Source organism: Pedobacter sp. (assembly GCF_965279535.1).
In the GTDB taxonomy this organism is placed as follows: Bacteria; Bacteroidota; Bacteroidia; order Sphingobacteriales; family Sphingobacteriaceae; genus Pedobacter.
Genome location: NZ_OZ257244.1, coordinates 3,344,942 through 3,402,612 on the forward strand (window position 1 = coordinate 3,344,942; position 57,671 = coordinate 3,402,612).

Annotated in this window: 41 protein-coding genes and 1 pseudogene (2 of these 42 running past the window's edge); 31 read left to right on the top strand and 11 right to left on the bottom strand. The window is 38.3% G+C overall.

Annotated features, from left to right (window positions below; translation table 11 throughout):
• The 29 genes and pseudogenes from ACQY77_RS13590 to ACQY77_RS13730 form a co-directional block, all read left to right on the top strand.
• On the top strand, positions 1-1,108 hold the 3' portion of the coding sequence (locus ACQY77_RS13590) for a lipopolysaccharide biosynthesis protein (RefSeq protein WP_428429940.1). Its footprint begins 2 nt before the window's first position; only the last 1,108 of its 1,110 coding nucleotides appear in the window; only part of the start codon is in view: it crosses the left edge, with 1 base visible at position 1; its stop codon occupies positions 1,106-1,108.
• Positions 1,101-2,393 (top strand): nucleotide sugar dehydrogenase, encoded by a 1,293-nt coding sequence (locus ACQY77_RS13595; RefSeq protein WP_421941606.1) that lies wholly within the window; start codon positions 1,101-1,103, stop codon positions 2,391-2,393. Before ACQY77_RS13590 ends, ACQY77_RS13595 begins: the two co-directional genes overlap by 8 nt.
• Positions 2,394-2,396: 3 nt before the next feature.
• The gene (locus ACQY77_RS13600; RefSeq protein ID WP_421941605.1) at positions 2,397-3,398 is read left to right on the top strand and encodes an SDR family oxidoreductase; all 1,002 of its coding nucleotides are present in this window, start codon (positions 2,397-2,399) and stop codon (positions 3,396-3,398) included.
• Positions 3,399-3,402: 4 nt separating this feature from the next.
• Complete coding sequence (locus ACQY77_RS13605; protein ID WP_421941604.1) at positions 3,403-4,416, top strand: Gfo/Idh/MocA family protein; 1,014 nt, start codon at positions 3,403-3,405, stop codon at positions 4,414-4,416.
• Positions 4,413-4,907 (top strand): acyltransferase, encoded by a 495-nt coding sequence (locus ACQY77_RS13610; protein WP_421941603.1) that lies wholly within the window; start codon positions 4,413-4,415, stop codon positions 4,905-4,907. The genes ACQY77_RS13605 and ACQY77_RS13610 overlap by 4 nt, the downstream gene beginning before the upstream one ends.
• A gap of 1 nt (position 4,908) precedes the next feature.
• Positions 4,909-6,009 (top strand): DegT/DnrJ/EryC1/StrS family aminotransferase, encoded by a 1,101-nt coding sequence (locus ACQY77_RS13615; RefSeq protein ID WP_421941602.1) that lies wholly within the window; start codon positions 4,909-4,911, stop codon positions 6,007-6,009.
• A gap of 2 nt (positions 6,010-6,011) precedes the next feature.
• Positions 6,012-6,647 carry a NeuD/PglB/VioB family sugar acetyltransferase gene (locus tag ACQY77_RS13620; RefSeq protein ID WP_421941601.1) on the top strand — a complete coding sequence of 212 codons (636 nt, stop codon included), beginning with the start codon at positions 6,012-6,014 and terminating at the stop codon, positions 6,645-6,647.
• Positions 6,647-7,687: an ATP-grasp domain-containing protein gene (locus tag ACQY77_RS13625; protein ID WP_421941600.1), complete on the top strand. Its 1,041-nt coding sequence runs from the start codon at positions 6,647-6,649 to the stop codon at positions 7,685-7,687. Before ACQY77_RS13620 ends, ACQY77_RS13625 begins: the two co-directional genes overlap by 1 nt.
• The gene (locus ACQY77_RS13630) at positions 7,687-8,589 is read left to right on the top strand and encodes an NAD-dependent epimerase/dehydratase family protein (RefSeq protein ID WP_421941599.1); all 903 of its coding nucleotides are present in this window, start codon (positions 7,687-7,689) and stop codon (positions 8,587-8,589) included. Before ACQY77_RS13625 ends, ACQY77_RS13630 begins: the two co-directional genes overlap by 1 nt.
• Complete coding sequence (locus ACQY77_RS13635) at positions 8,586-9,293, top strand: metallophosphoesterase family protein (protein ID WP_421941598.1); 708 nt, start codon at positions 8,586-8,588, stop codon at positions 9,291-9,293. The genes ACQY77_RS13630 and ACQY77_RS13635 overlap by 4 nt, the downstream gene beginning before the upstream one ends.
• A gap of 9 nt (positions 9,294-9,302) precedes the next feature.
• On the top strand, positions 9,303-10,307 hold the full coding sequence (locus ACQY77_RS13640; protein WP_421941597.1) for a GDP-mannose 4,6-dehydratase: 1,005 nt from the start codon (positions 9,303-9,305) through the stop codon (positions 10,305-10,307).
• Between the two features lies 1 nt (position 10,308).
• Positions 10,309-11,454: a DegT/DnrJ/EryC1/StrS family aminotransferase gene (locus tag ACQY77_RS13645; RefSeq protein ID WP_421941596.1), complete on the top strand. Its 1,146-nt coding sequence runs from the start codon at positions 10,309-10,311 to the stop codon at positions 11,452-11,454.
• Between the two features lie 15 nt (positions 11,455-11,469).
• Positions 11,470-12,615, top strand: a complete 1,146-nt coding sequence (locus ACQY77_RS13650) for an N-acetyl sugar amidotransferase (protein ID WP_421941595.1) — start codon at positions 11,470-11,472, stop codon at positions 12,613-12,615.
• On the top strand, positions 12,615-13,226 hold the full coding sequence (gene hisH / locus ACQY77_RS13655) for an imidazole glycerol phosphate synthase subunit HisH (RefSeq protein WP_421941594.1): 612 nt from the start codon (positions 12,615-12,617) through the stop codon (positions 13,224-13,226). The genes ACQY77_RS13650 and hisH overlap by 1 nt, the downstream gene beginning before the upstream one ends.
• Entirely contained in the window at positions 13,227-13,985 is a 759-nt protein-coding gene (locus tag ACQY77_RS13660; protein ID WP_421941593.1) for an AglZ/HisF2 family acetamidino modification protein, read from the top strand. It begins immediately after the preceding gene.
• A complete protein-coding gene (locus ACQY77_RS13665) occupies positions 13,982-15,196 on the top strand; it encodes a glycosyltransferase (RefSeq protein WP_421941592.1) in 1,215 nt (404 codons plus the stop codon). Before ACQY77_RS13660 ends, ACQY77_RS13665 begins: the two co-directional genes overlap by 4 nt.
• Positions 15,197-15,241: 45 nt before the next feature.
• The gene (locus ACQY77_RS13670; RefSeq protein ID WP_421941591.1) at positions 15,242-16,735 is read left to right on the top strand and encodes a lipopolysaccharide biosynthesis protein; all 1,494 of its coding nucleotides are present in this window, start codon (positions 15,242-15,244) and stop codon (positions 16,733-16,735) included.
• On the top strand, positions 16,732-17,808 hold the full coding sequence (locus ACQY77_RS13675; protein WP_421941590.1) for a glycosyltransferase family 4 protein: 1,077 nt from the start codon (positions 16,732-16,734) through the stop codon (positions 17,806-17,808). Before ACQY77_RS13670 ends, ACQY77_RS13675 begins: the two co-directional genes overlap by 4 nt.
• Before the next feature lie 1,161 nt (positions 17,809-18,969).
• Positions 18,970-20,793, top strand: coding sequence for an asparagine synthase (glutamine-hydrolyzing) (asnB, locus tag ACQY77_RS13680; RefSeq protein WP_421941589.1), 1,824 nt, complete (start codon positions 18,970-18,972; stop codon positions 20,791-20,793).
• Positions 20,794-21,035: 242 nt separating this feature from the next.
• Positions 21,036-21,185 (top strand): annotated as a pseudogene (locus tag ACQY77_RS13685) (DapH/DapD/GlmU-related protein); the annotation flags it as partial.
• 144 nt (positions 21,186-21,329) lie between these two features.
• Positions 21,330-22,424, top strand: coding sequence for a glycosyltransferase (locus ACQY77_RS13690; RefSeq protein ID WP_421941588.1), 1,095 nt, complete (start codon positions 21,330-21,332; stop codon positions 22,422-22,424).
• 79 nt (positions 22,425-22,503) lie between these two features.
• Positions 22,504-23,781: a right-handed parallel beta-helix repeat-containing protein gene (locus ACQY77_RS13695; protein WP_421941587.1), complete on the top strand. Its 1,278-nt coding sequence runs from the start codon at positions 22,504-22,506 to the stop codon at positions 23,779-23,781.
• Entirely contained in the window at positions 23,781-24,842 is a 1,062-nt protein-coding gene (locus tag ACQY77_RS13700; protein WP_421941586.1) for a glycosyltransferase family 4 protein, read from the top strand. Before ACQY77_RS13695 ends, ACQY77_RS13700 begins: the two co-directional genes overlap by 1 nt.
• 13 nt (positions 24,843-24,855) lie before the next feature.
• Positions 24,856-25,992 carry a glycosyltransferase family 4 protein gene (locus tag ACQY77_RS13705; RefSeq protein ID WP_421941585.1) on the top strand — a complete coding sequence of 379 codons (1,137 nt, stop codon included), beginning with the start codon at positions 24,856-24,858 and terminating at the stop codon, positions 25,990-25,992.
• Positions 25,993-25,994: 2 nt separating this feature from the next.
• Positions 25,995-26,882: an NAD-dependent epimerase/dehydratase family protein gene (locus ACQY77_RS13710; RefSeq protein ID WP_421941584.1), complete on the top strand. Its 888-nt coding sequence runs from the start codon at positions 25,995-25,997 to the stop codon at positions 26,880-26,882.
• A 72-nt stretch (positions 26,883-26,954) separates the two neighbouring features.
• A complete protein-coding gene (locus ACQY77_RS13715) occupies positions 26,955-27,935 on the top strand; it encodes a UDP-GlcNAc--UDP-phosphate GlcNAc-1-phosphate transferase (RefSeq protein ID WP_421941583.1) in 981 nt (326 codons plus the stop codon).
• Positions 27,928-28,485: a transferase gene (locus ACQY77_RS13720; protein ID WP_421941582.1), complete on the top strand. Its 558-nt coding sequence runs from the start codon at positions 27,928-27,930 to the stop codon at positions 28,483-28,485. The genes ACQY77_RS13715 and ACQY77_RS13720 overlap by 8 nt, the downstream gene beginning before the upstream one ends.
• Positions 28,486-28,610: 125 nt before the next feature.
• A complete protein-coding gene (locus tag ACQY77_RS13725) occupies positions 28,611-30,485 on the top strand; it encodes a polysaccharide biosynthesis protein (protein ID WP_421941581.1) in 1,875 nt (624 codons plus the stop codon).
• Between the two features lie 7 nt (positions 30,486-30,492).
• Entirely contained in the window at positions 30,493-32,106 is a 1,614-nt protein-coding gene (locus tag ACQY77_RS13730) for a gliding motility protein RemB (RefSeq protein WP_421941580.1), read from the top strand.
• A 1,316-nt stretch (positions 32,107-33,422) separates the two neighbouring features.
• On the opposite strand, the gene dxs is transcribed toward ACQY77_RS13730, so the two are convergent.
• A complete protein-coding gene (gene dxs, locus ACQY77_RS13735; protein ID WP_421941579.1) occupies positions 33,423-35,351 on the bottom strand; it encodes a 1-deoxy-D-xylulose-5-phosphate synthase in 1,929 nt (642 codons plus the stop codon).
• 194 nt (positions 35,352-35,545) lie between these two features.
• On the opposite strand from dxs, the gene ACQY77_RS13740 reads away from it, so the two are divergent.
• Complete coding sequence (locus tag ACQY77_RS13740; protein WP_421941578.1) at positions 35,546-36,289, top strand: segregation and condensation protein A; 744 nt, start codon at positions 35,546-35,548, stop codon at positions 36,287-36,289.
• Between the two features lie 259 nt (positions 36,290-36,548).
• On the opposite strand, the gene ACQY77_RS13745 is transcribed toward ACQY77_RS13740, so the two are convergent.
• The 9 genes from ACQY77_RS13745 to ACQY77_RS13785 form a co-directional block, all read right to left on the bottom strand.
• Positions 36,549-37,061, bottom strand: coding sequence for a hypothetical protein (locus tag ACQY77_RS13745; protein WP_421941577.1), 513 nt, complete (start codon positions 37,059-37,061; stop codon positions 36,549-36,551).
• A complete protein-coding gene (locus ACQY77_RS13750; RefSeq protein ID WP_421941576.1) occupies positions 37,054-38,322 on the bottom strand; it encodes a hypothetical protein in 1,269 nt (422 codons plus the stop codon). Before ACQY77_RS13750 ends, ACQY77_RS13745 begins: the two co-directional genes overlap by 8 nt.
• Positions 38,319-39,605: a condensation domain-containing protein gene (locus ACQY77_RS13755; protein WP_421941575.1), complete on the bottom strand. Its 1,287-nt coding sequence runs from the start codon at positions 39,603-39,605 to the stop codon at positions 38,319-38,321. The genes ACQY77_RS13750 and ACQY77_RS13755 overlap by 4 nt, the downstream gene beginning before the upstream one ends.
• Before the next feature lie 96 nt (positions 39,606-39,701).
• On the bottom strand, positions 39,702-40,895 hold the full coding sequence (locus tag ACQY77_RS13760; RefSeq protein WP_421941574.1) for a glycosyltransferase: 1,194 nt from the start codon (positions 40,893-40,895) through the stop codon (positions 39,702-39,704).
• A 10-nt stretch (positions 40,896-40,905) separates the two neighbouring features.
• Positions 40,906-42,108 carry a glycosyltransferase gene (locus tag ACQY77_RS13765; protein ID WP_421941573.1) on the bottom strand — a complete coding sequence of 401 codons (1,203 nt, stop codon included), beginning with the start codon at positions 42,106-42,108 and terminating at the stop codon, positions 40,906-40,908.
• A gap of 12 nt (positions 42,109-42,120) precedes the next feature.
• Positions 42,121-42,885 carry an alpha/beta fold hydrolase gene (locus ACQY77_RS13770; RefSeq protein WP_421941572.1) on the bottom strand — a complete coding sequence of 255 codons (765 nt, stop codon included), beginning with the start codon at positions 42,883-42,885 and terminating at the stop codon, positions 42,121-42,123.
• Positions 42,873-43,175 (bottom strand): acyl carrier protein, encoded by a 303-nt coding sequence (locus ACQY77_RS13775; protein WP_421941571.1) that lies wholly within the window; start codon positions 43,173-43,175, stop codon positions 42,873-42,875. The genes ACQY77_RS13770 and ACQY77_RS13775 overlap by 13 nt, the downstream gene beginning before the upstream one ends.
• Positions 43,163-47,398 carry a beta-ketoacyl synthase N-terminal-like domain-containing protein gene (locus ACQY77_RS13780; protein WP_421941570.1) on the bottom strand — a complete coding sequence of 1,412 codons (4,236 nt, stop codon included), beginning with the start codon at positions 47,396-47,398 and terminating at the stop codon, positions 43,163-43,165. The genes ACQY77_RS13775 and ACQY77_RS13780 overlap by 13 nt, the downstream gene beginning before the upstream one ends.
• A 22-nt stretch (positions 47,399-47,420) precedes the next feature.
• Positions 47,421-54,443, bottom strand: a complete 7,023-nt coding sequence (locus ACQY77_RS13785) for an SDR family NAD(P)-dependent oxidoreductase (protein WP_421941569.1) — start codon at positions 54,441-54,443, stop codon at positions 47,421-47,423.
• 427 nt (positions 54,444-54,870) lie between these two features.
• Between ACQY77_RS13785 and glyA the strand changes: the two genes are divergently transcribed.
• Positions 54,871-56,142: a serine hydroxymethyltransferase gene (glyA, locus tag ACQY77_RS13790; RefSeq protein WP_421941568.1), complete on the top strand. Its 1,272-nt coding sequence runs from the start codon at positions 54,871-54,873 to the stop codon at positions 56,140-56,142.
• Positions 56,143-56,382: 240 nt separating this feature from the next.
• On the opposite strand, the gene ACQY77_RS13795 is transcribed toward glyA, so the two are convergent.
• Positions 56,383-57,671, bottom strand: the 3' portion of a protein-coding gene (locus ACQY77_RS13795; RefSeq protein WP_421941567.1) for a hypothetical protein. Its footprint extends 85 nt past the window's final position; 1,289 of the gene's 1,374 nt are visible here — the last part of the coding sequence; the start codon falls outside the window, past its right edge; its stop codon occupies positions 56,383-56,385.

Consider the following 57,671-nt stretch of genomic DNA (forward strand, 5'->3'; position numbering starts at 1 on the left):
GGCTATCGAGAATCAAATTAATAAAACTACCTTACCCCGAGATGAAATTTCTTTAAGAGATTTGGTTTTAAAAGTAAGAACACTAATTTTTTATTTGTGGTCCAAGTGGCTAATCATTGGGATAATATCCTTAATAGGAGGTACTATTGGTTTCTTCTATGCTAAGTCCAAACCCCAATTATTTATAGCCTCAACTACTTTCGTTTTAGAAGATGAAAAATCCGGCAAAAATCTTGGTAATCTTGCTTGCCTAGCCTCTATGGCTGGTGTGGATATAGGCAGTGGCGGTGGTATATTTCAAAGCGACAATATATTTCAACTCTATAAGTCCAGAACTATGTTAACGAAAACCTTACTTACAATGGTTGAGATAGATGGTAAGAAGGAATTACTTGTTGATCGTTATATCTCATTTAATCAACTGAGGACAAATTGGGCACAAAAACCAGAATTACTGCAATTAAAATTTTCTGAAAATGATGTGAAAGACACCGTTTCGAAAGTTAAAAATACTCGCTTAAGAGATAGTATACTTGGAGTTATCGTCACAAATATTAACAATAATAATCTTATTGTAGATAAAGTTGATAAAAATCTAAATGCAATCCAGGTGGATATTAAAGCAGCAGATGAAAACTTTGCAAAATGTTTCAATGATGAGTTAGTTAAAAATGTTAACGAATTTTATATTAGTACCAAAACTCAAAAAACTTTGCAAAATGTTAAGATTTTGCAGCATAAGGCCGATTCTGTAAAGGCTGTGATGCATGGAGCAATATATGCAGCGGTTGCCATAAATGATGCGACTCCAAATTTGAATCCTACTAGACAGGTTCAACGTGTTGCTCCAGTACAACGGGCACAATTTTCTGCAGAAACTAACCGAGCTATTCTTACGGAAATGGTAAAAAACTTAGAGTTGACTAAAATGTCTTTGTTAAAGGAAACGCCATTAATTCAGGTGATTGACGAGCCAATTTATCCGTTGCCAGTTAAGGCTGTATCGAAAAAAATATACCTAATTTTAGGCATTATTGGTGGCGCATTTTTCTCCATTTTAGTATTAACTATAAATATCTTATATAAAAAAATAATTTCAGGTGAATAAACATAAAATTGCAGTAATCGGATTAGGTTACGTAGGATTACCTTTGGCAGCAGAGTTTGCCAAAAAATATCCAACAGTTGGATTTGATATTAATAAACAAAGAATTGATGAGTTAAAGGCTGGTGTAGATGCTACACTCGAGCTTGATAATGAAGATTTAAAAAAAGTGCTCTCAAGTTATGAAGATCTAGATCATTCATGCGGGTTATATTGTACAAATGAATTAAAAGCCATTCAGGATTGCAATATTTATATCGTAACCGTTCCAACTCCAACGGATAAAAATAACAGACCTGTTTTAACTCCTCTATATAAAGCAAGCGAAACCGTTGGATCTGTGATAAAAAAAGGAGACATTGTAATTTATGAATCAACTGTTTACCCAGGAGTTACTGAAGATGAGTGTGTTCCTGTTCTTGAAAAAATCTCTGGACTAACCTTTAATACTGATTTTTACGTAGGTTATTCGCCTGAGAGAATCAATCCTGGAGATAAGGAACATACGGTTAGTAAAATTCTTAAGGTTACTTCTGGATCTACTGAAGAAACCGCTAATGTTGTAGATCAACTTTATAAAAGTATAATTGTAGCAGGCACCCACAAGGCCCCATCAATTCGTGTTGCTGAAGCTGCCAAAGTAATAGAAAACTCGCAGAGAGATATTAATATTGCCTTTGTGAACGAACTTTCCAAGATATTCAATTTGTTAGGTATCGATACCAATGAAGTTTTGGAAGCCGCAGGTACTAAATGGAATTTTTTAAAGTTCCGTCCAGGATTAGTTGGTGGTCATTGTATAGGTGTTGATCCTTATTATTTAGCACAGAAAGCACAAGAGGTTGGTTATCACCCTGAAATCATTTTGGCTGGAAGAAGGTTGAATGATGGGATGGGCGAATATATAGCTCATGAGCTGATCAAATTAATGGTTAAAAAAGATATTCCAGTTAAAGCCGCTAAAATTTTGGTCATGGGCATAACGTTCAAGGAAAACTGTCCTGATGTCAGAAATACCAAAGTTGTGGATATCATAAGAGTACTTAAAGAATTTAGTATAGATATCACTTTATGGGATCCATGGGCAAAGCAAGAAGAGGTGTTACATGAATATGGTATAAAGTCGCTCAATAAACTTTCAGGTCAAGAGTTGTTTGATGGTGCATTGTTAGCGGTTGCGCATAATGAGTTCCTCGATGTGGATATCAAATCCATGTTAAAATCAAACTCAGTAGTTTATGATGTAAAATCAATTTTAAATAAGGACCATGTAGATGGCAGACTTTAAGTTATGGAACAGAAAAAATATCATACAAAGGATTTATCAGATACATCATTCTTAATAACGGGTGGTGCAGGATTTATTGGTTCCAATCTGGTAGAGTATCTTCTCAAGAATAATGCAAAGCTAGTTCGTGTGTTGGATAATTTTGCTACCGGTAAAAGAGAGAACATCGAATCATTTTTAAACCATCAACAATTTGAGTTAATTGAAGGAGACATAAGGGATTACGATGTTTGTAAGAACGCAGTAAAAGGGATCGATTATGTTTCGCATCAAGCTGCACTCGGATCTGTTCCCCGATCTATTAATGACCCTATCACAACTAACGAGGTTAATATTACCGGATTTCTGAATATACTTAACGCCGTTCGGGAATCAGATGTAAAGAAAATGGTATATGCAGCCTCTTCTTCTACTTATGGAGATAGTAAATTGCTTCCCAAAACCGAAGGAAACATAGGCAATCCCTTATCTCCTTATGCGGTGACGAAGTATGTGAATGAATTATATGCGCAAGTATTTGCTAGTTTATATAAAGTAAATAGCATCGGCCTCAGATATTTTAATGTTTTTGGACCCAAACAAGATCCAAACGGGGCTTATGCTGCGGTAATCCCTCTTTTTATGAAGTCTGTATTATCTGGAACAGCACCATTTATCAATGGAGATGGAGAACAAACCAGAGATTTTACCTTTGTACAGAATGCCGTGCAGGCTAATGTGAAAGGTATGCTGTCCAATACAGAGGGACATGAGGTAATCAATATTGCATTTGGAGAACGTACCTCTCTAAACCAGCTATGGACCTATATTATAGAATTAGGTAAATCATCACTTCAACCCATTTATAGAGAAGATCGGCTGGGTGATGTTAGGGATAGTTTAGCCGATATTTCAAAAGCAAAAACTTTAATTGGGTATGATCCGGTATACTCAGTCCGGGATGGTTTATCAGAAGCCTTTACTTGGTATGAAAATAACTTAAAGCAAATAACTAAAGAAAAATAAAATCATGGGAATTAAAATAGGACTAATTGGTTACGGTTATTGGGGGCCAAATTTGTTGAGGAATTTTATGCGCCAAAAGGATTGTGCAGTTACCTATGTAGCCGATTCGAGAGTCCAGCGACTGCAATTGATAAATGAATTATATCCATCCGTTAAGACTACGCAATCTGTTGATGAGCTTCTGAATAGTTCTGATGTGGATGCAATAGTTATTGCTACCCCAGTGTTTACTCATTTCGATTTGGCAAAAAAGGCTTTGGAGAAGGGTAAACACGTTCTTATTGAAAAACCAATGACTGCTTCTGTTAAGGAAGCAGAACACCTTATCAATGAAGCGGTGAAGAATGGATTGATTTTAATGGTTGATCATACCTATCTTTATACCAGTGCCATTCATAAAATGAAGGAGCTTATCAGTGATGATACCGTTGGAAAGCTGCAATATTTCGACTCAACAAGAATTAACTTAGGCCTTTTCCAACCAGATATTAATGTGCTTTGGGATCTGGCCCCTCATGATATTTCTATCTTAAATTATTTGGTAGAGGAAAAGCCTATCAGTGTAAATGCAACTGGAATTTCTCACACCAAAAATGGTATTGAGAATGTAGCTTACATGACGGTCAACTACCAATCAGATTTTATTGCACACTTTAATTGCTCCTGGACTTCACCAGTAAAAGTTAGACAGACATTAATCGGAGGTGATAAGAAGATGATTGTATACAACGACTTGGAGGCTACCGAAAAAGTTAAGATCTACGATACGGGTTTCAATCACCAAACGGATGAGGAGAAAGAAGGTATTTTAGTAGATTACCGTACTGGAGATATCTACATACCTAAACTCTCTGAATTAGAAGCATTATATTCTGTTGCAAAAGATTTTGTGGAGTCTATTGCATCAAATAAACAACCTATTTCAAGTGCTCAGGTAGGACTTGACGTGGTTAACATTTTGGTAGCTGCTCAGGAATCCATTAAAAATAATGGTAAGGAAGTCAAATTGAAATCATGAAAACGATAACAGAGAATAACGAGAAGCAAAGTTTGAATAACGTTGCGATTGGTGAAGGGGTTAAAATATTCAATTTTGTAAATGCTTATGGATGCTCAATAGATGATGGGAGTAAAGTAGGGGCCTTTGTTGAAATTCAAAAAGGTGCAACTATTGGTAAAAATTGTAAAATTTCTAGCCACACATTTATTTGCGAAGGAGTGCATATAGAGGATAATTGTTTTATCGGACATGGCGTAATGTTCACTAATGACCTGTTCCCGAGAGCAACTAATCCAGATGGCAGTCAACAATCAGAACAAGACTGGACATTAATAGAAACTTTTATTAAAAAAGGTGTATCTATAGGAAGTAATGCAACAATTCTATGTGGCATTACCATCGGCGAAAATGCACTGGTTGGAGCTGGAGCTGTTGTTACAAAAGATGTTCCGGCTAATTGTGTTGTAGCTGGGAACCCTGCTAAATTTATCAAAAAAATTGAATACTAAAATGAACAAAAGAATCCCTTGCCTAGATCTTCAAGGCCAACACCAACCTATAAAGGAAGAAATATTTGCAGCTTTTGAAAAAGTATACGCTAAAACAGCTTTTTCTGGCGGCCCATTTGTAGAAGAATTTGAGAAATCGTTCGCTGAATATGTAGATACCACATTTGCTATTGGTGTAAGCAACGGCACAACCGCATTGCAATTAGCCATGTTGGCATTGAATATAGGCCCAGGAGATGAAGTAATTATGCCAGCAAATACATTTATTGCTACTGCTTGGGGTGCCTCACATGTTGGTGCAACACCTGTATTTGTGGATTGCGATGCCGATACCTGGGAAATTGATGCTAATAAGATTGAACAAGCGATTACCAGTAAAACTAAAGCAGTAATTGGGGTACATCTTTATGGTCAACCTTTTGATATTGATGCAGTTAAAGCTATTTGTGACAAGCATGGTATTTTCTTAGTAGAAGATGCAGCTCAGGCTCAGGGCGCCCGTTATAAAGGAAAAACAGTTGGTTCTTTTGGAGAAATGGCCTGCTATAGTTTTTATCCAGGGAAAAATTTAGGTGCTTGTGGTGAGGCAGGTGGTATTACAACCAATAACGAGGCTTATAAAACACATTTGCACTCTTTGAGAAACCATGGCTGTTCTGTAAGATACTATCACGATGAAATTGGATATAACTATAGAATGGGTGGCTTAGAAGGAGCTTCTTTATCCGTTAAACTTAAATATCTTGAAGGTTGGAATAACAGAAGGCGAAAGATCTCATTAAGATATCAGCAGGAAATATCCAATCCGAAAATCAAAATGCAATCTAAACCCGAATGGGCAGATGGAGTTTACCATATTTTTGTGGTAACTACAGAAGATAAGTCCAAATTCGTTGCGCATTTAGCTGAAAATGGAATTGATGCTGCATTTCATTACCCTGTTCCTTGCCATCTACAAAAAGCATACTCAAATTTAAACTATAAAGAAGGCGATTTTCCTAATTCTGAGTACCTGGCATCACATTGTGTTTCACTTCCTATGTTTGCAGAATTGACGGACGAAGAGGTAGAAAAAGTTATCACTGTGGTTAATAATTACTAAATATGAGAATTGCAATAATTGGAGCGGATGAGTTGGGGAAATTAATTGCTTATCACGCAATTGAAGATTCTGGTTATGAAGTTGTAGGCTATTATGACGATTTCAAAACCAATACTTCATTTGACGGTTATCCAATTTTAGGGAAAACGGGGTCTGTTATCAAAGATTTTGAAGCCGGAAAGTTCGATAAAATCATTATTGCTATTGGTTATAATCATATGGATGCAAGAGCATCTATATTTGAAACTTTTAAAAATAAAATCCCTTTTGCAAATATCATTCATTCATCAGCTTACATCGATAAGCAATGTAAGCTTGGTGAAGGGATTTTTATTCTTCCCAAGGTTGCAGTAGATATGGGGACAGAAATCGATGATAACGTTCTACTCAACACTGGAACAATTGTTGCTCATCACACAAAGATCGGAAAACATAGCTTTGTTGCGCCAGGTGTACATTTCGCTGGATTAATCAATGTTGGAGAGAAATGTTTTATTGGAATCGGTGCTATTATAAAGGACTGTATTACTATTGAAAATTCTTCTGTTATAGGCGCCGGATCATTGGTGCTGAAGGATACTGAAAAGCACTCAGTGTCTATTGGTTCTCCAGCAAAAATTATCAAATACAAACAATAATGAAAAAAAACATATTAGTAACAGCTGTTGGTGGTCGCAGTGTTGGATCTGGTGTTCTTCACGCGTTGACAAGGTGTTCCCCAGAAGTTAAAAATCGGTGGAACGTGATTGGCGCGGATGCAGAATCATTTGCTTGGGGTTTGTACAAAACACCTTCAAGCACGCTTTTGCCTTTGGCCAATTCAGCAGATTACATTGATTCGGTAATCAAAGCTGTTCATCAATTTAAAATCGATGCTATCATTCCTGGTTCCGAAGCTGAGGCCAGCGTTTTGTCGCAAAACAAAGATAAATTTGATGCTCCCATTATAGCCAATTCATTTAACCTGATGCCGCTCATGATGGATAAGTTTGCTACGACAAACAAGTTGGTTGAATTGGGCCTGCCAACTATCCCTATGCGAAAAATTGAAGATTGGGAGTCAGCTGTTAGCGAATTTGGATTCCCATTGATTGTGAAACCGACAACCGGTACAGGGGGCTCAAAAGGTGTTTCTTTATGTACAACATTAGTTGAGTTAAAGACGATAATACAAAACTTACCTGTAAATTCAGGATACTGCGTACAACCTTTAATTGGTTCTGATGATGAAGAATATACTGTTGGGATTCTATCGGATAAAAATGGAAATTTAGTTGATAGTATTGTGATGAAAAGAAAGTTAATCGGACTATCCCTATTAGATACCAAAATTGTTAATGATCAGAAGCTGAGTATTTCAACTGGATATTCTCAAGGCTTTTTTATAAAACATAAACAAGTGCAGGAATTCTGCGAAAAGCTTTCTGCTAATTTGGAAAGTAAAGGCCCACTCAACATTCAATTAAGAATTCATAAAGGTGAGATATACGTTTTCGAAATACATCCGAGATTTTCGGGAACTACTACAATGAGAGCCGATGTTGGATTTAATGAACCCGATATCTTGCTTAGAAACTATTTATTTGGAGAAACATTTTCCAGGTTAGATTATCAATATAATGTGGCGGCCATTAGAGCTTTCGAACATGTAATCGTACCCATAGACCAAATGTTATAATGAGCGGTAATAAAGTTTTTCTTACTGGGGCTACAGGGTTAGTGGGAACCTCACTAACTCATGCTTTGTTGTCGAATGGCTTCCACCTAACAGCAACCTCTAGGGTGGAGAAAGCAAATACAGATCGCATACACTGGGTTAAGAATAACTTTAAAGATTTAGATTTAAATTTACGTAAATATCTCGCAAATATCGATATTATAATCCACAATGGAGCCGCCATAAATAATGGCAAAACGATTGAGGAAATCGATGAATTAAATTTCGTTAATATTGAGTTTACTAAAAAACTGTTAAATGCAGCTTCTGAGTTTGATATTAAAAAAATTATTTTTACCAGTAGCTTCAGCCTGATTCAGAAACCATTACCTGAATTAATTACCGAAACTACAAAAGTTGAGGCCGGTACCCCATACTCAAAATCAAAGTATATTGCTGAAGAACTTTTGCATGAGCACGCGCAGAAATATAATAGAAACTATAGCATTTGTCGAATTTCGAGTCCTGTTAGCTTTGATGTAGATTTAATGCCAGATACTGTGGTTAAAAGGTGGATTTCACAATCAAAGGCAAAGCAATCTTTACAAATTTATGGCAAGGGCCAGCGTCGACAGGATTTTGTTTCTGTGATGGATATTGCTCAAGCCTATATAAAATGCATTACTAACCTGAATGCAAGTGGAACCTTTAACATTGCTTCAGGAAGTACCATTTCTATGACCGAGTTGGCAATGATTATCAGTAATCACTTTGGGAACGATTATTTTTATGGTAATCAGGATGTGGATGAGAACGATAAATGGAATATTTCAATTGAGAAAGCGAAACAACAATTAGGTTATAGTCCCAAATATTCTTCAGCAGAACTGATTTCGACGCTTTTAAACAATTTGAATTCATGAACGTTGCTATTATAAGTGATATTCATTCCAATCATTTTGCTCTTAAGGCAGTATTGGATGAATTTGATAAATATGAGATTAGAAAGTTAATTATCCTGGGAGATATATTTGGTTACTATCCTTGGGCGGTGGAAACATTTAGTTTGCTGGAACCTTACCTTGAAAATGCGTATGTGATCAAGGGAAATCATGATGAGTTATTATTGGAAGATGTAGCGCCTACACCGCCTCCGAGTTATTGGGATGCAGCAAAACAAAATGAAATAGAACTTAAAAGCAAAAAACCAGATGCGCTATTATGGCTAGATCGCTTGTCGTATTCAACAGAATTTAAATTAGAAAATATCCATTTTCGGCTGTACCATGGAACACCAGACGATCCAAAAATGGGAAGATATTATCCAGATGATTCTAAGGCTTACGATTGGGATATTAAAAGGAATGAAATCATGCTTTTAGGTCACACCCATTACCCTCTGTTAAGAGAAAGCAATAATGGTGTAATATTTAATCCAGGATCGGTTGGGCAACCCAGAGATGGAAATCCTATGCCTTCTTGGGGAATCTTCGACACCGAAAAAAAGATTTTCAAATTTGTACGAACAAAATATGATAATTTTGCAGTAATGAATATCCTTTCAGAATTGAATTGGGAAAGCAAGGCAATATTATCCTTAAATAAAAATAAAGTAAATAATTTTTAAATATTGATTATGAATGAAATAAGCGGGTATAAAATTTTAGTAACTGGTGGAGCCGGCTTTATTGGGTCGCATTTAACGGATTATTTATTGTCTCTTGGAAACGAAGTTGTAGTGATAGATAACCTTGTTAATGGTAATTTACAAAATCTCAATGAAGCAACTAAAAATGATAAATTCAGGTTCATTGAAGGAGATATCCTGTCTAAAACTGATTGTGACCAGGCATGCAAGAATGTTGATTTCGTTTTTCATTTGGCTTGTTTAGGTGTAAGACACTCATTGCATAGTCCTTTTGAAAATCATCGTGTTAATGCTGAGGGAACGCTGAACATGCTTGAGGCTGCAAGAAGCAATGCTATAAAGCACTTTTTCTATATTTCTACTTCTGAAATTTACGGTAGAACTACCAGTTTCCCTATCGATGAAAATGCAGCAACAATTCCGCTTACGGTATACGGATCTTCAAAACTTGTGGGAGAGCACTATGCACATTCATATAGAGAGTGTTTTGCACTTAACTCTACAGTGCTAAGAATATTTAATAATTATGGCCCCAGAGCTCATTATGAGGGCGATGCAGGAGAAGTAATTCCTAGATCAATTGTGCGAATTCTCAATGATGAGCAACCCATAGTTTTTGGAAAAGGCGATGTAACCCGAGACTTTTATTTCGTGAAAGATACAGCTGCTACTTTGGCTTCTTTAATTCCTCTTAGAAATGAATTAACCGGTGTAACGCTTAACATTGGAACTGGTAAAGAAATAGCGATGAAAGATTTGCTGGAAAAATTACTTATTGGAATGGATAAAAAGGATCTTGGAATTAAATTTTTACCTGATAGACCTGCTGATGTACCTCGTTTATGGGTGGATAACTCCAAATTCAAACAAATGGTTAATTTTGTGCCTCAATATTCTTTCGAGGCAGGATTAGCCGAAACGATTAACTATTACAAAGAGCTATCAGCACAAAAAAATCTACTATCAGAAGTTCAAGACACTAATTGGCAATAATATGATTCCTATAGCAAAACCTTATATAACAAAGGATGAAGCACAAGCTGCTTATGATACTATTTTGACGGGCTGGATTACTCAGGGACCGCGTGTTGCAGAATTTGAAACACAATTTGCTGATTATGTAGGCTCAAAGTTTGCTGTGGCAGTTTCTAACTGTACAACCGCGTTGCATTTATCTATGATTGTTGCGGGTATAGGTCCTGGAGATGAAGTAATTTGCCCGTCAATGACTTATATTGCTACTGCTAATAGTATTAAATATGTTGGTGCAACTCCTGTTTTTGCAGAAGTTAATCCAGAAACTTATAACCTGGATGTAGCTGATGCTGAAAGCAAAATTACCCCTAAAACAAAAGCCATTTTGCTGGTTCATCAGATTGGAATGCCCGCTGATATTGATGCTTTCAAAACCTTATGCAATAAATATAGTTTGGAATTAATCGAGGATGCCGCATGTGCAATTGGCTCTTCTTATCATGATGCGAAAATAGGAAGTCATTCAAACTTGGTTTGTTTTTCTTTCCATCCCAGAAAGGTTATCTCAACAGGTGATGGTGGAATGATAACGACAAATAGAGAAGATTTCTATGAGCGGTTAAAGTTATTAAGACAACATGGTATGTCTATCAATGATAGAATTAGACACGAGTCTAAAACTGTTGTTTATGAAGATCACCTTGAAGTGGGATTTAATTATAGACTAACCGATATTCAGGCAGCAATTGGAATTAATCAATTGAATAAATTAGACTGGATTGTTTCAGAACGAAGGAAAATTGCTGATAAATTTTTCCAGGAGTTAAAAGAAATAGAGTGTGTCAGGCTTCCATTTGAAGAAGATGGTTACTTTAGTAACTATCAGTCATTTTCTATCTTCTTAAAGGAGGATGCTCCAATTGAAAGAAACGAATTAATGTCCAGAATGCTGGCTGATGGTATTGCGACCCGCAGAGGGGTGATGAATATTCACCGCGAAACCGCTTACAAAACGGAATATGCTTCGGTTCAACTTCCGGTATCAGAAATGGCAGCAGATAGATCCATTATTATCCCGCTGTATGTTCCGATGGAAGATGCAGAAATTAACATAGTAATTAGTACATTAAAAAAATATCTTCAGCCTGTAGCTGAAATAAAATAAATTAATAACATTAGCATGAAAGACAACTTTCAAATCTGCAGTCGATGTATATATGACTCTAGGGTACCCAATATCAGTTTTGATGAAGAGGGAGTCTGTAATTATTGCCATCAGGTAACAGGATTAGAAGAAACTTTTAAAACTGGAACTCCAGAGGGAGAGGCAGAATTGCAAAAGATTTTTGCTCAGATCAAAGAAGAGAGTAAGAATAAAAAATACGACTGTATTGTTGGGGTAAGTGGTGGAACTGATTCATCATATCTGTTAATAAAAGCATTAGAATGGGGCTTAAGGCCGCTAGCTGTGCATTATGATAATACCTGGAATTCGGCAATTGCAACTGAAAATATTCGAAAGGTAACCTCTACTCTTAATGTAGACCTGTATACTTATGTAGTGGATAATAAAGAGGCTGACGATATTTTTAGATCATTTTTATTGGCTGGTGTTCCGGAATTTGACGCTTCTACTGACTTGGGCTTTGTTCAAACCTTAAGGAAGGCTGCGGCTAAGTACAACGTAAAATATATTCTGGAGGGTCATTCATTCAGGGAAGAAGGTGTTTCTCCTATTGGGAAGAACTATTTTGATGGGATGTACGTTAAAAGCATCCATGATAAATATGGTAAAGTAAAAATGAAAACCTATCCTTTAATGACCTTTTTTCAGTTTATGAAATGGACGTTGTTTTACAGGCAGAAATACATCAGACCGCTTTGGTATATTAATTATACTAAGGCTGATGCCAAAAAGGTATTGAAAGAGAAAACCGGTTGGGAGGATTATGGAGGCCATCACCTCGAAAATCGTTCCGCAGCCTATGTACATACCTTATATTTACCACATAAATTCAAAATGGACATGAGAAACCTTGCATTGGCTGCACTTGCCAGAACAGGTGGTATGCCAAGAGAGGAGGCTTTATTGAAATATAATTCTCCTATTGAGGAACCTGAAGGTCTGGAGGAATATGTTAAAAAAAGATTGAATATAAGCGATGAAGAATATGTAAAAATTATGAACGGACCTCAGAGATCGTTCAGAGATTTTAAAACGTATAAAAAAAGGTTCGAAAGATTAAGACCAATGTTTTACCTTTTAGCAAAAGTGAATATTATACCACGTAGTTTTTATTTAAAATATTGTTTCCCAATTAAGTAATGATTACCATTATCGATTATGGCATGGGCAATTTAGGATCTGTCCTGAATATGTTCAAAAAAGTTGGTGCTACAGCAAAAGTGTCCTCCGACCTTAATGAAATCAGTAAGGCTGAGAAAATATTGCTTCCTGGCGTTGGAGCCTTTGATACAGCCATGAGGAAAATTAATGAAGGAGAGCTGAAAGCTGTATTAGACCACAAAGCTTTGGTAGAGAAAGTTCCTGTATTGGGAATATGCCTTGGCATGCAACTATTAACAAACAATAGCGAAGAAGGTGAACTAGATGGTTTAGGGTGGATTGATGCCGAAACGCTTGATTTCAGCCATAGAATTGATAATGGACTTAAAGTGCCACATATGGGATGGAATATTGCAGAAATAAGCCAGGAAACACCGTTAACAAAAGATTATCAGGATGAGATCAGATTCTATTTTGTTCATTCTTATTTTGTTAAAGTTAAGGATGAAAAAAACTCAATGATGAAAACCCATTATGGTATTACTTATGATTCTGCCATTGTGAAGGATAATATTTTTGGAGCTCAATTTCACCCCGAAAAGAGCCATCGTTTCGGTATGCATCTGTTTAAAAATTTTAATCAATTGTAAATGTTAAGAACGCGAATTATTCCCTGTTTGCAACTAATTGATGAATCCCTGGTAAAAACTGTTAAGTTTGGTAATCAGGGCTACATCGGTGATCCTATCAATACCGTAAGGATTTTTAATGAACTCGAGGTTGATGAACTATGCTTTCTAGATATTAGAGCAACAATAGAGGGTAGGGAACCAAATTTTAAAATTCTGAAAGAAATTGCAGACGAGTGTTTCATGCCTTTGGCATATGGTGGCGGAATAAGTAAAGCTGCAGTTGCACAACAAATATTGGCCATGGGTTTTGAGAAAGTTGTTTTAAATACTGCAGCTTACTCTGATAAAGATCTGGTTAAGAAAATTGCAGAGCACTCAGGCAATCAAAGTGTAATTGGATCAATTGATGTAAAAAAAAATTTTTGGGGGAAATACCAGGTATTTATTAATGATGGAACCAAAAAGGTTGATATTGATGTGGTTGCCTGGGCACAGGAGTTAGAAGCGCTTGGTGCAGGTGAATTACTCATTACCTCCATGGATAAGGATGGAACATGGTCTGGATATGATAATGATCTTATTAAATTAGTATCTGGTTCAGTACGCGTTCCTGTGATAGCAAATGGTGGCGCAGGAAACGTTTCACATATTGGAGAAGTAGTAAAAAATGCAGGTGCATCCGCTGTTGCAGTCGGAAGTATGGTCGTTTATCAGAAAAAGGATATGGGGGTACTTGTTAACTTTCCGGATAAACAGTCTATCTTGAATGTACTATGATTCACAATGGTAATATTCGTATTGCATTGATTTGCAATATGAACAATATGTTTAGTTCTGTTTGTAAATATTTAATTGATAGTGGATACGATGCTCATTTGTTTCAGTACAATACGCATCCTTCACATTTTGATGGTAGGGCTGATAGCTTTGGGAATATTCTTGATAATCGAATTCATATCATAAATTGGACATCTCCTGGCCAGTTGCTAACTTACTCAACGGATAAGATTAAAACGCTATTACATGATTTTGACTTTATTATAGCGTGTGGAACTACTCCTGCATTTCTTTCTAAGGCAGGAATTAAATTAGACTTGTTTATTCCTTATGGATCTGACATCTATACCTATCCTTTTTTTGAGTTCACTTATAATCCAATTTATATGTTCAAAAAGCTGTATTTTCAGTATCATCAAAGAAATGGTATCCGAAATGCAGTTTCCTTTATGATGGAAAAGCAGATTGATTGGGTAGAGAAAAAGGCAAAATCTCTCAGAATCAAAGGTGATAGATTTAACACGTCTATACCAATGGTTCATCTGCCCACTTATGAAAATATAACCCCGAATGAGCTAAATAACCTTTCGTTCTATAACAAATACCTGGATATTAGAGCGGCACAAGATTTGGTAATATTTCATCATTCAAGACATTCATGGAAGAATCCGCAAGATAAATTTGAACTTAAAGGAAATAATATTCTTTTTAAAGGTTTTGCTGATTTTCTCAAACAAAATGCAAATATAAAAGCTTGCATTGTTACACTGGAATATGGTAATGAGGTTGACGAATCGAAAGCATTAATTAAAGAATTAGGGATAGAGGAAAATGTTTATTGGATGCCTAAGCAAGATCGTAAAGAGTTAATGATGGGGATATCACTATGTGACTTTGTTGTTGGAGAGCTCTATAATAGCTTTAATTTGTATGGTGTAACTACCGAGGCTCTTCAAATGGGGAAACCCATTATGCAAAAGCGTATCGATGAGGAATTTACTAATGACTATAATACTTTACATCCCATTATCTATGCAGATAGTGCTGAACAGGTTTCTGCTGGAATTACCTCGTATATTAAAAACCCCGGGTATTATCATCAACAAGGGATTGAAGGTAGAAAATGGTATACTAAGAATATACTAAATAAATTTTTGTCCATCATTGATAAATTGATTAAAGATAAACATGCCGTTGAATCTAAGGAATAATTATTCCCCAAATTATTTCGGATCACAAAAAAAACGGTATAAAGAATGAGCGAGGAAATTCAAAAGCTGAAATCGTCAACTACTTTAGGGAAGTTTCGGTTATTATTAAAAGATTCTTTCGTATTTGGTGGATTGAGTGCATTCACTAAGTTTTTTTCACTTTTTTTAACGCCAATTTTGACTAGGTTGTTAAGTAAAGATCAATATGGAAGTATGGATATCTTAAATCCTATATTAGGTATCGCTGCCACGTTGATCATTTGTGGGATGGATAGTGCTGTTGCTAGATTTTACTACGCCACAGAGGATAACAATGAAAGAAAAAAAATAATCAGCGGAGGTTTTTGTGTGCAATTTTCACTGAATATAATTATTTGTACCCTCCTGTTCTTTTTTAAGACAACATTGTTAAAAACATATCTTGGAGATAGTTATCATCCGGTCCAAGAATCATATATGAATATGATAATTTGTATCATATTTTTTTCTACACCTATTAGATATGCTCAGAACCTCCTTATCTGGATTTTTAAGCGAAAACATTATGTAATATTGTCTGCAGGGTTTATTGTATCCAATTTTATCGGTATGATTGCTGCCATTTACTGGTGTCAGGATAAACTGTTAGGGGTATTTTTAGGGCAGGTAGTTCCTGCAATTGTATTTGCCTGTGTTGCCATTTTCTTTATTAAAGATTATTTTGTTTTAGAAATAGGCAAAAAAATATTGATTCCAATGCTAAAGTATGGGGCTCCATTATTAATTGTGGCGTTTATCCCCGCATTGGTACCTTCATTAGACCGTTATACGATCAATAAATTTTTGGGGTTAGCAGATGTTGCCAGTTACGGAATCGGTTATCGCGTCGCATCTTTAATAGCCATTCCAATTATGAGCATTAATACTGCTATGGGGCCATTCATGCTTGCTTTACACAAGGAAGAAGGTGCTGAGAAATTATTTAATTTGATCGCATATTGCATTATTATCATCATTTCGCTACTTATTATGGTTATGGTAATCCTTGCACCATTTATAATCACTACTTTGGCAACTTCCGCATATCTGCCCGGTTTGATTGTAGTTGTTCCCCTAAGCTTTTATTTTTTAATTGAAATGTTAAGGTCGATTAGTGCTGTAGGTATCGATCTGTCAATGAAAACCTACTGGAATTTAATACTATATCCAATAGCAATCTGCTTTCTATATGTTGTATTGAGACTTTTAACTCCCAGATTTGGAATAGTTGGGGCGGCTAATGCACTCGCAATTTCATCATTATTCAATTTTTTAATCTTTACTTTTGTTGGCACCCGGTTATATCCATTTCGGTATAATGTTTTGAAGAAGGTGCTCATGTTATTTTTAGGGTACTATTTGGCTTTAATTATGCTCAATTTTGGCAGTATGTATTATTTCAGTATAGCGCTAGTTATCTTATTAAGCTTTATAATTGTTTCTTATTTTATATTTCTATCCAGTGAAGATCGCCGTCAATTGCTATCAGTAATAAAACAAAGATTTCAACAGAAATTATGAAAATAGCATTCTTTATATTTCATCTGCGCAGTGGTGGCGCAGAAAGAGTGATGACAACGCTTGCAAACGACTTTGCAAAACTTAATCATGAAGTAGTTATCTACACTGTAGTAGAAGAAGAATCTTTCTATGCCTTAAATGATTTGGTTAAGCATGTGAAACTCGGCATTGGCGTACGGAATTTCTTACAGAAAACAAATATGATTACTCAAATCATAAAACTCTTCAATCATTTAAAAAGAAACAAGCCTGATGTGCTTATTTCTTTTATTGACAGAAATAATCTCATGGCCACGACTGTAGGTAAATTATTAGGGATACCTGTGATTATTTCTGAACGATCAAATCCGGAGAAATATGATTTTAATGCAATGATGCTTTTTGGTTTTAAACGCTTATACCAAAAGGCCAATGCCATTGTTCTACAGACTAAGGCTGTTGCACGATCATTTGAAAAAATGAATATCATACTTCCTAGAAAAGAAGTGATCCCAAACCCGTTGGAGCCTTCTTTTCTCGAGAATTTAGATACCTTACAAAAAGAGAATATCATTCTTTCTGTAGGAAGACTTTCTGTAGAAAAAGGGCATGACATCTTGTTAAAAGCAGCTGTTAATTCTTGTTTGGAGAATTGGAAGATTGTTATAGTTGGTGATGGACCTCTCATGAATGATTATCGGCACTTTATAGCAGAAAATGGACTCGTAGGAAAGATTGAGTTACTGGGACGGAAGACAGATGTAATTAATTATTATAGTAAAGCAAAAATATTTGTTTTACCTTCAAGGTTTGAAGGGTTTCCTAACGCTATACTTGAAGCCATGGCAAGAGGCTGTGCTGTGGTGGCATCTAACTGTGATTATGGACCTTCTGAAATTATCAAGCATGAGATAAATGGTATACTCTTTGAAATGGGAGATGCAGAAGCATTAACAGCTAGTTTAAACAAATTGATTTTAGACGAAGGACTTGTTACAAAATATTCTCAAGCTGCTAGTTCAGATGCGGAACGGTACAATACAAGTAAAATTAGTACTCAATGGTTGCAGGTCGTAAGTAGCATAGTAAAATGAGAGAGATAGAAGAAGTGATACCTTTTATAGTTAGTACAATAATGATGTGTTTGTTTTCTACAGTCATCTTATATATCAACACAAAAAGGCTTTCATATTCATTTATTATTTCTGTTACCAAATATTTGATCTGCGCGGTTTATTTCTTAATCTGGAGTAATTTTAGTCCTATTGTTCTACTTGATGATCAAACATATTATGATCAATCAAAAGTCATTTTCGAACAGTCAAAGGGATCTGTAGCTTACTTATTTAGTTTCGAAAATATTGCTTACATTGCTTCACTCGCCGGAGGTACCCATTTCGGGTATTATATTTATAATTTTCTTTCTTTTTTCTTGTTCGGGCAACATTATTACTCGCCAGTACTTTTGAATATTTTTTTCTCGGTAGTTACTGCTATCATCCTTTACAAAACATTATTAATGGTTGGGATCGAAAAAAAATTCGCTATGTTTTTTCTGGTTTTCTTTTCTTTACACTGGGATTTAGTCACTTGGTCTAGCTTCATAAATCTGAAAGACATATTAGTTTTATTCTTTACCGTGTGGGCTTTAAATTGTCTGATACAGTTAAGATATAAGAACAAAATTCTGATTCCGGCTATAAGTTTATTTTTAATCGCGGGCGTTCTACTTTTCTTCCGTTTTTATATGGTTTATTTCCTTGTTGTCACAGGTATTATCTATTTTATAGTGTTGCAAATGTATCGGATTAAGTCAAGGTGGCTTAGGTTGTCTATCAGGTTTTTGATATTGATTTTATTACCAATAGCTTTTTATATTACTTTTATCAGGTTATTTTCAAGTTCTCTTGCAGATATAGGAGGTACAACAAATGTTGTAGTAGGTTTTATACGATTTATCTTAACCCCTTTCCCTCTTACTATCGAAGAAAACTACTCTTTTTTACTAATGAGCTCTCTCTTGCACTGGTTTTTTTTACCTTTGTTGTTTTACGGCTTTTATCTTTTCTTAAAGAGATATTTTTTGTCGCTTATGCCATTGCTAATTCTTTCATTATTGCTTTGCGTCTTTTATGGTTCATTTGCTGAATTGCAAGGTCCGCGACATCGAATAATATTACTTTATTTTATTACTTTACTACAAGCATTGTCAATTTTTGAAGTGCTCAAAATTTTAATTAAACACCCTAAAAAATATGTGCGGAATATTTGGAACATCAATAAAATATAAGGAATCTGATGTTTTTGAAAGAAAACTACAGACAATGCATCAACGGGGCCCCGACTACAGTACTTATTTCGAAGTGGGGCAAGGTATTGTTTTTGGTCATAACAGGCTTGCAATAGTTGATTTGGATAGTAGATCTAATCAGCCATTCGTTTATGAGCATGTTTCGATTGTATTTAATGGGGAGATCTATAACTTTCTTGAGCTAAAAGACGATTTGCTGAAAAAGGGATATTCTTTTAAAACGACTTCTGATACTGAAGTTGTGTGCGCTGCCTTTTTGGAATACGGACAAGACTGTGTTAACTACTTAAATGGTATGTTCGCCTTTGTTATCTATGACCCAACAAAGAATATTTTATTTGGCGCTAGAGATAGAATGGGGAAGAAACCATTTTACTATCATCTCAGCGAGGAGGGATTTGAATTTGCAAGTAAACTATCAGCGTTGGAGATAGGTAACGATTTTGAATTAGATAATGAATCATTAACCAAGTATCTTTATTGGAACTATATCCCAGAGCCTAAAACACCATACAAAAAAGTTTACAAGTTGCCTTCTGCAACAGCTTTTACCTATGATTTAGGAAATAAAATATTTCATACTTCTTTATATTGGGATCTTCCTAAAGTAAACGATATCAAATACACTTCTTTCGATAAGGCTAAAGAAGATTTAAAGGTTTTGCTGCAAGATGCCGTTGATAGAAGGATGATAGCAGATGTACCATTGGGGATTTTTCTTTCAGGAGGTATTGATTCGTCGTTAGTTGCAGCTATGGCCCAGAAAAATAGTGCTCAACCAGTCAAAACGTTTTCTGTTAAGTTTAACGAAAAAGGTTTTGACGAAAGCGTATATGCGAAAGAAGTAGCCACGAAGCTTGGAACAAATCACACTGAAATAGAGTGCTCATATTCTGAAGGGATTGAGCTGATTAAGAATTTTAGCGATTATTATGATGAACCATTTGCTGATTCTTCAGCCATACCTACTTTACTACTTTCAAAGCATACTAAAAAGGAAGTAACAGTTGCACTTTCTGGAGATGGCGGTGATGAGACTTTCATGGGATATAATATATACGATATAATTCTAAGAAGAAGTAAGATTTATAACATTCCTTTTTTCCTCAGAACTTCCATGTCATTTTTTCTAACTAAATTGCCATTTTATCGAGCCAAACTAATTGGAAAGGCATTAAAATTAAAAGATGTTAGAGCATTATATCTTTCATTTTACAATACATTAAATACAGATTGGGTTTTAGAGACTGAACAAGATCCATCCTATGTTGATTATTTAATGAACCCACGTAAAGATTTACTTGAAGCAATCTCTGATTTCGACACTAAAACTTTCTTGAATGGAGATTGCATAACAAAAGTTGAGCGGGCGAGTATGGCATTCTCTCTTGAAGTACGCTCTCCATTGTTGGATTATCGGATCGTAGAGTTTGCGAGGAAAATCCCAACCAACTATAAATATAGCGATTTTGGTAGTAAAAAGCATATTCTAAAGGAAGTTCTGTACGATTATTTACCTAAAGAAATATTTGATCGAAAAAAAACTGGTTTTAGCATGCCGTTAGGCATCTGGTTTAGAGGCGTATTAAAAGAATATGTTTTAGAAGTATTGACCAAGGAAAATATCGAAAAACTTAAGATAATAAATTACGAGCCATTTAAAGAACTACTCAATGATCATATGGAGGGCAAATGGGATCATACACCGAGAATTTGGAAAGTATTGATTTTGATTAATTGGCTAAATTCAAGAAAAAAATATATATGATAAAAAGAGTTTTAGACCTAATTTCATTTTGGACTAAGGGCGGGGTTGCCTATGCTCGCCGCATTGGAGTAGTAGTGGGGGATAACTGTAGAATTTATACAAGGCATTTTGGGAGCGACCCTTTTCTAATTACTATTGGCGATAGAGTTACAGTGACTGCTAACGTGCACTTTCTTACACATGATGGATCTCTATGTCTGTTTAGGGATGATAAAGGAAGAAGGTATAAATATCAACCTATAGAAATAGGAAATGATGTTTTTATTGGAATTAATTCTATCATTATGCCGGGAGTTAAAATTGACGATAAGGTTATTATAGCGGCAGGAAGTGTAGTAACTAAATCTGTTCCATCGGGATCGATAGTGGCAGGCGTTCCGGCAAAGATTATTGGCGATTTTGAAGATTTTAAACACAAATCTTTAAATGATTGCATTAGTCATAGAGATATAGACTTTAGTAAATCATACAAGGAACGAGTGCTTGAGGTGGTCTCTAACACTTATAAAGATTATTTACGCAAACAGCAATAATTTATGAAGGTGGCAATCTTTTTACCCTCTGGAAATCTGGGGGGTGCCGAACAGGTTTTGCTTCAAATAGCAATCTATTATTCTGTTGAAGGGCACGAAGTAAGTATCATTTCCTTAACGAGCGTTTCAATAGATAAACTAAAAGCTAAGATTGTTCCCTATAAGATTAATTTAATTTACTTTGAGTCCCATCGTGAGTCAGTTGGTGCGCTCAAGTTGCTTTTTTCAACTCTCACTAATTTAGGTCATTATAATTTTGATATGACTTATTCATCTCATGTTCACCTTAATGCATATGTTTCCTTACTAAGAAAATGCAGGTTAATAAGAATTGAGAAACATGTAGTTAGAGAGTCCACATTAATTTTTGACCGGTTTAAGGGGTATAAGCTTAAATTGTTTAGTATAGCTTATGATATTGGATATGGCAATGCAGATCTTGTGATATGCCAAACAGAGATGATGAAAGCGCAGTTAGTAGCGAATAAACCAAAGATTAATTCTCATAAAATCAAGGTTTTAAATAATCCTGTAACCTTACTGAATAAAAACTATTCTTTTTTAAATCCACTTCCAAAGAAACCTTACTTGGTTTCGGCCGGACGACTTATTAGTGAAAAAGGCTTTGATATACTAATAGACGTTTTTCATAGTCTAAATGAAGAATGGCCCAATTTACACCTTGTTATTTTAGGGGAAGGACCAAAACGAACGGAGCTTGAAAATCAAATTTTAAGACTAGGAATAAAAGATAAAGTTCATTTGGCAGGGTGGAAAGAGGATGTGTATAGTTATTTCCGATTCGCGGAAACCTGTGTTGTGTCGTCTAGAATTGAGGGATTTCCAAATGTTTTGCTGCAAATGATGATGGTAAACAATGCGGTAGTATCTACCACGTGCGCTCAGGGAATTAGTGAGATTGAGGGCCTAATCACTTGCAGTGTTGAAGATGCCCATGCCCTAAAAAGTTCTATTGGCAGGTCACTAAAAGATAGAAATATAAATAATAGAAGCATCTTTGATCAATATATTAACAACAATACGATTGGTAATTATGTCAGGCGTATTGAAAACTATGTTAAAAAGAATGAGGTTTAACTATTTAGTTCAGTTTTTGGTTTGCATACAATTGATGTTATCTATACATTGCTCATGTCAATCGTTAGCTTCTTTGGATGTGAAAAAATTTGGTGCTAAAGGTGATGGTAAAACTGACGACTCTTATGCAATAAATAGAGCAATGGAAAGTGCAGTGATGCTAAAAAAACCATTGTTTTTCCCAGATGGCATCTATATGGTTCGATCTTTTAATATCAAAGGAGATCTCATCGGAGTCAAAGGTAAAACAAGAATTAAAAATTTGAGTAATGGGGGAAGCATTTATGACTTTTGCACCATCAGGGATAAAAGAGGAATAAATATTAGAAACATTATTTTTGATGGAAATGTTAATGGAAGCAACGAAAAACCATCCGGTGGTTCGATCCCATTATTTATCTACAACAGCTCGAGTGTAAACATTAGCAATTCAATATTTGTTAACTCACCATCTGCTGGTTTAAGAATTGAGTTATGTAAAGACCTCCAAGTTACAGCGTGCTCGGTTAAAAATATGAACGGGCCCTATGGAGATGGTATTTATATTGAAAGCTCTATAAATATAACAGTTTTTAATGTTCAAGCAAATGACTACACCAGAATTGGATTCGTAGCAGAAAAGAACTCAAGGAAAATTGTATTCAATCAGTGTAGTGCTAGATATGGTCATGATGCCTCAATTATACATGGTGGAACAGAATTTAATGCTGGGTTTTGGGCTGAATTATCGGCCGATGTACACATCAAAAACAGCATTTCACAAGATAATACTCATTACGGCTTCGTTTTGACATCTGGTATCCAGTCGCATCTACTTGATGTAAGCCAGATTGCTAACTTTTCAATCTTTTCTTCTAAAAGTGTTAATAATCCCGTCGGATTTCGAATATCTTCTTCAGGAAATACAGTTAGGATCAAACTCGAAAATTGTGCGGCTGTTAATTCAACACAGGGCTTTACTGCATTTGCACGAGAGAAAAATGATAGTTTTGAATTCATTAATTGTACTGTAGATTTAATTGAAAGCAGTAAAGATGGAGTAAACGATGCTGGATTTATGTGGGAAAGCTCCATTAATACTTCTGGAGACTTCCCTATATTTAGATTTAAAAACTGTGTTACTAATTACAAGGGGAAAATTCCATTTCATAAACTTTATAATAGAAACACCAATAATGCAGATTTGAGTACTTATAGCGGTGGAAATGCTAGGATATTTATTAACAATATGAGTAACAACACGCCAAATAGGCAACCTATCATTAAGGCAATAACAGGTAACCCTAAATTAGAAATAATAAATACTAAACCGGAGTTAAGATATATGGTTAAGGCAAGTAATATCGTAATTAAATAATGGCCAATATTCTATTTTTTTTTTCTAGCACGGTTGTAGGAGGAGCCGAAACCAATATTCTAAAGATTTCTCGTGAGTTGTCTAAAGATGGTTATCGAGTTTGTTGGTGTTACCTTGTTAATGATGGGCCTTTGCTTCAATTAGTGGATTTTGAATTAACCGATCATCTTGAAACAGGGTTGTTTTATCGAAGTCCAAAAGCATTTTACAAAGCATATAAGTCATTCATCAAAAAAAACCAAATAGATGTTGTGCTTAATTTTGGTCTTAGAGCAGAAATTGGTTCGAGGCTTATTTCTAAAAGGTTAGGAGTAAAAAAGATCATTTCAAATATTCGCAGTACAGATGATTGGAGGAAATGGTACCATACAGCTTTGGATAGGATAACCAAATCTTCTGTCGATTTATGGGTTTCTAACAGTATTGCAGGAAAAGAGGTTTTCCAAAAAAGAGAAAGGATTGATGGGGATAAAATTGAGGTGATATATAATTTTTACGAACCACCAAGGAACTTTGAAGCTGATATCGAACAAGTTAAGTCCGATGTTTTGAGAATTGGTGTGCTGGCGAATATCACGAAGGAAAAAGGGTATTTTGATTTGATCGATTTATCAAAAGAGTTAGATAGTTTAGGCATAAAGCATAAGTTTATCTATGCAGGGATGGATAAATTGGACGGAGCTTTACAAATTCAAATAGACAGGAATGGTTTATCGGAAAGATTTGAGTATCTGGGCTATATAGATGATAAAAGGTTTTTTTTCAATAAGATAGATGTTTTTATATTGCCAAGTTATCTTGAAGGTATGCCCACGGTTATTTTGGAAGCAATGGCATTTAGTAAACCGGTAGTTTCTACTAAAGTAGGGGGCATCCCCGAAATAATTGATAATGGCAAAAACGGTTACGTATGTTTACCTGGTGATATCAAATGTTTTGCTAAAGCTATTATGAATATAAATGACGGTAAATCTGAAACTTTTGAACTGGCTGTAGAACATAAGCTAAAAGCGTTCTCGAAGGATATAATTATGATGAAATGGAAAACGGTATTATCTTAAAAAGATTTATATTTTGAAAGTTTTACACGTTGTTAATATTTCCTTTGTAATACCTTATTATTTAGGAGATCAAATAGACTACCTTAGGCGCAAAGGAGTAGATCTATTTATTGCTTGTAGCCCATCAGAACATCTTAACGAATATGCAATAGAAAAGGATTTTGTGCCTATTAGTGTACCTATCCTGCGACAAATTAGCATATTTGAAGATATTAAGGCTATATCATTTTTAACTAAAGTTATAAGAGATGAAAAGATCGATGTAATTATAGGACATACCCCTAAAGGGGCCTTGATTGGTATGTTAGCAGGATATTTAAGTAGAACTCCAAAACGCATCTATTTTCGACATGGTCTCGTTTACGAAACCTCATTGGGAATCAGACGTATGATACTGAAAACAATAGAACGTTTTACAGGCTTTTTATCAACTCGGGTTGTTTGTGTTAGTCCATCTGTGTTGGAGATATCAAAACAGGAGAAGTTGAGTAATCCAAATAAAAACCTAATACTTAACAGAGGAACTTGCAATGGGCTAGATGCAATTGGTACTTTTAATAGAGAACTTGTTGATCAAGAGGTGCTTCAGGGATTGAAGGATAAATATCAATTGAATGAAGCTGATAAGGTAATAGGTTTTGTTGGAAGATTAGTTAATGATAAAGGCATTGTTGAATTAGTCAAAGCATGGCAACATATTAGTAAAAAATACTCAAATGTCAAGCTGCTCTTGGCTGGGCCTTTTGAAGAACGTGATTCTATTGATGACGTAACTAAAAATACAATTGCTGAAGATTCATCGATTATACACACAGGGTTAATAAAAGATGTTGTTAGCTATTACGCATTGATGGATATTTTTATACTACCTTCTCGCAGGGAAGGCTTTCCTACTGTTGTGCTAGAGGCTTCAGCTATGGGGTTACCTGTTATAACAACCCAAGTAACAGGTTGTCGTGATTCTATTCTGCCAGACAAAACAGGGCTTTTTACACACCTTGATCCAAAATCAATTGCTGAGAATATATCCTATTATTTGGATAATCCTCAACAAGCACAAAGACATGGAGAGAATGGAAGAGAATTTGTGATAGAAAATTTTAATCAGTTACTTATTTGGGGTAAAATTGAACAATTAATAAAAAGCTGATAATGAATATCATAATTACAGGGGCAACTGGTTTCGTTGGGAGAAACTTGATCCCTTATCTCGAGGGGGAATTTGGAATCAGTACGGTAGGCCGAGGAGAATACTGTTTTGATATTGCTCATAAATTCGATTGTGTTATTCACCTTGCAGGAAAAGCTCATGATCTTAAAAAAGCGTCAAATCCGGAGGAATATTACGAAGTTAATTATGAGCTAACCAAAAATCTTTATGATGCGTTTTTGAGGTCAGATGCTAAAAAATTTATATTTGTAAGCTCCGTAAAGGCGGCTGCGGATTCAGTAGACGGAATACTGACTGAAGATATGGTTCCAAGTCCTCAAACGGACTATGGTAAATCTAAACTGATGGCGGAGGAATATATCCAGGCACAACCGCTCCCAACAGGTAAGCAGTTTTATATCCTTCGTCCTTGCATGATCCATGGCCCTGGTAATAAGGGGAACTTAAATTTACTTTACCAAATCGTTAAGAAAGGAATTCCTTATCCCCTTGCAAGTTTTGAGAATAAAAGATCATTTTTAAGCGTCGAAAATTTATGTTTTGTTATTCAGAAGCTGATCGAAAAAGATGTAGAATCTGGTATTTATCAGGTGGCAGATGACGAGGCGTTGTCCACAAACGATGTGGTATCCATCTTGGCAGAATCCAATGGACAAAAAGCAAACCTTTGGCATGTTTCAAAACTGATAATAAAGTTTATAGCCAAGATGGGAAATGTGCTGCACCTGCCGCTTAACACAGAGAAACTAAATAAGCTTACCGAAAATTATGTGGTGCGTAATCAAAAACTGAAAGCTGCAATAGGAGAAGATTTACCACTGAAAACACGAGAAGGTTTGGCCTTAACAGCTAAATCTTTCTTAAGCTAATCCAAAATAGAGATTGGGATTTGAATGTATTGCATAGTTATCCTTATCTTCGCAACATTAAAATAAAACCCTATGTCTGTTCTTTACGCATTATTTTTGCTCGTTATTTTGTTTGTGACAGAGTTAGTCTATTTCAAAATTGCCGATCATTATAATATCATCGATCAGCCGAACCATCGGAGCTCTCATTCCACAGTTACCATTCGTGGTGGGGGCATTATTTTTGGCATAGCGGGGTTACTGGCTTTTTTTCTTTTTGGTTTTAATTATCTCTTTTTCAGTATTGGGTTATTCCTGATTGCTTTAATTAGCTTTTTAGATGACATGCACACCCTGAATAACAAAGTGCGCTTGATTGTCCATGGCTTATCGGTAATGCTGCTTTTCACTCAATTGGATGTGATTTATTTTCCCTGGTACTTTACAGCAATTGGTGCTGTTGTGGTAATCGGAACCATTAACGCTTACAACTTTATGGATGGTATTAACGGCATTACGGGAGGATACAGCCTGTTATTGTTGGCTACGCTGTTTTATATCGATCAATGTATTATCGACTTTACTTCCGTTGAGTTATTGCTTACCGTGATAATATCGGTGCTGATTTTCAATTTCTTCAACTTTAGAAAAAAAGCCAAATGCTTTGCCGGTGATGTCGGGAGTGTGAGCATTGCTTTCATCATTGTATTCCTTTTGGGACAGTTGATTTTTAAAACACAGAACCCTATTTACATCCTGTTCTTGTTGATTTATGGTTTAGATACGGTGACTACGATATTCTTCAGGGTGATGCGGAAGGAAAACATTTTTAAAGCGCACCGATCACATTTTTATCAATATTTGGCTAACGAAAAAAAATGGCCTCAATTGGCTGTTGTTGGACTTTATTTGCTCGTACAGCTCATTATTAATTTGTTAATTCTTTTTGTTATTCAGGCCAGTTTGTTATCGGCATTATTATTGTTGATGCTGTGTCTGGTTGTTTTTGTTGCTATACGGTTGAAGGTTGAAGGCAAAGAACACCTGTTTAACTTAAAGTTAAGTGATGGCTGATAGAATAATTTATGGAACAGGAGGGCACGCCAGGGTATTGGCTGCCGGCTTAAATTTAAGCGCTCCACCCATACTGGGTTATTTTGATGACCGCATAACACAGCCTGTGCTGAACGGGCTTCCCATTGTACAATATAGTGCTAAATCTTTTCCTGATGCTGAAGTTTTGATTGGCATCGGTAATAACGAGATCAGAAGGGCCATTGCTGCTCGTGTACAACATCAATTTGGTATTTTTGTTCATCCTAAAGCTGTAGTAGCACCAGATGTAAAGATTGGGCCGGGTACTGTGATTTTAGCCGGGGCAGTTGTGCAAACCGGAGTAGTTTTAGGTGCGCACGTGATTGTAAATGCGAATGTAACCATTGATCATGATGCTGTTCTCGCTGATTTTAGTAGTATTTACCCGAATGCCTATGTTGGCGGAGGAGCAAAGATAGGGTCGGGAGTAACCATTGCAGCTTGTACCGCTGTAGAACGTTTGATTAGCATTCCGGGTATCTTCGAAGAAGACTGGTCTATCTCTGTGGATTTTTCTTCTTCATCATAGAAATGTTACCTATTGCTGATTAAAAAACTTATCTTTAGCAAATTTTACCCTATTGAACCTTGTTTACTCAAATTAATATAGTACCCCGTTGGTTGATATTCGTGCTGGATCTCTGTATTTGTGCGATGTCGCTTATTTTTGCCTACGCGCTGAGACATAATTTGTACCTGGCGGCAGTAGATTTGCCTGAACTGGCCAGAAATCTTTTGATTTTAGGCTTAATTAATGTTGCCGTATTTTTTCAGATTAAAACTTATACCGGAATTATCAGGTATACCAGTGCGCAGGATTCTTTTCGTATCTTATTTTCAGTAATTATCAGCAACGGCACATTCTTTCTTCTGAATATCATTTACATTACCTTTTTTAAAGCAAGTTTAATATCTGTAGCCATTTTAATTACCAATGGTTTAACTAGCTTTTTGCTGCTCATTACCTACCGGATTTTGATTAAATACTTCTTCATGTATGTGAAGAATCTTAATCTGGATATTAAGAAAGTAATTATCTATGGTGCAGGAGAGGCTGGTTTAGCTACAAAACGAACTTTTGATCATGATGGGAGTTTCAATAAAAAAATTGTTGCTTTTATTGATGATGACATCAGAAAAGTAGGTAAAGCGATTGATGGGATCAGGATTTTAGATGCAGGAACATTACCTAACCTGGTTGCAGAGCATGAATTGGATGAAATTATTTTTGCGTCTTATACCATTCCCGATGATCGTAAGGATCAGGTAGTTGACCTTTGTTTAGAGAACGATATTAAAATTTTAAATATTCCACCTCCTGATGTTTGGGAAAACGGAAAACTTCAATCTGCTCAGATCCAGAAATTAAATATCGAAGATTTGCTTAACCGTAAATCTATTCAGATTGATATTGAAGGTATTGGTAATATGTTGCGTAAAAAACGTATCCTGATTACTGGTGCTGCGGGGTCTATTGGTAGTGAGATTGTAAGACAGTTAATGAAATTTGAAGTAGGGCTGATCATTTTATGTGATCAATCGGAAAGTGCCCTGCACGAAATACACCTGGAGCTTCAGGAACACAACAACCAGCAAAACTTTGTAGCCTTTATTGGTGATGTGCGTGATGTGCAACGGATGGAGAAATTGTTTGATACGTATAAACCTCACTACGTTTACCATGCTGCGGCTTATAAGCACGTACCTTTAATGGAGAACAATCCTGCAGAGGCCATAAGAACGAATGTAGGCGGTACCAAATTAATTGCAGATTTATCGGTTAGATTTGGGGTGCAGAAATTTGTAATGATCTCTACCGATAAGGCGGTTAACCCTACCAATGTGATGGGGGCTTCAAAACGCGTAGCTGAGATTTATGTACAATCCTTAAACAGATCTTTAAGTACCGATGGTTTCATCTTCAGCAACGGATTAAGCTATATTAATGAACAGGAAGTAAAACCGATCACAAAATTCATTACCACACGTTTCGGTAACGTTTTAGGATCTAATGGTTCGGTGATCCCTCGCTTCAAACAACAAATTGAAAAAGGTGGTCCGATTACAGTAACCCATCCAGAGATTACCCGCTACTTCATGACCATTCCTGAAGCCTGTAGATTGGTGCTGGAAGCTGGCTGTATGGGTAAAGGAGGAGAGATCTTTGTTTTCGATATGGGCAAATCGGTTAAGATTATCGAGCTGGCTAAGAAAATGATCAGATTGTCGGGCTTGGAGCCCAACATTGATATTAAGATTGAATTTTCAGGTCTGCGCCCGGGTGAAAAGCTTTATGAAGAGCTTTTAAATGATAACGAAAACACCATGCCTACACACCATGAAAAGATCATGATTGGTAAGGTTAGGGAGTACGTGTTTGAAGAAATTGAAAAGAAAATATACAATTTAATAGAATCTGCCAGATCAGGAAGTGATCGCGAGGTAGTTATCCATATGAAAAAACTGGTTCCTGAATTTAAGAGTAAAAACTCCGTTTTTGAGGAATTGGATAAAGTAATAAACGACTAATTTTTAGATGAGAAAATATCTTTTGTTAGCCTTGCTAGCCGGTACTGGCTTTGCGGTAAAGGCTCAGGATCCTACCCCAAACCGGATTATTCCTTACGATTATCAGTTCTATCAGAAATTTAATTCTTCGGTTTATGATCAGAATTCAAAATTTCATTCTTCAATAAAAGGATTTTATTCAGATGACCAGGCTTTAAACAGCCGTTATGATTCGTTGATGAATTATGGTACGGATAGCTTAAACCGCAGAAGCTGGGTTCACCGTAAATTATTTCAGGAGCATTTATTACAGTTTAAAGGAGAGGATTATGATGTGTACGCAGATTTTCTTCCTGATTTTCAGATTGGCCGCGACTTAAGTGGCGACAGAACTACCTGGCTAAATACCCGTGGTTTTCAGGTTGGTGGAAATGTAGGTAAACAATTTTCGTTCTATTTGAATGGTTACGAAAATCAAGGCAGGTTTGCTGATTACGTTAATAATTACATTGTTAAAAATCAGGTTGTTCCTGGACAAGGTTATGGCAAACTGGCAACAAATACGCAGGATTGGTCGTATGTAACCGCTTTGCTCTCTTATACACCTAATAAACATTTAAACTTTGCATTGGGATACGATAAGAACTTTATTGGCGATGGTTATCGTTCGATGTTGCTTTCTGATGTTTCTTCTAATTATTCTTTCTTTAGGGCAAGAGCTACTTTAGGTAGTGTGCAATACCAAACCATATTTGCGTATATGCTGGATCCCGGGGCAGAAAAGTTAGCTACTGATCGCCGGTTAGGTGACAGAGGCAAATGGATGGCGGCACATTATGTAGATTGGAATGCAACCAAAAGATTTTCTGTAGGTTTCTTTCAGGCCGTAACCTGGGCTGATGCTGAAGTAGAGGGTAAACGTGGATTTGATTTTAACTATATTCATCCTTTTATTTTCTTGCGTCCGGTAGAGAATACCAATACTTCTTCTCCGGATAAAATGCGTTTGGGATTCAACCTGAAATATGAAATCTTTAAAAAGAGCAGTCTGTATGGTCAGTTTATGTTTGATGAATTTACCGCGAAAGAGTTCTTTAAAGGAAATGGCTACTGGGCTAACAAATGGGCCATTCAGTTTGGTATCCGTGGTGCAGATTTATTCAAGGTACAAGGTTTAAATTACTTAGCTGAGTTTAATACAGCCCGGCCATACACTTATGCGCACTTTAACAGGTTATCTAATTACTCTAACTATAATCAGCCTTTAGCGCATCCATACGGGGCAAATTTCAGAGAGTTTTTGGGGATATTGAATTATAGCTACAAGAGATTTGATTTTCAGGGGCAAGCCCTTTACTCAAGATATGGTTTGGACCCTGAAGGGATGAACTATGGTGGAGATATTTTTAAGGATTATACGACCAGAGCCGTTGATTATGGAAGCCATGTAGGGCAAGGTATTGCAACTGATTTATATTATGTAAAAGGCCAGGTTGGATATTTGCTAAACCCGAAATACAATTTGCGTATTGAGGTTGCCGGAACCTTAAGGCAGGAGCGCAATGATATTGGTATCAACAAAACCAGTTTATTTACTATAGGCTTAAGAAGTTCGTTTAGAAATATTTATCACGATTTTTAGTAAGCGCTCATTCTTTCGAAGCAAGCTTTTTTTGTCATTCCGACTTCGGAGGAATCTGTTAATGGGGTTTGTTGAGGTAGATCCTTCGCTCGCGCTCTGGATGACAAGTACACTCTGGATGACAGTATGCTTTGGATGATGAGTGTGTTAAATGAAGAATTGAGATAGTCAGTTCATTTGTCATTCCGACTTTGGAGGAATCTGTTAATGGGGTTTGTTGAGGTAGATCCTTTGCATGCGCTCTGGATGACAAGTATGCATTGTGGATGGCAAGTTTTATATCAAGTAGGCATAATTGGATTTTGTCATTCCGACTTTGGAGGAATCTGTTTTTGGGTGTTGTTGAGGTAGATCCTTCGCATGCGCTCTGGATGACAAGTATGCATTGTGGATGGCAAGTTTTATATCAAGTAGGTATAATTGGATTTTGTCATTCCGACTTTGGAGGAATCTGTTTTTGGGTGTTGTTGAGGTAGATCCTTCGCATGCGCTCTGGATGACAAATACACTCTGGATGACAGGTATACTCTGGACGACAAGTACATATGCTTTATAGGAAGGTTTTGTGTGCCGGATGACAGGTGGATCTAAAGTATAATAAAATTCAACTTCGTAAAGTGATACTTTACAAAATCATGTATTTTATCAATTATTTAATAGGTAAAGGTTTAATTCAATCTTTTACCAATTTTATCTTTATTTACGCCTTCATCGAATAAGAATCCGAGGAAGTTAAAAATAAGCTTACTTATTTCAATAGTCTTTTTGAGAGCAGTCATGGGGTGTAGATTTTATTTTCCATAATAATCAAGTTTTTACGGGATGCTTTAGGTAAACAAATGATTAAGAAAAAGGTTTGAATTAATTTTAATTTTTTATTTAAGTGTCTCGTTAGTTTGAGATTTCATAGGTAACCTGCATAAAAAATTGGAGAATAGCGCTTAAAATGATGACAAGTAATCTCATGTTTCTTCAACACAGAAGCAAATATAACAAATCAAACGTTTGACTGAGAACGTTTTGTGTTAATTTAATGTTATGTATCGTGAATTACTCATTATTCGCATAACAGTTTACAGAATTGTACAATTTTAGTATAAAGTAAATAACATCAAGTGCCAAGACTGGAATCAGGAACAAAGAGCAATGCGTAAAGACCGGATACAGATAGGCGTAACATCTCATTACTAAAATTAGCTACTGTAAATAGTATCAGGTATTTAGTACCAAGGCTGGCTAAAGGTGTGCTTTTAGCTTTAGTTCTTTAAGCTTGTTGGAAGAGACACCAGACTAAGGACTGCCGACTCCAGCCCAAATTATCCCGCCAAGCTATCAGTTGTTCTCTTTACTGCAACTTTCTTTACTGCTTCAATGATCGAAGTTTTATCGTAACCACATTCAGCCCAAAGTTCGGGTTGTTCACCGTGTTCTATAAACAGATCTGGAATACCCAAACGGATCACATTTGCAGTGTATTGATTGTCGGCCATGAATTCTAAAACTGCGGCACCCATTCCACCTGGTAAGGATCCGTCTTCTACAGTGATTATGTGCTTATATTTGGAGAATACATCATGAAGCATTTGTTCATCTAACGGTTTTACGAAGCGTAAATCATAATGCGCAGGATAGAAACCTTCTGAATTCAATTCGGCAGTTGCCTCTACTGCAAAGTTACCTACATGGCCAATTGTTAGCAGCGCTACATCTTCACCGTCGCATATTTTACGGCCTTTCCCAATTTCTAAAGCTTTGAAAGGTCTTTTCCAATCGGGCATTACACCGTTACCACGAGGGTAGCGAATGACGAATGGGCCAACATCTTTCTGTTGAGCAGTAAACATCAGGTTACGCAATTCTTCTTCGTTCATTGGAGAAGAAACGATCAGATTTGGAATGCAGCGCATGTAGGCAATATCGTAAGCACCGTGGTGTGTTGCACCATCAGCACCTGCCAATCCGGCCCTGTCTAAACAGAATACTACATTAAGCTTTTGTATGGCCACATCGTGAATTACCTGATCATAAGCCCTTTGCATAAAGCTCGAATAGATATTACAGAAAGGCACCAATCCCTGGGCTGCTAGGCCTGCAGAAAAAGTAACCGCATGTTGTTCTGCAATACCCACATCAAAAGCCCGTTTAGGCATGGCTTTCATCATGATATTTAACGAAGATCCTGAAGGCATGGCAGGGGTGATGCCCACAATCTTCTCATTAGCCTCTGCTAATTCTACCATGGTATGTCCAAAAACGTCCTGGTATTTTGGTGGCTGAGGTTTATCTGAAACGCTTTTTTTGATTTCTCCGGTAATTTTATCAAACAAACCTGGTGCGTGCCACTTGGTCTGATCTTTTTCGGCTAATGCAAAACCTTTACCCTTAACCGTAACACAATGCAATAACTTAGGACCTGGTATATCTTTGAGTTCTTTGATGGTTTGTGCTAAACGTTTAACATCATGGCCATCAACGGGACCGAAATATCTAAAATTTAGAGCCTCAAAAAGGTTACTTTGCTTAAGAAGTGTGCCTTTAATGCTTTTTTCTATTTTCTTGACGTATTTGTGTGCATTAGGGCCTAATTTTGAAAGGCTCACCAATACATTCGAAATATCATCGCGGAAACGATTGTAAGATTTGGAAATTGTAATGCTGGTAAGGTACTCTTTTAAGGCACCTACGTTAGGATCAATAGACATGCAGTTGTCATTAAGGATCACTAACACATTACTGTTTTCAATCCCCGCATGGTTTAAACCTTCGAAAGCCAAACCAGCAGTCATAGCGCCATCACCAATTACGGCTACATGCTGCCTGTCGGTTTCACCTTTGATTTGTGAGGCTACCGCCATACCCAATGCAGCAGAAATAGAGGTAGAAGAATGTCCTACACCGAAAGTATCGTACTCACTTTCAGAGATTTTTGGAAAACCACTAATTCCTTTATAAATACGGTTGGTATGGAATAATTCCCGCCTGCCAGTTAGTATTTTATGGCCATAGGCCTGATGACCTACATCCCATACCAACTTGTCGTACGGCGTATTTAATGCATAATGTAAGGCAACAGTTAGTTCAACCACACCCAGGCTGGCACCGAAATGCCCGCCATTAACACTCACTACATCAATGATATATTGCCTTAATTCCTGGCTTATTTGTTCTAAGTCAGTTTCACTATATTGCTTTAAGTCAGCAGGATAGTTAATTTTAGATAAAAGGGGACCAGCTTTTACTTGCATTCAATTTTGGGTAAAAAACAAGATACAAAGTAAGGGATTTTTGTTTTAAAATAGAAAAGAATAATGCCATAGCCAGACACAAAAGAGCTGATTGTGGTAATGAGACGACAAATAGTTCTTTTGTGTGCTTTTAAGGCATCTTTTGGTAAATTCGAAACATCTTAACAATTTTAAGTATTTTTGCCGTTTAGGATATGCAGGCAGAAAATTTTGAAATCAAGCTCCCGATTTTTGAAGGACCATTTGACCTTTTGCTCTTCTTTATTGAGCGGGATGAGTTGAATATTCAGGATGTAGAAATATCCAAAATCACCAACGACTTTTTAGCTTACATTCATCAATTACTTGCATTAAACGTAGAAGTGGCCAGTGAATTTATTCTGGTAGCCGCAACACTGATGCGGATTAAGTCTAAAATGCTACTCCCCAGAATTGAGCTGGATGAGGCCGGTAATGAGGTTAATCCGGAACAGGATTTAATTGTCCGACTTATTGCCTATAAGCAGTTCAAATCTGCAGCTGAAGAGCTAAGGGTTTTTGAAGAATCGAGAATGCAGCAGGAGCGTAGGGGGAACATCGATCAGGACCTTAACCTGGCTGCTGAATCTTCGAGTCATCAGGATGAGCTTTTATCACTTGATCTTTATAAGCTGTTGATGGTTTACCACCGGACCATGCAGAAATATGATTTGCGAAGTGAAGAGGTAAAACATACGGTAGTTCAATATCCTTACACCATTGAGCAGCAAAAGCATTTTATGGCCAATTTGTTAGATATTAATAAGCAGATCGATTTCGCTTTGGTTTTGAAGAACTCTGAGAACAAAGTGCATTTTGTTTATAATTTCCTGGCTATCTTAGAGATGTTGCAGCAGCAAATTGTACAGATTAAGATTGGTAGTGGTTACAACAATTTTAACGTAAGCGCTGTTTCTTAGTATTTCGAGCATTACCCTGTAATTCAGTGTGTTAGCGAAGAATCCTTTCACAGATTCCTCCAGAGTCGGAATGACAGGGAATCGAGGAAGTGGATAACCGTTACACAGTTAACTACAAACTGTCATCCAGAGCACACTAATTGTCATCCAGAGCGAATGCGAAGGATCTGTATGAAAGAACCCCTAACAGATTCCTCCCAAGTCGGAATGGCAAATAACCGACCATCTCAATTTTCATCTGGGTTTTGGTTAAACAATTTTAGATAAGATGTCCGCTTTTCTTTAATTTATTGATCGATAAAACTGGAAATAGCAGGGAATAAATCCCTGCTAATGTTCCGATAAAGAGAGAGGAAATAGTAATATCGTATTGATATCCTGGAGGCATAAATAAATGTAAACTCAAAACGAAAAGCGATACCGTAAAGAAAGTAAGCAATGCATGCCAGGAGGCCATTCGGAAAATAAAGCGACGTTTAGGAAAGCTTTCATGAAGCTCCAGGTGGAATTGTTTTTTTAGTGCTGCCTCGATGGTTTTTTTTAATATATCGAAAGTGAGGATAAAAGGGAGCAGTAACGACATTGGCAATAGGAAACGTATAAGATTTTCTTTACCATCCAGCAGCTGAACGCTCCCTTGCTGCTTAAAAACAATGTAGGGGATCAACGCATTAAAAATCACATTGGGTGCCAGGTAGATCAAAAGATTTTTGATTAAAAACCTTCGCCACTTTAGCTTCTTCAACTGGTTGTTTTCTACTTCCTCAGGCATGAACAATTTCGTTTAAATGGTTCGTGAGCAAAATCATGGCTTCTGTTTTAATCTGCCAGGCTTCAAACTCGCTTAGAAAAGAGGCATTGGAAAGAAAAGAAAAATCAAGTTGATTGTTAAAACTGCTTACCACTAGTGTATTGGCATTTCGCCAGGGGAATGCTACAGTAGGGCTGTAAATGGTTTCTATTTTAAATTCCCGATAATCTGCAGTGATATCTAAACGGCCCATATTGCTCAAAGTAACATCATGTGTACCTGGTGTAGATTTTAAAAAACCGACCATTTTGTTTACGGAAGAATGGAAATATTCGCTCATGTTTAACAAGTCATATATTTTCATATCAGCAATTTTCTCTTCTAAATCAACCTTAAGCTTTCGGGCTTTAGGCCAGAAATGCTCAAGGCTTTGGTCAATTTTTAGCTCGGCAATCGGAGCAAATGCAAACATGGTATCTGTTTTTATAGCGGGTACAAATCTTCTGATATCAATTGGGGATATCACTTTACCATGAGCTTTTTCTGCCTTTACTGTTTTAAAAGCTTCGATAAAAGCAACACAAATTGCTGCGTGAATGCTTGTTTTTTCAGCTTTGCATTTTCGCAGGAGTGCCAGGGTTTGGGTTTCAGATACTTTCCAGCTCAGTACATAATTATTTTGCTCGATATTTTTGTACCTGGTAGATTTAAACAGAAAGAAAAGCCTGGATATTGCCGAAAACATTTTTCCTTTAAAATGACTGAGACGGCTTTGTGAAAAATCTGCAGGGAGTAAATCGCGTACAGATGAAAATGATTCATAAACATCGAGCTTTTGTTCAGGATCATCAATCAGGCTCATCAGTTCGCGCATGAGATTCAGAATGGTTGTCCCATCGCAAATACAATGAGGTAAAACCAATAAAAAATCTGAAAAAGTATCACCCTTTAACCAAACCAGTCGGGCTAAAGGCAGATTTTCCTGATCAAACAGTTTGTACCATTCTTTTTTAGATTCCTTTTGCCAATCGTAATCCCCGGTGCGGGTAACTACCCTGACAGGGATTTTTGCCATTTGTTCATTCAGCACGAAATAAGGCTCTTTTCCACTGTGATCAATTTTCATCCTTAATAAGGGATGTTTCTGCTGAATTTTAATCAGTGCAGCATTCAGTTTTATATCATCAATATAGCCAGCAATTTTAGCGGTGAAGACGCAATTTAATGGCGTTTTGGCGTCTACATGCATAATCCGCTCTCCTAAAATTAATCTTCTTTTCATGCGTGTTCTAGTGCTGGGGTAGGGATTTTAATTTGTGCCAAAAGTATTTCCATTACTTTTTCTCTAATGGCTTCAGTTTCATGGTGTGGGAGATAACCCTCACTGGCCATAAATGAGAAATCCATTTGATTTCGGTAAGTAGAAACCACCAAAGTAGTGGTATTGCCCAAAGGCCCCATTACGGATGGACTGTAGATGGTTTCTATTTCAAAATTTTGATATTGATGAGGGATGTCCAACCTGCCCAGATTAGAGAACATACAGTCGTTGCTGGATTTTCCGTACTTTAAAAGATTGCTGAAGTTTTTTAAAGCCGGATGGCAGGCTTCCATCATCAACATGAGGCTGTATGGATTAAGTTTGGATAACTTTTGTGTAGCATCTTGTTGAATGGCCTTTACATTACTTAAGAAATCCTTATCTGGATATGCCGATAGGACAATCATCAGCCCGAAGGCAAAAATATGATCGGCTTTAATGGCTTTATTATAATTTCTTACATCAACAGGCAGGGAAATTTTGTTAAATGCTTTTTCCCCTCTAACGGCTTTGAAAGCTGTTAGTAGTGCTGTACTCAATAATGTGTTTACTGTAAAGCCCTGTTTTTTACAGAATTGAACGATTGCGGCAGTGGTTTCTGCATCAAGTTTCCAGCTTAAGAGAAAATCCTCTTTCCTGTTGAACGGTATCTTTTTAATGGGGATTAACCACAATGCCATCGTAGTCACTTTACCAATAAATCCGGATTTGATTTTACTGCGATAACTGGATAGTACCTTGGCAGGAATAATATCATGAAGGCTTTGAATAGGAATTTCTTTGCCGATTTCCGCGTCGGGATTATCCAGTAATAGCACCAGTTCCTTTAAAATACTGATGGCAGAAGTACCATCACAAAGACAATGATGCACCACAAGTAAAATTTCAGACACCACATCAGATTTGAGCCAAACGATCCTTAATAATGGATTACTGCTGGCTTCAAAAGCGGTTGCCCATTCCTTTTTAGATTCTGCCTGCCATTGTTCATCGTTTACACGATCGACAATTCTTACCGGGATGTGAAATTTATCGGTAAGATTCGTAACCATCCAGGGGTATTTTTTTTCATCTAAGCGGATACCTGCTGTTAACCAGGGGTGTTTCTTTTGGATTTTTTTTAAGGCCTGAACCAAAAATATTTCACTAATCTGTCCGCGTATTTTAAAGGGTATAACACAGTTGAAAGGCGTTTTTCCATCGCCATATAACATCCGCTCTCCGAAAAATAACTTTCTTTTCATAATATTTAATTTTGAATGATGGAATGCCCTCGGTCGTACGAAAATTATTCAGTCATTCGCTAATTCTCTCATTCATTAATTCTATCCTTCATTCCTTTAATCATTTACCACTTCCATCGCAAAATCTTCAAGGAGTTGTACGGCTTTATCATTGCCGCCAGCATCAATAAAGGTTTGTTTAATTTTTTCGGCTGCGAGACGATATTGAGGGTTTTCCAGTAGTTCGAATACGGTATTGCGTAAATCGCTGATGCGTAAACGCTTGTACCGTATACTTATCCCGCAACCCGCTTGCGTTATGAGTTTGGCCGTGTGGAAATGGTCATAAGCAATGGGCGTAATTAACATGGGAAGGCCATTGCTGAAGGTGTCGTTTACGGTATTAAATCCTCCATGACAGATTACTGCATCCATGTGGGGCATTAATTCCGATTGCGGTACAAAACCATTCACAATAAAATTATCCGGCCATTGTTCAAAAATATCAGGGTTGGTTGCAGCAATAATGGTTATCGGCTCATGCTCAAATGCGCTAATCAGTTTCTGAAAGAATTCTTTCCTGATATCGACTAGTAATGTACCCAAGGAAACAAAGACTTTTGGCGTTTTCGCTTTTGCAAGTCTTTCCCAGTCAAATGGCGCCAGATTAGGCCTGCCTTTTACCGGGCCAACAAAGTGCATGTGCGGAGGTTTTTCATCAAAACCGGCAAAAGCCTGTGAGGTAAAAACCATGTTCAGCTCCTGAGAATGGATATGAATACCCTCATCATAGATGCCAACTGCTCTTTGAAGTTCTTTAATCAGGTTTTGTTGCCACTCGAATATTTTAGGGGCACTATTGGCGGTATCACCCATTACATCGGGCGGAACAGGGGTGGTGGTTACATTTGGAATACCCTTTAAGGTAGCACATAAGGAACCTGCGAAGGTGATGCAGTCGTTTACAATCACATCGGGTTTCCATTGATCAACAAAATTATGGAGTCCTTTCATCATCATTTTGGCAAAAGGAACATAGGTTTCTTCGAGGGCAAGTTTCATCACTTCGGGGCCAGAGCAAGCCGGTCCATCATCCTGACGTTTCAGAATCCGCTGGATTTCATCCTGATATTCTGCCAAATCGGCCTCTGGATAGACAAACTCTCCTCCTTCAGGAAGGTGAACCTGTGCCAGCGGGGTAATACCCAACCACTTTACTTCATGACCACGGGCAAGCAAGCTGGCACCAATGCTGAGTGTGGGGCTGATGTGGCCGAAAAAAGGAGGAACAACGAATAGGAATTTTGACATAATAAGGGATTTAACTAATCAATAAAGAGGACGTTTTTTGGGCATAGGTTTCAAGAAGATCTGCTGCAGTAGCTGTTCCGCCAGCATCAATAAATGATTGTTTGATGTGTTTGGCTGCTGCCCGATAGCTGGGCTCAGTGATCACTTTGTGTACAGCTTCTTTGAGGTGATGGGCTTTAAAACGATTAAAGTTTAAGCGTTCACCTGCACCCACCCGGAATACCCGACCCGCTACATGGCTCTGATCATAGGCAATTGGAATAACCACCATTGGAAGACCATTCATTAAGGTTTCGCATACCGTATTATGGCCGCCATGACAAACCACAGCTGTTAAATGGGGTAGCAGATCCAATTGGGGTACCTGTTGTTGTACGGTAAAGTTGCCTGGCCATTCCTCGAAAAGATTGGGATCAGACACCACAACTACCTGTAAATTCTCTTCTGCAAATGCTTCTACCACTTTGGCAAAAAAGCTCTTTTTATGTTCATGATCAAAGGTGGTACCTATACTCACTAATATTTTGGGTTTTTTATCGGCATGGAAATTTTCCCAATCAAATGGAATTTCTGCTTTTCGGCTATTTAAAACAGGGCCTATAAAACTGAAGTTTTCTGATAGCTCCATCTCCCCGAAAAAGGCTTGTGATGTAAAAACTAAGGTTAACAGATCAGAACAGGCTATGGAATCATTTCCTTCCAGGCCGAATTCTTTTTGTAAGGCTACGATCTGATTTACCTCCCACTCATGTACTTTAGGCAGCTCATCCATAATTTTCAAAGCTGCGGGTGCCGTTACAGAGGTGGCATAAGGATAATTTCTATTCACTGCGGCAATGGCTCCGGCAAACATCTGATGATCGGTAATTACCAAATCGGGTTTAAACTCATCCAATAGGCTAACAATACCCTCATAGCTATGCCTATTTAAGGGGATGAGCACCTCTTCGTATAAAAACTTGATGCTATCGATACCGTAAACAATCTTTTTGGTGATGATATCCAGGTATTTTTCAGAATCCTGTTTTTGCTGGTCATCCTGGTCATATTGAATATGCAGCAAGTCACCTCCGGGAGGTAGTTTATGTGCTAAGCTTTCATCCAGGCTAATCCAGGCCACACGATGCCCGCGTTGCAATAATGCTGCGCCCATGCTTAGCGTGGGGTTGATATGTCCGGTTAAAGGGGGTACAATGAATGCGAATTTGGCCATGAGCAAATGGGTTTACGTTTGTTGGAAAAAGTTTAAAAGGTTATCTGCAACTTGCTGCGGATGTTGTATCGGAATATTATGATCGCCTTCAATAGCCAGTAAGCGTGAGTTTTTGATTTTTCTGTTGAGCAGTTTCCCGGCATCCAGGCAGTTAGAAAACCAGCCGTAAAGCAGAAACGTTTCATGTGAAACCCTTGTTAAACCTCCGGAACCGAAGAAGTCCTGTTCATTAATCATGTCTTGTTTGATGCTGGTTTGATAAAAAAGATATTCGTACATGCGGTGGTTTTTCTCCATCTGCCTTTTACCCATTTTCACTTTTGTAGTGTCGGTAAAATTTTCTACATAATGTTCTAAAAACTCGCGGCTGTATTCATCAATAATGCCTCTGGCTTTTTCATCGCTGGGATCTGGCGCTTCAATAATGGCAAGCTTCTTAATTCTTTCCGGAAAACGGGTGGCCATCTTCAAAGCAATTAAGCCTCCGAAACTATAGCCTCCCAGGTAAACTTTTTTGAGTTCCAAAGTTTCCATTAATGCCAGTAAATCATCAGTCATGCTATTGAGGTCGTAACCATGCAAGGTTTTCTCGCTCATGCCGTGGCTTTTTAAATCGTATAGCACCACATGAAATTGCGCAGCTAAAATTGGAGCAATGCTGAAATAATAAACAGAAAGGTTGCTAAACATCCCATGAACCAGAATGACGGTTTCTGCCGCACCTTTGTTCAGCTCCTGGATATGAACCTCCCTATCTTTTACTTTTACGATTGGCATTCTTCGATATAAGAAATGATCATCCCCAGATTTAAGTTGATCAGCTGATCTAAATCCATTTCAGAAAGCCAGCCTGTAAAATCAATTTGATCTCCAAAATGGGCTTTAATTTTTTCTGAAAAGGATACAATTTCAATGCTGTCCATTTCCAGGTCTTTGGTGAAAGAACTTTCGGGAGTGATATCCATTTCTTCAACAAATTCTTCTCCGATTACCTCAGTGATAAATTGCTTCATGAGATCAAAAATCTCTTCACTGTTCATTTTAGTTGCTGTAGTTATAGTGTCCATCCGATGATATAGTTATGATGTTTAATCGTTTTAATTACTTTTTCATTGATTTTTAACGTTTCACCATCAACTGCTGAAACGGTGTATGCTTTGGGATTGCCCTGAAGTCCTTTTCCTAAATATTTGCCGTAAGCTTCTTTAGCCACCCAAAAACGGGTTGCCCATTCCGTTTTATCACGGCCTTCCAACAGGAGCATCTCGATCTCGGTAAATACCAGATCAAAAAAAGCAGGACTGCGTGCTTCGATCAGTTCAATATCGATTCCCACTGCTTCATTTAAACGGGCAATGGCAACGGCATCTGTCCCTTTGTGCGCAATAGAAACCTGGATTCCCGCTGTTAATCCGCCTTTTACATAAGGCTTACGGAACTCATCTGAATAAATTTCGAAGGTGATTGGATAGCAGGCCTGTTGTTTTTGTGTATTGAGCAGATTTCTTACCGCATCTTTAACTGCCACACGGCTGATCATCCAGGTTCTGCGCTTATTGGGCAACAGATTGTGATGGTATTGCTTTTCAGTCTGGTTGAAATAGCGTTTTAAAATAAAATCCCAGGACACCACTCTGGTGTAGGCATTATTAAACATGAAAACCCCTGGGGCAATTTCTGCAGATAAACGGTTGTGCAGTGGAGACATGGAAACGTTCCATAACGGCTCATCAATTTCCAGTCTTCGGTTTTGCCAACCAGAAAGAATAGCCCAAAGCTCCCCATTCCGTTTCATCATGATGTCTGCTGTGGCAAATTCATCATTTATGTCTGTAAGCATGCAGGTACATTCAAACGCTCCTTGCTGGTCGTACATATCGCCGAAAAACTCAATCTCCTGAATTTTAACCGGGAAGGCAATTCTATCCCTGGTTAAGGTGAGCTGCAACCAAAGGCCGAAAAGTTGCCCGGCATTATCTAATAAAGAGCCTTTTCCATTGCCGGATTCAATTAACCCTGTTATACCTTTGGTACCCACAGCGATTAATTTTTTGATTCCCTGATACCCGGGGCCATGAAACATGTGTGCATCGTAAATTTGTTCGGTGCTGCGATCAATGTTTAAAGGCTTTCCAATATCAAAAGACAGAGTAGGAGCAGTGCTTAACCCGGCCGCCAGTTGTACTTCTGCATTGGCAAAGCGCTCCAGGTTGAGGTATACCTTTTGCTGGTCTTTCCATTCGCCTGTTACGGTTTCCCGGAAAGGCTTAACCACGTTCATCCATTGAAAAACACGGATGTTCATGATCTTCTGGACTTTTTCTGCGGGCGATTGCTCATGGGCAATTTCGGCAAAGAGTTCAAAAATCATAGTCATGGGGATAACGGGATCCATGTCTTCTACAGTTGGCCAGCCTTTTGGCTGTCTGAGCAAAGCATGATCTATCAGGTAAGGGCAATTATCCAGACTAACATCTAATTGTTTTTCAAAATTAATCCGCTTCGGTGCGGATATTTTGTCTACGGCCAAATCTCTTTGTACGGATGGTACTGTTACAGGATTTTCGAACAGCTGGATGATTTCCGATTGCATGTTCATCATTTCCATCATATTTTCGTTGAATGCCTGTAGAACAGGATTACTGGAATGTGCCGGGAAATTCACTGGCGCAGCTGGCTGTGTTTGTTGAATGGTAATGCCTTTTAAACTTTGGAGGTCATGGATAATTGGAGATCCCAATTCCAGCTTAATGCCCTTACTTTTTTTAACTGGGGATTTAAGATTGCCTAAAAACGCTAAACCTACCTCTTTTCCTTCTGCGAAAAGTGCTGCTAAAACCCGTTGCAATTGGGCTATGCCTGATCGTATAGGAACATTAGCGGTAATGGTACTGATGTCTTTTCCCTTTAGGGTATCATCAATAAACCCAGTTAAGCCCCCAGAACCCACCTGTATAAAAACCCGAGCCCCTTCTGCATAGAGTTTTTCTGTTAATTCACGGAAGCGTACAGGCTTAATTAAATGTTCTGCGCTCAACTGCCTGATGGCTTCAAAACCTTCCGGGTAAACATCCAAAGTAGTTGCCGACCATAATGGGGTGGTGGTTTTACGGAATTGCATATTTTGCATTCCATCTAAAATTAATTCCAGTTTATCGGCTACGAAAGGCGAGTGGAAGCCTGATTGGAAGGGTAATATCTGGTTGAAAATTTGTCGGGCCTTTAGTATGGGGACTAATTCAGCCAAAGCAGACTGACTGCCGCATAAGATTACCTGCTGAGGGCAATTATCGTTAGAAAGGTATAAATCGGGTATGCTTTCTATAATGGGCTGAAGAATATTCAGTCCGCAACCTACGGCGATAAACCTCGAATCTTTTAAATCGAAAGTTTCGGGATTAAGCACTTTTAATAAGTCCATTACCGAGCTTTCTTCTGCCAGTTCTGAAGATCTGGCAGCTAGCCATTCGCCTAAACTGTGGCCAGCGTTCATGTCTGATTTTACGCCAAGCTGCTTTAACGCCTGATCTAAAACACTGCTTTTGTTTAATACTTTTAAGGCCTCGGTTAACAGGCCTTCCTGACTTTCCTTTTCATCAACTTCAATGTTGAAATATTTGGCTACGGTTTCAAATTCGCCTCCTGTAAGTCCATCTAAACCTGAAAATACAAACGCTACTTTTCCACCATTTGTCAATAAAGGTTTATTGGTGTACCAAATGTCTTGTTTGTTGCGCCAGGGTAAATTCTTAGCTGCAATTTTTAGCGCTTTTTTTAATCGATCAGGTGTAGGGTTAAATACGGCAAGGCGATAATTACCTTCTCCTTTGTTATAATCTTCGTGCTCTAAAGCCTCAATTAGTTCCTGATGTGTTTGCCTGGCGATAACCAAGACCGTATCTTTTTTTGGAAGATCAAAAGCCGTAAGCACCACGTGTGCATTGATGCCGCCGAAACCAAAAGCATTTACGGCTGCCAGTTTGGGTAAACCCGATTGATCCCAATCGATAGCTTGTTGAACGGCAGTAAATCTGGTTTCAGAAAGTTGGTCAATTGGCTGCTCACAGTTTAAAGTAGGCGGGATAATGCCATGGTACAAGGCCAGGCTTGTTTTAATCAACCCGGCAATACCTGCTGCGGGCATGGCGTGACCAATGTTTGATTTGACAGAGCCAATTCCCGCTTTGGGTAAATGGGTATCCTGACCGAAAAACTGTTTTAAAGTCTCAACTTCTGTTTTATCGCCCAATGGCGTTCCCGTTCCATGTGCTTCCAGATAACCGATATCTTCACTTTTTACACCTGCATTTTCCCAGGCTTGTTGAATGGCTTTAATCTGTCCTTTTACTGCTGGACTCATCACACTGGTACCACTTCCATCGCTGCTCACTCCAGTACCTTTAATTACGGCGTATATTCTATCTCCATCTTTTTGCGCATCTTCCAACCGTTTTAAAACCACAAAACCACAACCCTCACCAATAATTAACCCATCGGCATTTTGGTCGAAAGGTTTAATCTTTTCCTGGCGGGATAAAGCACCGAGTTGCGAAAAGATGCTCCAGAAGGCGGCATTCTGCCCCAGGTGCACCCCTCCGGCAATGACCATGTTACACCTTCCGGTATGCAGTTCCTGCACTGCATGATCTACTGCAATGAGCGAGCTTGCGCAAGCAGCATCAATGGTGAATGCCGCTCCACCGAGGTTGAAACGGTTCGCTACTAAGGACGCCACCAGATTTGGGATTAGCCCCATGGCGGTATCGGCACTAAACCGACCTTTGCGCAGCTGGTACTCGTGCTTTACTTTCTCAATTTCTGCTTCAGAGAGCTGAGGCATTAAATCTTTGAGTAAACTGGAAATTTGGGCTCCTGTTCGTACAATTTCAATCGCCCGGGTAGCTCCTGTACCAGCATAATTACCTTTACCAATGATGATTCCTGTTTTATCCAAACTCACCTGTTTATCAAAAACTCCGGCATCTTCCAGGGCTGTATGAACCAGATCAAGCGTAATTAAGTGATCAGGCTCGGTGCCGCTAACCGCTAAAGGTAAAATCCCGAAGCGTTGCGGATCAAATTCATAATCGGGGATAAAACCCCCACGGTTACAATAAAAACGATCGACACCAGTTATTTGCTTGTCAAAATGAACCGGATCTATGCGGTCTGCGGGAACAGTTTGCGTAGCATCTACCCGGTTGATGATGTTTTTCCAGAAACTGGTTACATCCTTCGCACCAGCGAAAACACAAGACATCCCAATGATGGCTACATCGTCTTTCTTCATTTGCTATTCAGTTTAAATGCAGTTACGTCCAGGTATTTCCAGCCATAATCAGTACCTGGCTTTCTTTTCCATATTTGAGTTCATTTAAGAAAGTTTCCATTCCATCTTTCAATGGTATTAAGGCAATGCCACGACGCTGGTATTCTTTTTCAAGTGTAGGGGAAACCATTCCGGCACCTTTCCAGGGGCCCCAGTTAATGGCCATTACTTTACCTTTAATGCGTTGCTTGAGTGCCCAGGCATATTTGTCCATTACACTGTTTGCTGCAGCATAATCGGTTTGACCACGGTTTCCGTAAACGGATGCAATGCTCGAAAAAAGTATCACAAATTGGGTTTCCGGGCGGAGTTGCTCTGCGAGCACTCTTAAAGGCGTTACTTTCGTGTCGAAAACACGCTCAAAAGATTCAGGGGTTTTATTTTGGAACAGCTTATCCTCTAACAAACCAGCACCATGAACTACACCATCAATACGGCCATATTCCTGATAAACATTATTGATCAGTCGGGTTAAGCCAGCCTCGTCTCTCAGATCAAGCGATTCGTAAACTACAGTAGAGCCACCTTCTTGCAGGGTCGTTATGCTTTTTAAAATCTGATTGTTTTTGTAGATCCTATTGGTTTCCTGTTCAATCTCCGCAGGCTTTTTAATTTCTCCCTGGTCAATTAAATATTTTCTGATCTCATCCTTGCTGCTTAAAGAAGCGGTAGCTTCATTGGCAGATAAGAGTGGATTAGCAGAGCGACCTACCAGAATATATTTACAAGGATAATCTTTGGCAAAGTGAATCGTTAGCTCGGCTGTAATGCCTTGTGCGCCACCTAAAACCAAAACTACTGCCTCTTTATCCAGTTTGATGTGTTCATCATCACTTGTGGTACTTAACTGACTTGGAACCAATTCCATGATGTGCCTTTTGTGATCGTTATAAATGATCTCAGAAGGTTTGTCTGGATTTAAGATTTCATTCAAAGTCATGTTGGCTACTTCATCTGCCGACATTTTAGTTTCCAAACTGATGAAACGGCATTTTGCCTGTTCGTATTCGCGGTCTAAACTTTTGAAAAAGCCAGAGTAGCCCTGGTAGTTGCGCAGGAAGGAAATATCCGACTGATCGTTAAAATAGCCTTTGGTATCGGAAATCAGGTAAACCCATTTTACAGCGTCAAAATTGATTTTTTTAATCATGGAGAAATGATCGATAATGCCCGCTTTCTTTTGTGCTTCGAACATGTTGAGGATGATGAGACCTTGATAGTCTGTTAAAGCGTCATCAAAGTTGATGATGTCCGCGGTAGAGCCATGTTTCTCCAGCAGGGTTTTAATTTTAATGGCTTGACCCGCGCCGTCATCTGTAATGGCAAAGCGTTGCCCCTTTAAAATGGCAGCTTCTGTAACGGTAAGGGCTGCAGGGGTAAGCTCGAAACGGAGCCTGGATAATTTCTCCTGAACAGTCTGATCTTCGATGCTTTCCTCAATAATCTTTTTAGCTTCCGTTAAAACCTCTGCACTTTCTGTCTCCACGTCGGCAATCCAGTTTACCAGGCTATTTAATGTTTTAATGGCCGCTAATTTTTCCATTAAATCGTCAGCTTGTTCATTTTGAGTGCCAAAACCTATTTTTTCCTTTAGTGCTGCAATAATTTCCATTCTCTTAATAGAATCGATACTCAAATCGGCTTCGAGATCAAGATCCATTCCGAGCATTTCTTTTGGATAGCCTGTCTTTTCACTTACCACTTCCAGTATGGCTGCTTTTAATTCCTCGGCAGAAAACTTAACTGATGCCGCTTTTGTGGATGTTGCAATGGGAGTTTTTGCTACAGGAGCAGTAGCTGGTTGGGCTGAATTTTCGGCAATCCAGTTTACCAGGCTACTTAGGGTTTTTAGGCTAGCCAGTTGCTCCATAATCTTATCTTCTGATTGATTAAGAGAAGAAAAACCGCCCAGTTCATTGCGTAAGGCACCAATAATCTCCACACGTTTAATCGAGTCGATGCTTAAATCGGCTTCTAAATCCATATCCATTCCCAGCATTTCCTGCGGATAACCTGTTTTATCACTTACAATTTGCAAAAGCACTAACTTGAAGTCCTTTTGTGAAGGTGCAGCAACTATAGCTGTGGCTGGAGTCTGGGCAACTGTAACTTCAGTGACAACCACAGCATTTTCTATGCTGATAGGAGCTGGCGACTGAAGATTTACAGCTGGAGTTTGACTATACGTTACATTCGGTACCTGACCAAGGAAAGACAGCATGACATCTCTTTGCGCCTGAATCAATGCTTTCATGCTTTGAAGATATTCCTGCATCATTAAATCCTTCGCTGAACCGCTGATCTGTGTATTTTCTGTATGGGTAGCGTTTGTTTTCATAACAATGGGTTGCGTAATAGGCGATGCACCATTTGCCGGAAGCTTGCCTGTGGATGGAACTGCTTGCTGGCCGTTCACATACCAGATTGCGGGGCTTTTTTTGTAGCTTCCTGGTTCATCAAGTTTAATAAACTGGGTAGAGCGACCCTCAAATAACTGCTCCAAATTAATTTCACGACCGGTAGCCATATAAGCAGCGAGGGTTGCCAATAGGTGACTAACCTTATTTAATCCTTGATCCTCGGTGTGTAGAATTACTTCATCTTTACCAATACAGGCTTTGGTTAAACCCGATAATACTTTGCCAGGCCCAACTTCAATAAAAATGCGTGCCCCAGCTTCGTACATATCATTCAGCTCATCTACAAAGAGTACCGGCTTAACCAAATGATCGGTTAAACGTGTTTTAATAGCGGAAGCTTCTACCGGATAAGGTTTAGCGGTAGTATTAGACCAAACGGGGATCTGCAAATCGTTAAAAGGGACTGTAGACAGTACTTCTTGATATAGATCTTTTGATTTGGCAACAACAGGACTGTGGAAAGCACATGCCACTTCTAATGGTCTGAATGAAACTTTTGCCGTTTTAAGTAGTGTTGAAAGCTGTTGGATATCTGCGGTTGTACCAGCCACCACACATTGCAGCGGCGAATTGAAGTTAACCGGATATACCGCCAGGCCATTCATAAACGGAGTAAGTTCTTCTGGTTTCGCGCTTACCGCGAGCATGGTTCCCGGATCGCCATTTTCTACTGCATCCAGAATGGATTTTGCACGCTTTGCACTTAAATCCACCAATTCTTCAGCGTCAAAAGCACCTGCAAAACACAATGCCGGAAGTTCTCCATAGCTGTGTCCGGCAACCATATCAGGCTGTATGCCTAACGATTGAAGGAAATTGGCAATCGCGAGGTCTACAATGCCCAATAAAGGCTGTGCCATTCGCGTATCTTTAATACGTTCTTTTTGATCTTTTGCCAGTTCTGCATCAAACACAGCACTTGGAAAAAGAATTTTTTCATAAGCCGGGTAATTTTTTAAAAGCTTCCTCATTTGAGGGAAAACCACAAAAAGTTCTCTGGCCATATTTACCCTTTGACTGCCTTGCCCCGGGAACATAAAAGCAACCTTTCCTGCTTTCTTTTGCGTGCGGTAAGTATCTTTGCTCTCCACACCAGAAAGTTCAAGGTCTATTTTCATGGCCAGATCTTCGGCACTGCTGGCAATAATACTGAGCTGAACAGGCTTTTGATCGCCTGTAGCTAAACTGAAAGCAATATTTTTAAGTTCAATCTGATCATTGATTTCCAGGATCTGTTTAACGGCTCCCAGGCGCGTCCGGGCTTCTTCATAAGTATCACCTTTGAAAACAAACAACTCTGCAGGCCAGAATTGGAGAATGGTAGCTTGCTCCGGAACCGTTCCGTTTTCCAACACCGCATGGAAGTTTGTACCACCAAAACCAAAAGCACTTACCCCTGCATAACGTTTCTCTTCCATCCATAAACCGGCTTCAGTGTTAAAAGCGAAAGGACTGGTTTCTGGCTTGTAAATGCTATTGGGGGTTTTTAAATGGATGGTAGGTGGCTTTACACCATGATATAGCGCCAATGATGCTTTAATCAGGCCCGCCAAGCCTGCTGCACATTTGGTATGGCCAATTTGGGTTTTAACAGAGCCCAGGTGAGTTTGTCCCGCTACTGCACCAGATTGATTCAGCATATCGGTTAAAGCACTGATTTCCGTCTTATCACCAACAACGGTACCCGTACCGTGCGCTTCTACTAATCCAATTAATGAAGGTGTAATACCAGCCTGATGATAAGCCCTTTCTAAAGCATTGATTTGTCCGTTCTTTCGTGGAGCAGTTAGTCCGAGGCTCTTGCCATCACTCGATCCACCAATGCCTTTAATTACCGAATAAATGGTATCTCCGTCTCTCAGTGCATCTTCATATCTTTTTAAAACTACCATAGCTATTCCTTCACCTAAAGCAATACCGTCCGCTTCAGCATCGAAGGTGGCACATCGTCCTTTTTTAGAAAGCGCATGGGTACTCGAGAACATCAGGTAATCGTTAATCCCATTGTGTAAGTCTGCTCCCCCTGCCAGTACCATATCAGATTTCTCAAGGAATAGTTCCTGGCAAGCCAGATCAATGGCCGCTAATGAGGAAGCACAAGCAGCATCAACAGTATAGTTGCGGCCGCCTAAGTTTAGCCGGTTGGTTATACGGCCCGAAATTACATTGGCCAAAATGCCAGGGAAAGAATCTTCAGTTGTTTTAGGGAGGACAGCATCCAGTTCAGCAGGCATTTCCCCAAAAACCTGCTTGTAGTAGCCTCTAAAACTGTAACTGTTCGCGAGATCGTTGCCCCCTTCAGCACCAATAATTACAGAAACATTTTCATTGTCAACCCCTCCATCGGCATAACCGGCATGTTGCATGGCTTGTTTGGCTACCAGCAAGGTTAACAATTGGGTGGGTTCGATAGCTGCGAGTGATTGTGGTGGAATTCCGAATTCAAGTGGATCAAAATCTATCCTGGGAATAAATCCACCCCATTTAGAGTGCGACATATCTCCTGCGGTTGACTCCGGATCATAATAAAGTGCCTTATTCCAGCGCTCATCCGGTACTTCCGTTACCGAATCTTTACCTGAAATGATGTTCTGCCAGTATTCTTCCAGGTTTCTGGCGCCGGGGAAAATACAGGCCATACCTACAATGGCTACATCCAATGATTTTTCCTGATTGCTTGGCGGAGCAGGAAGTATTGCCGCAGTAACCTGTTTAAAATTCCCTTCGGCCACATCCTTGTGTAAAGCCGATAACGAAAATATTTCTTTGTGCATCGGGGCAATTTGCCCAATCATATACATGCCTAAATCGGTCTGGTCCTGCTCATTAATTTTAACCAGTTCATTCCCTCGTCTTTCAATGCCTTTTGCAGCAATACGTAACCGGCCTACATTGAGTGATTCTAATTTGGACCAGATTTCTTTTTTATCAATGCCCTCTGCTTGTAAACGCTGTTTTTCTTGATTAAAAAACTCAGCAAAGGCCGAATTTAAGCAGCGCGTTTCATGACCGGGTGCAGTTTCAAGTAGTATCGTTTCTGATGCCTGGAGCGCTTCCTGCTGAAACTTCCTTAATATCGCACCAGTGCTTACTGCTTCCTGGGTATATAAATAAGCCGTTCCCATTAAAACACCAATTTTCATTCCTTTTGCTGCTAAAGGAGCGGCCATGATAGCAATAAAAGCTGTAGAAAAGGCATCATGAATTCCACCGGCAAAAAATACGCTGATGTTTTCCGGATTTTCTTCTTTTAAAAGGCGGTCAATTTGTTTTTCCCACAGCACCATACTGGATAACGGACCAACATGGCCACCACATTCCCGGCCTTCAAAAACGAATCGCTTAGCGCCCTCTTTTAAAAACAAATCTAAAAGTGCTACAGATGGAACGTGTAAAAACGTTTTGATACCTGCTTTTTCAAAAGGTTTGGCTTGTGATGGTCTACCCCCGGCAATTAGCAATACAGGAGGTTTAGCCTCCAAAATATATTCCTGTTGCTCATCTCTCAGTTCTTGTGGCGCAAAGCCTAAAATGCCTACGCCCCAGGTTTTATCTCCGGCCAGCTTTTTAGTTTCCTGAATCAATTTTCTTGCCGAACTACCTTTAAGTAAGGATAGGGCTATAAAAGACAAGGCACCTGCTTCGGCTACTGCATTGGCAAAGGGGGCTACATCACTCACCCTGGTCATGGGCCCCTGTGCAATAGGATAGGTGATATTCAGATCTCTTGCCAGTGGATTATCAGGTTGAATAATGTTAATCGCCTGGGCTTGTTTCAGGTGACCATAACAGGCTTCTTTAATACTGTAAGCCAATTGGCGTAACTTCTTATATTTTGTGGCCAAATCAACAGATAAAGCAATATCCTGTCCCATTGGGAGATAATTTTTATCTAAATCATAGCCACCAAAGTATTTTTTTAGCTCCCCATAGCTGGGGTGATCTGATAACGACGGAGAATTTGGACGAACCAGTACCCTGCAATTGTCAATCAGCCTGGTTTCTGTTCCACTGAGCTTGCTGCAAATATTTTTAATCCCGGCAGGAACATTACACTCAGGAAACAGGGCTAACTGGCTGTCTAGCACAATGCCTGCAGCGCCCTGTGCCATTAAAGATGCCGCAGTGTGCACACCAATGCCTCCCTGTACCCACACGGGAATATCTTTAACGGTTTGCATGATCCTTTGAAATAACACAAAGGAAGATTCATAGGCAACTTTTCCAGCTCCTTCATTCCCTTTAATGATTATCCCGTCTGCACCCGCTTCTTTTGCCAAAAGAGCTGATTTAAGGTCGAAAACCTGATAAATTATTTTAGTAGCAGCTTGTTTGTTGATGGTTAATCCGAAAGGAGCGATTATAGCACTTACCGAAGCAGGTAAATCTAAATCATCAAATGCGGTCGACAAACAGATACCAAAGTCAATTTGTTGCTGTTCAACCATGCGAAGCGCTTCTACTGCTTTTGTTTTATCATACCCAAGACTCAATACCGGGAAAAAGTCTGCTTGATAAAGGCTTGAAATAAGCGATACATCAGGAATTTCAAAGGGAGTAATGCCAATTAGGGTCTGCTTTTTCATGTTTTATGCTGTTTGTAGGGTTCATTGCATCAGATTGTTTACGAAAAGCCATGATTTTAGCCAGTCTATCTCAGTTTGTTAACTAACTGTTTGGTTTTTGTTAATTAATTTTTCTTTTTGATTAAAATTTTATTCAAAAAAGGGTGAATTAGAAGGCGGTTTGGCTTTATAGTATTAATTAGACAAATTTAACATCGTAGAACGGCATATTTTGTCTGTTTTTACATAATGGATGAAATGAATATCCGCCTGGGGACGTAAATGGCGAATATGAATAGAGATTATTGGTTAAACCTGGCAAGAAATGTGCTAAAGCGTTGCGCCTTACCTGTATACAAAATGATTTTTGTCGAAAGATTTGTTCACAGCCCTATGCTATCAATAAATTTCTTACTTTTGCGAAAAAAACACAAACCTATTATAAAGGATGACACGAGACAACCAAATTTTTGAACTCATCGATAAGGAACTAAACCGTCAAGAACATGGCTTAGAGCTTATTGCATCAGAAAACTTCGTAAGCAAGCAGGTGATGGAAGCTGCTGGTTCAGTATTAACCAATAAATATGCAGAAGGTCTACCTGGAAAGCGCTATTATGGCGGTTGCCAAGTGGTAGATGTGGTAGAGCAAATTGCGATCGATAGAGCTAAACAATTGTTTGGTGCAGCTTGGGTAAACGTTCAACCTCACTCTGGTGCACAGGCAAATGCTGCGGTTATGTTAGCCGTTTTGCAACCTGGTGATAAGATTTTAGGTTTCGATCTTTCTCATGGCGGTCACCTTACTCACGGTTCTCCTGTTAACTTTTCAGGTAAACTATATCAGCCTTTATTTTACGGTGTAGTAAAAGAGACTGGTCTAATCGACTATAATAAATTAGAAGAAGTTGCGTTGGCCGAAAAGCCAAAATTAATTATCTGTGGTGCATCTGCTTATTCACGTGAGTGGGATTATGCATTCATCCGTTCGGTTGCCGATAAAATTGGTGCGCTGGTTTTGGCAGATATTTCTCACCCGGCAGGCTTAATTGCTAAGGGTTTGTTGGCTAATCCACTTCCACATTGTCATATCGTTACTACAACTACCCACAAAACATTACGTGGCCCACGTGGTGGTATGATTATGATGGGACAGGATTTCGAAAACCCTTGGGGATTAAAAACACCTAAAGGCGAAACCCGCATGATGAGCAACTTATTGGACATGGCTGTTTTCCCAGGAACACAAGGTGGCCCGTTAGAGCATATCATTGCAGCTAAAGCCATTGCTTTCGGCGAAGCTTTAACTGATGAGTATGGTACTTACATTAAACAGGTAGCAGCCAACGCGCAAGCCATGGCAAAAGCATTTGTAGCCCGTGGATATGGTATCATCTCTGGCGGTACAGATAATCACCTCATGTTGATCGATCTTCGTAACAAGAACATCACCGGTAAGCTTGCAGAAAATGCATTAGAAAAAGCAGATATCACTGTAAACAAAAACATGGTTCCTTTTGATGATAAATCACCATTTGTAACTTCAGGTTTCCGTGTAGGTACTGCAGCTATTACTACACGTGGTTTAAAAGAAGCAGAAATGGAGAAAATCGTCGAGTTAATCGATCAGGTTTTAACCAATCCGGAAGACGAAGCAAACTTAAACGCTGTAAAAGCTGAAGTAATTAAACTGGTAAGCGCTTTCCCTTTATATAAATAAGATAAACCTAAAGGTTTTAACATACCAAAAGCAGTTGCATTAATTTGTAACTGCTTTTTTTATATGCTCAAACTCCTGTAAACCCGCTTACACTAAAGATCGTGTTAATCCCGAAAATCCTGATAAAAAGTAAAGGGCCGATATTCTTTTAAGAAATATCGACCCTTACCATCTAAATTAACGCTCTCGAATATATAAACGCAATTCGATCAAAAAATGTTTGAAAAGAATTAAAAAAAATTAAAATTTCTCATAACAGCCTAAAGATGAGGGGAAAAATCTTACTTTTCCTTTCAGGTCTTTATTCAAATAACCACTATAATAAGGGTCGGTATTTAGGTTTATGCCTTTTTTTAGTGCCGGACTGGCATTGCTTAATTCAAAGTTTTCGGCATTGACAGAAGTAAATAGCGGATCCAGGTTAGTCAGGTTGTTCGCATTGTAATTACCGCTTGTGGTTTTGATCAGGTTATTAACCAAAGTACTTTGCACAACAGCTGCGGTTTTGTGCTGAATATCTAACTCATTGGTTAAGTTGCCCCAAATGATGTTGTTGGTTAGGTTTAGCTGTAATCTATTATAAGCTTTAGCAGACAGGTAATCAGAAAATGTCAATGCCGCTGTTTTACGTGGAAAAGTTAGGTTAAAACCCGCAAAAGTGTTTTGTTTTAAATTGTAATTTCCCCCGCCTACAGCATAAATGAGGTAGTTCCCACAATTGTAAAACAAGTTATTAAAAGCCGTCAGGTCAGTATGGTAGCCTATATAAGCCGCCACCTGCATGTTCTTAATCACGCTGTTGGCTAAAATAAGTTTAGGATTTCCAGTACTTGAAAGCGAATCAGCGGCAATACCAATAGATGCGTTTTTGATCACACTATGGTTAATTACCCCTTTTCCGGTCTTCCGAAAATATAAACCTTTCCATTGCCCAGGTAAGTCGTTATAAATAGCCTCTAATCGCTCACTGCCAAACTCAACAGGCTCGGAAACAGTACCGTTTACCTGTAGTGCCCCATCTACAAATAGTGTGGCATCCTTATTAAACAATATCCTTGCCCCGGCTTCAATGGTTAAAGTAGCTCCGTTTTTAACGGTTACAGAATTACTCACCACATACGGCAACGCTTTATTCCAGGTGGTATTCGTATTAATGTTTGTCTGGTTTACAAAAACAGCATTTTGACCATAAGCCAGCAATTGTATAACCTGTTTGTTCCCATTGGTAATTAAAACAATAGAATCCTGAACCAGAAACGGTAATTCCTTTGTCCCCGGATCAATCAATACTTTCACTAAAATATTTAAAGAATCCTGACCATTCAGTATCACGTTGTTTCGGTTAGGGCCACCCTGCCCGTTTATATTAAGGCTAAAAGGAGAGGAGCTACCCCCCGCAAGTTTTATTTCGGTAATATTAAGGGCATCATGATAGGGGTTAAGTACCTTTAATTTCTTGGTTACAGATCCCACAGCGGTGAAAACCGTGTCAAAAAGCACACTGTCCTGATAGAATTTAAGTTTCGCTG

Bases quoted from the DNA above. Each gene is read 5' to 3' on its own strand.
- ACQY77_RS13600 (WP_421941605.1), top strand. From the start codon at position 2,397: ATGGAACAGAAAAAATATCATACAAAGGATTTATCAGATACATCATTC.
- ACQY77_RS13605 (WP_421941604.1), top strand. From the start codon at position 3,403: ATGGGAATTAAAATAGGACTAATTGGTTACGGTTATTGGGGGCCAAAT.
- ACQY77_RS13610 (WP_421941603.1), top strand. From the start codon at position 4,413: ATGAAAACGATAACAGAGAATAACGAGAAGCAAAGTTTGAATAACGTT.
- ACQY77_RS13615 (WP_421941602.1), top strand. From the start codon at position 4,909: ATGAACAAAAGAATCCCTTGCCTAGATCTTCAAGGCCAACACCAACCT.
- ACQY77_RS13620 (WP_421941601.1), top strand. From the start codon at position 6,012: ATGAGAATTGCAATAATTGGAGCGGATGAGTTGGGGAAATTAATTGCT.
- ACQY77_RS13625 (WP_421941600.1), top strand. From the start codon at position 6,647: ATGAAAAAAAACATATTAGTAACAGCTGTTGGTGGTCGCAGTGTTGGA.
- ACQY77_RS13630 (WP_421941599.1), top strand. From the start codon at position 7,687: ATGAGCGGTAATAAAGTTTTTCTTACTGGGGCTACAGGGTTAGTGGGA.
- ACQY77_RS13635 (WP_421941598.1), top strand. From the start codon at position 8,586: ATGAACGTTGCTATTATAAGTGATATTCATTCCAATCATTTTGCTCTT.
- ACQY77_RS13640 (WP_421941597.1), top strand. From the start codon at position 9,303: ATGAATGAAATAAGCGGGTATAAAATTTTAGTAACTGGTGGAGCCGGC.
- ACQY77_RS13645 (WP_421941596.1), top strand. From the start codon at position 10,309: ATGATTCCTATAGCAAAACCTTATATAACAAAGGATGAAGCACAAGCT.
- ACQY77_RS13650 (WP_421941595.1), top strand. From the start codon at position 11,470: ATGAAAGACAACTTTCAAATCTGCAGTCGATGTATATATGACTCTAGG.
- hisH (WP_421941594.1), top strand. From the start codon at position 12,615: ATGATTACCATTATCGATTATGGCATGGGCAATTTAGGATCTGTCCTG.
- ACQY77_RS13660 (WP_421941593.1), top strand. From the start codon at position 13,227: ATGTTAAGAACGCGAATTATTCCCTGTTTGCAACTAATTGATGAATCC.
- ACQY77_RS13665 (WP_421941592.1), top strand. From the start codon at position 13,982: ATGATTCACAATGGTAATATTCGTATTGCATTGATTTGCAATATGAAC.
- ACQY77_RS13670 (WP_421941591.1), top strand. From the start codon at position 15,242: ATGAGCGAGGAAATTCAAAAGCTGAAATCGTCAACTACTTTAGGGAAG.
- ACQY77_RS13675 (WP_421941590.1), top strand. From the start codon at position 16,732: ATGAAAATAGCATTCTTTATATTTCATCTGCGCAGTGGTGGCGCAGAA.
- asnB (WP_421941589.1), top strand. From the start codon at position 18,970: ATGTGCGGAATATTTGGAACATCAATAAAATATAAGGAATCTGATGTT.
- ACQY77_RS13690 (WP_421941588.1), top strand. From the start codon at position 21,330: ATGAAGGTGGCAATCTTTTTACCCTCTGGAAATCTGGGGGGTGCCGAA.
- ACQY77_RS13700 (WP_421941586.1), top strand. From the start codon at position 23,781: ATGGCCAATATTCTATTTTTTTTTTCTAGCACGGTTGTAGGAGGAGCC.
- ACQY77_RS13710 (WP_421941584.1), top strand. From the start codon at position 25,995: ATGAATATCATAATTACAGGGGCAACTGGTTTCGTTGGGAGAAACTTG.
- ACQY77_RS13715 (WP_421941583.1), top strand. From the start codon at position 26,955: ATGTCTGTTCTTTACGCATTATTTTTGCTCGTTATTTTGTTTGTGACA.
- ACQY77_RS13720 (WP_421941582.1), top strand. From the start codon at position 27,928: ATGGCTGATAGAATAATTTATGGAACAGGAGGGCACGCCAGGGTATTG.
- ACQY77_RS13725 (WP_421941581.1), top strand. From the start codon at position 28,611: ATGTCGCTTATTTTTGCCTACGCGCTGAGACATAATTTGTACCTGGCG.
- ACQY77_RS13730 (WP_421941580.1), top strand. From the start codon at position 30,493: ATGAGAAAATATCTTTTGTTAGCCTTGCTAGCCGGTACTGGCTTTGCG.
- dxs (WP_421941579.1), bottom strand. From the start codon at position 35,351: ATGCAAGTAAAAGCTGGTCCCCTTTTATCTAAAATTAACTATCCTGCT.
- ACQY77_RS13740 (WP_421941578.1), top strand. From the start codon at position 35,546: ATGCAGGCAGAAAATTTTGAAATCAAGCTCCCGATTTTTGAAGGACCA.
- ACQY77_RS13745 (WP_421941577.1), bottom strand. From the start codon at position 37,061: ATGCCTGAGGAAGTAGAAAACAACCAGTTGAAGAAGCTAAAGTGGCGA.
- ACQY77_RS13750 (WP_421941576.1), bottom strand. From the start codon at position 38,322: ATGAAAAGAAGATTAATTTTAGGAGAGCGGATTATGCATGTAGACGCC.
- ACQY77_RS13755 (WP_421941575.1), bottom strand. From the start codon at position 39,605: ATGAAAAGAAAGTTATTTTTCGGAGAGCGGATGTTATATGGCGATGGA.
- ACQY77_RS13760 (WP_421941574.1), bottom strand. From the start codon at position 40,895: ATGTCAAAATTCCTATTCGTTGTTCCTCCTTTTTTCGGCCACATCAGC.
- ACQY77_RS13765 (WP_421941573.1), bottom strand. From the start codon at position 42,108: ATGGCCAAATTCGCATTCATTGTACCCCCTTTAACCGGACATATCAAC.
- ACQY77_RS13770 (WP_421941572.1), bottom strand. From the start codon at position 42,885: ATGCCAATCGTAAAAGTAAAAGATAGGGAGGTTCATATCCAGGAGCTG.
- ACQY77_RS13775 (WP_421941571.1), bottom strand. From the start codon at position 43,175: ATGGACACTATAACTACAGCAACTAAAATGAACAGTGAAGAGATTTTT.
- ACQY77_RS13780 (WP_421941570.1), bottom strand. From the start codon at position 47,398: ATGAAGAAAGACGATGTAGCCATCATTGGGATGTCTTGTGTTTTCGCT.
- ACQY77_RS13785 (WP_421941569.1), bottom strand. From the start codon at position 54,443: ATGAAAAAGCAGACCCTAATTGGCATTACTCCCTTTGAAATTCCTGAT.
- glyA (WP_421941568.1), top strand. From the start codon at position 54,871: ATGACACGAGACAACCAAATTTTTGAACTCATCGATAAGGAACTAAAC.